The 57,671-nt window shown below is 39.0% G+C and carries 43 protein-coding genes, 3 pseudogenes and 1 riboswitch (1 of these 47 cut by a window edge); of the genes and pseudogenes, 26 read left to right on the top strand and 20 right to left on the bottom strand.

Annotated elements, in window-relative coordinates; all coding sequences use genetic code 11:
- Nucleotides 1-110: 110 nt before the first annotated feature.
- The 3 genes from VSAL_RS09620 to VSAL_RS09610 all read right to left on the bottom strand — a co-directional run bounded on the left by VSAL_RS09620 (nucleotide 111) and on the right by VSAL_RS09610 (nucleotide 5,518).
- A complete protein-coding gene (locus VSAL_RS09620) occupies nucleotides 111-2,927 on the bottom strand; it encodes an Hsp70 family protein (RefSeq protein WP_012550406.1) in 2,817 nt (938 codons plus the stop codon).
- Nucleotides 2,928-3,065: 138 nt separating this feature from the next.
- A complete protein-coding gene (locus VSAL_RS09615; protein ID WP_012550405.1) occupies nucleotides 3,066-4,886 on the bottom strand; it encodes an Hsp70 family protein in 1,821 nt (606 codons plus the stop codon).
- Nucleotides 4,886-5,518 carry a DUF2760 domain-containing protein gene (locus tag VSAL_RS09610; RefSeq protein WP_012550404.1) on the bottom strand — a complete coding sequence of 211 codons (633 nt, stop codon included), beginning with the start codon at nucleotides 5,516-5,518 and terminating at the stop codon, nucleotides 4,886-4,888. Before VSAL_RS09610 ends, VSAL_RS09615 begins: the two co-directional genes overlap by 1 nt.
- 250 nt (nucleotides 5,519-5,768) lie before the next feature.
- Here VSAL_RS09610 and VSAL_RS09605 point away from each other — a divergent pair, with 250 nt between their 5' ends.
- Together VSAL_RS09605 and VSAL_RS09600 are read left to right on the top strand one after the other, a co-directional pair.
- Nucleotides 5,769-7,286, top strand: coding sequence for a sensor domain-containing diguanylate cyclase (locus tag VSAL_RS09605; protein WP_044583282.1), 1,518 nt, complete (start codon nucleotides 5,769-5,771; stop codon nucleotides 7,284-7,286).
- A 92-nt stretch (nucleotides 7,287-7,378) separates the two neighbouring features.
- Complete coding sequence (locus VSAL_RS09600; protein ID WP_023603466.1) at nucleotides 7,379-7,909, top strand: 3'-5' exonuclease; 531 nt, start codon at nucleotides 7,379-7,381, stop codon at nucleotides 7,907-7,909.
- A 333-nt stretch (nucleotides 7,910-8,242) separates the two neighbouring features.
- On the opposite strand, the gene VSAL_RS09595 is transcribed toward VSAL_RS09600, so the two are convergent.
- Entirely contained in the window at nucleotides 8,243-9,139 is an 897-nt protein-coding gene (locus tag VSAL_RS09595) for a methyl-accepting chemotaxis protein (protein ID WP_049940377.1), read from the bottom strand.
- Between the two features lie 147 nt (nucleotides 9,140-9,286).
- Between VSAL_RS09595 and VSAL_RS09590 the strand changes: the two are divergent.
- Nucleotides 9,287-9,547 (top strand): annotated as a pseudogene (locus tag VSAL_RS09590) (IS66 family transposase); the annotation flags it as partial.
- 356 nt (nucleotides 9,548-9,903) lie between these two features.
- Here VSAL_RS09590 and VSAL_RS09585 read toward each other — a convergent pair.
- From VSAL_RS09585 to VSAL_RS09575, 3 genes and pseudogenes are all read right to left on the bottom strand, one after another.
- Nucleotides 9,904-12,003 carry a hypothetical protein gene (locus tag VSAL_RS09585; protein WP_012550401.1) on the bottom strand — a complete coding sequence of 700 codons (2,100 nt, stop codon included), beginning with the start codon at nucleotides 12,001-12,003 and terminating at the stop codon, nucleotides 9,904-9,906.
- Nucleotides 12,000-13,028 carry an outer membrane beta-barrel protein gene (locus VSAL_RS09580; RefSeq protein ID WP_158306880.1) on the bottom strand — a complete coding sequence of 343 codons (1,029 nt, stop codon included), beginning with the start codon at nucleotides 13,026-13,028 and terminating at the stop codon, nucleotides 12,000-12,002. Before VSAL_RS09580 ends, VSAL_RS09585 begins: the two co-directional genes overlap by 4 nt.
- A 241-nt stretch (nucleotides 13,029-13,269) precedes the next feature.
- A pseudogene (locus VSAL_RS09575) lies at nucleotides 13,270-15,173 on the bottom strand (bifunctional metallophosphatase/5'-nucleotidase).
- An 856-nt stretch (nucleotides 15,174-16,029) separates the two neighbouring features.
- Between VSAL_RS09575 and VSAL_RS09570 the strand changes: the two are divergent.
- The 3 genes from VSAL_RS09570 to VSAL_RS09560 all read left to right on the top strand — a co-directional run bounded on the left by VSAL_RS09570 (nucleotide 16,030) and on the right by VSAL_RS09560 (nucleotide 18,822).
- A complete protein-coding gene (locus VSAL_RS09570; protein WP_044583280.1) occupies nucleotides 16,030-17,226 on the top strand; it encodes a pyridoxal-phosphate-dependent aminotransferase family protein in 1,197 nt (398 codons plus the stop codon).
- A complete protein-coding gene (locus VSAL_RS09565; RefSeq protein WP_012550398.1) occupies nucleotides 17,227-18,000 on the top strand; it encodes a CDP-alcohol phosphatidyltransferase family protein in 774 nt (257 codons plus the stop codon). It begins immediately after the preceding gene.
- Nucleotides 18,001-18,075: 75 nt separating this feature from the next.
- Nucleotides 18,076-18,822 carry a phosphocholine cytidylyltransferase family protein gene (locus tag VSAL_RS09560; RefSeq protein WP_044583279.1) on the top strand — a complete coding sequence of 249 codons (747 nt, stop codon included), beginning with the start codon at nucleotides 18,076-18,078 and terminating at the stop codon, nucleotides 18,820-18,822.
- 149 nt (nucleotides 18,823-18,971) lie between these two features.
- Here VSAL_RS09560 and VSAL_RS09555 read toward each other — a convergent pair whose 3' ends face one another.
- On the bottom strand, nucleotides 18,972-19,613 hold the full coding sequence (locus VSAL_RS09555; RefSeq protein ID WP_012550396.1) for a thiopurine S-methyltransferase: 642 nt from the start codon (nucleotides 19,611-19,613) through the stop codon (nucleotides 18,972-18,974).
- Nucleotides 19,614-19,869: 256 nt separating this feature from the next.
- Here VSAL_RS09555 and VSAL_RS09550 point away from each other — a divergent pair, with 256 nt between their 5' ends.
- Together VSAL_RS09550 and VSAL_RS23400 are read left to right on the top strand one after the other, a co-directional pair.
- The gene (locus VSAL_RS09550) at nucleotides 19,870-21,240 is read left to right on the top strand and encodes an L-cystine transporter (protein WP_012550395.1); all 1,371 of its coding nucleotides are present in this window, start codon (nucleotides 19,870-19,872) and stop codon (nucleotides 21,238-21,240) included.
- A 174-nt stretch (nucleotides 21,241-21,414) separates the two neighbouring features.
- The gene (locus VSAL_RS23400) at nucleotides 21,415-21,888 is read left to right on the top strand and encodes a hypothetical protein (protein WP_129546052.1); all 474 of its coding nucleotides are present in this window, start codon (nucleotides 21,415-21,417) and stop codon (nucleotides 21,886-21,888) included.
- Here VSAL_RS23400 and VSAL_RS09545 read toward each other — a convergent pair.
- The 5 genes and pseudogenes from VSAL_RS09545 to VSAL_RS09525 all read right to left on the bottom strand — a co-directional run bounded on the left by VSAL_RS09545 (nucleotide 21,801) and on the right by VSAL_RS09525 (nucleotide 26,025).
- A pseudogene (locus tag VSAL_RS09545) lies at nucleotides 21,801-23,287 on the bottom strand (IS66-like element ISVsa2 family transposase). The gene VSAL_RS23400 and the pseudogene VSAL_RS09545 sit on opposite strands and share 88 nt — an antisense overlap.
- Before the next feature lie 71 nt (nucleotides 23,288-23,358).
- Nucleotides 23,359-23,706, bottom strand: a complete 348-nt coding sequence (gene tnpB, locus VSAL_RS09540; RefSeq protein ID WP_012548924.1) for an IS66 family insertion sequence element accessory protein TnpB — start codon at nucleotides 23,704-23,706, stop codon at nucleotides 23,359-23,361.
- Entirely contained in the window at nucleotides 23,703-24,017 is a 315-nt protein-coding gene (gene tnpA, locus VSAL_RS09535) for an IS66 family insertion sequence element accessory protein TnpA (RefSeq protein WP_012548925.1), read from the bottom strand. Before tnpA ends, tnpB begins: the two co-directional genes overlap by 4 nt.
- 83 nt (nucleotides 24,018-24,100) lie before the next feature.
- Nucleotides 24,101-25,228: a zinc-binding dehydrogenase gene (locus VSAL_RS09530; RefSeq protein ID WP_012550394.1), complete on the bottom strand. Its 1,128-nt coding sequence runs from the start codon at nucleotides 25,226-25,228 to the stop codon at nucleotides 24,101-24,103.
- 119 nt (nucleotides 25,229-25,347) lie between these two features.
- Entirely contained in the window at nucleotides 25,348-26,025 is a 678-nt protein-coding gene (locus tag VSAL_RS09525) for a glutathione S-transferase family protein (RefSeq protein WP_012550393.1), read from the bottom strand.
- A gap of 401 nt (nucleotides 26,026-26,426) precedes the next feature.
- On the opposite strand from VSAL_RS09525, the gene VSAL_RS22830 reads away from it, so the two are divergent.
- From VSAL_RS22830 to VSAL_RS09510, 4 genes are all read left to right on the top strand, one after another.
- Nucleotides 26,427-26,567 carry a DUF2256 domain-containing protein gene (locus VSAL_RS22830; RefSeq protein ID WP_083190336.1) on the top strand — a complete coding sequence of 47 codons (141 nt, stop codon included), beginning with the start codon at nucleotides 26,427-26,429 and terminating at the stop codon, nucleotides 26,565-26,567.
- 37 nt (nucleotides 26,568-26,604) lie between these two features.
- Nucleotides 26,605-28,176: a cryptochrome/photolyase family protein gene (locus VSAL_RS09520; RefSeq protein ID WP_012550392.1), complete on the top strand. Its 1,572-nt coding sequence runs from the start codon at nucleotides 26,605-26,607 to the stop codon at nucleotides 28,174-28,176.
- A gap of 549 nt (nucleotides 28,177-28,725) precedes the next feature.
- Complete coding sequence (locus VSAL_RS09515; protein ID WP_129546051.1) at nucleotides 28,726-29,769, top strand: SAVED domain-containing protein; 1,044 nt, start codon at nucleotides 28,726-28,728, stop codon at nucleotides 29,767-29,769.
- Nucleotides 29,770-29,772: 3 nt separating this feature from the next.
- Nucleotides 29,773-31,137 (top strand): SMODS domain-containing nucleotidyltransferase, encoded by a 1,365-nt coding sequence (locus VSAL_RS09510; RefSeq protein ID WP_012550389.1) that lies wholly within the window; start codon nucleotides 29,773-29,775, stop codon nucleotides 31,135-31,137.
- Between the two features lie 162 nt (nucleotides 31,138-31,299).
- On the opposite strand, the gene VSAL_RS09505 is transcribed toward VSAL_RS09510, so the two are convergent.
- From VSAL_RS09505 to VSAL_RS24090, 4 genes are all read right to left on the bottom strand, one after another.
- The gene (locus VSAL_RS09505; protein WP_012550388.1) at nucleotides 31,300-32,622 is read right to left on the bottom strand and encodes a type II toxin-antitoxin system HipA family toxin; all 1,323 of its coding nucleotides are present in this window, start codon (nucleotides 32,620-32,622) and stop codon (nucleotides 31,300-31,302) included.
- The gene (gene hipB, locus VSAL_RS09500) at nucleotides 32,622-32,873 is read right to left on the bottom strand and encodes a type II toxin-antitoxin system antitoxin HipB (protein WP_012550387.1); all 252 of its coding nucleotides are present in this window, start codon (nucleotides 32,871-32,873) and stop codon (nucleotides 32,622-32,624) included. Before hipB ends, VSAL_RS09505 begins: the two co-directional genes overlap by 1 nt.
- Before the next feature lie 213 nt (nucleotides 32,874-33,086).
- Complete coding sequence (locus VSAL_RS09495) at nucleotides 33,087-34,571, bottom strand: carboxypeptidase M32 (RefSeq protein WP_012550386.1); 1,485 nt, start codon at nucleotides 34,569-34,571, stop codon at nucleotides 33,087-33,089.
- 127 nt (nucleotides 34,572-34,698) lie between these two features.
- Nucleotides 34,699-34,830: a hypothetical protein gene (locus VSAL_RS24090; RefSeq protein ID WP_012550385.1), complete on the bottom strand. Its 132-nt coding sequence runs from the start codon at nucleotides 34,828-34,830 to the stop codon at nucleotides 34,699-34,701.
- Nucleotides 34,831-35,051: 221 nt separating this feature from the next.
- Between VSAL_RS24090 and VSAL_RS09490 the strand changes: the two genes are divergently transcribed.
- Nucleotides 35,052-35,693: a LysE family translocator gene (locus VSAL_RS09490; RefSeq protein WP_012550384.1), complete on the top strand. Its 642-nt coding sequence runs from the start codon at nucleotides 35,052-35,054 to the stop codon at nucleotides 35,691-35,693.
- Between the two features lie 78 nt (nucleotides 35,694-35,771).
- Here the strand turns inward: VSAL_RS09490 and VSAL_RS09485 are convergent, their stop codons facing one another.
- Together VSAL_RS09485 and VSAL_RS09480 are read right to left on the bottom strand one after the other, a co-directional pair.
- Entirely contained in the window at nucleotides 35,772-37,457 is a 1,686-nt protein-coding gene (locus VSAL_RS09485) for a mechanosensitive ion channel family protein (RefSeq protein ID WP_012550383.1), read from the bottom strand.
- Nucleotides 37,458-37,853: 396 nt separating this feature from the next.
- Nucleotides 37,854-39,236 carry an alanine/glycine:cation symporter family protein gene (locus tag VSAL_RS09480; protein WP_012550382.1) on the bottom strand — a complete coding sequence of 461 codons (1,383 nt, stop codon included), beginning with the start codon at nucleotides 39,234-39,236 and terminating at the stop codon, nucleotides 37,854-37,856.
- Between the two features lie 96 nt (nucleotides 39,237-39,332).
- Nucleotides 39,333-39,438, bottom strand: a riboswitch (glycine riboswitch).
- Between the two features lie 567 nt (nucleotides 39,439-40,005).
- Between VSAL_RS09480 and VSAL_RS09475 the strand changes: the two genes are divergently transcribed.
- Nucleotides 40,006-40,752 carry a hypothetical protein gene (locus VSAL_RS09475; protein ID WP_012550381.1) on the top strand — a complete coding sequence of 249 codons (747 nt, stop codon included), beginning with the start codon at nucleotides 40,006-40,008 and terminating at the stop codon, nucleotides 40,750-40,752.
- Nucleotides 40,753-41,206: 454 nt separating this feature from the next.
- Here VSAL_RS09475 and VSAL_RS09470 read toward each other — a convergent pair whose 3' ends face one another.
- A complete protein-coding gene (locus VSAL_RS09470) occupies nucleotides 41,207-42,271 on the bottom strand; it encodes a formylglycine-generating enzyme family protein (RefSeq protein ID WP_012550380.1) in 1,065 nt (354 codons plus the stop codon).
- 331 nt (nucleotides 42,272-42,602) lie between these two features.
- Here VSAL_RS09470 and VSAL_RS09465 point away from each other — a divergent pair, with 331 nt between their 5' ends.
- From VSAL_RS09465 to VSAL_RS09410, 12 genes are all read left to right on the top strand, one after another.
- On the top strand, nucleotides 42,603-44,366 hold the full coding sequence (locus VSAL_RS09465) for a type I restriction-modification system subunit M (RefSeq protein WP_012550379.1): 1,764 nt from the start codon (nucleotides 42,603-42,605) through the stop codon (nucleotides 44,364-44,366).
- Complete coding sequence (locus VSAL_RS09460) at nucleotides 44,359-44,616, top strand: restriction endonuclease subunit S domain-containing protein (protein ID WP_044583277.1); 258 nt, start codon at nucleotides 44,359-44,361, stop codon at nucleotides 44,614-44,616. Before VSAL_RS09465 ends, VSAL_RS09460 begins: the two co-directional genes overlap by 8 nt.
- 24 nt (nucleotides 44,617-44,640) lie before the next feature.
- Nucleotides 44,641-45,642 (top strand): restriction endonuclease subunit S, encoded by a 1,002-nt coding sequence (locus tag VSAL_RS09455; protein WP_269447606.1) that lies wholly within the window; start codon nucleotides 44,641-44,643, stop codon nucleotides 45,640-45,642.
- 124 nt (nucleotides 45,643-45,766) lie between these two features.
- Nucleotides 45,767-48,985 carry a type I restriction endonuclease subunit R gene (locus VSAL_RS09450; protein WP_012550378.1) on the top strand — a complete coding sequence of 1,073 codons (3,219 nt, stop codon included), beginning with the start codon at nucleotides 45,767-45,769 and terminating at the stop codon, nucleotides 48,983-48,985.
- A 1-nt stretch (nucleotide 48,986) separates the two neighbouring features.
- Nucleotides 48,987-49,703, top strand: a complete 717-nt coding sequence (locus tag VSAL_RS09445) for a M48 family metallopeptidase (RefSeq protein ID WP_012550377.1) — start codon at nucleotides 48,987-48,989, stop codon at nucleotides 49,701-49,703.
- Between the two features lie 203 nt (nucleotides 49,704-49,906).
- On the top strand, nucleotides 49,907-51,052 hold the full coding sequence (gene yiaY, locus VSAL_RS09440; RefSeq protein WP_012550376.1) for an L-threonine dehydrogenase: 1,146 nt from the start codon (nucleotides 49,907-49,909) through the stop codon (nucleotides 51,050-51,052).
- 307 nt (nucleotides 51,053-51,359) lie between these two features.
- Nucleotides 51,360-51,959, top strand: coding sequence for a GTP cyclohydrolase II (locus VSAL_RS09435; RefSeq protein WP_012550375.1), 600 nt, complete (start codon nucleotides 51,360-51,362; stop codon nucleotides 51,957-51,959).
- A gap of 207 nt (nucleotides 51,960-52,166) precedes the next feature.
- On the top strand, nucleotides 52,167-53,420 hold the full coding sequence (locus VSAL_RS09430) for an imelysin family protein (RefSeq protein ID WP_012550374.1): 1,254 nt from the start codon (nucleotides 52,167-52,169) through the stop codon (nucleotides 53,418-53,420).
- 129 nt (nucleotides 53,421-53,549) lie between these two features.
- The gene (locus tag VSAL_RS09425) at nucleotides 53,550-54,938 is read left to right on the top strand and encodes a di-heme oxidoreductase family protein (protein WP_012550373.1); all 1,389 of its coding nucleotides are present in this window, start codon (nucleotides 53,550-53,552) and stop codon (nucleotides 54,936-54,938) included.
- A gap of 10 nt (nucleotides 54,939-54,948) precedes the next feature.
- A complete protein-coding gene (locus VSAL_RS09420; protein WP_012550372.1) occupies nucleotides 54,949-55,968 on the top strand; it encodes an imelysin family protein in 1,020 nt (339 codons plus the stop codon).
- Nucleotides 55,949-57,070, top strand: coding sequence for a DUF1513 domain-containing protein (locus VSAL_RS09415; protein WP_012550371.1), 1,122 nt, complete (start codon nucleotides 55,949-55,951; stop codon nucleotides 57,068-57,070). Before VSAL_RS09420 ends, VSAL_RS09415 begins: the two co-directional genes overlap by 20 nt.
- Nucleotides 57,071-57,129: 59 nt before the next feature.
- Nucleotides 57,130-57,671, top strand: the 5' portion of a protein-coding gene (locus VSAL_RS09410; RefSeq protein WP_012550370.1) for an MBL fold metallo-hydrolase. The gene runs 112 nt beyond the window's last position; only the first 542 of its 654 coding nucleotides appear in the window; the start codon lies at nucleotides 57,130-57,132; its stop codon lies beyond the right edge, outside the window.

Raw genomic sequence — 57,671 nt, 5'->3', positions numbered from 1 at the left:
CCTTCAAATTGTGATAACGCTAGTATACGCATTTCATTCTATTTTTGAAGGTAAAAACAGCAATCTGACAGCTTTTTGACAAAATTGATTAATATTTCACCTGTTTTTTGCTAGGTTAATAAGCGAAGACCAGCAGGAAGCGCATCACCAAAGAGGCGTTTAGAGTCCGCATCGGTTAGTGCTTGTTGGCTTGAAACCAAATCAATCCAACTCTGTGGAGAGCGACTTTTTCTCAATTTATCGATGATGCTTTCGCGTAATTCATCGGATACGTCGAGTGTTCTGTCACCTGTTAATCGAGCCATCATGACGGCTGCAAACCCTGCCATTGGTTGAGCTTTCCAATCTTGTTCCAATAAAGTAGGAAGCCATTGAGTGACTTGATTCGCAGGGATCAAATTATGTTGGCTGCCATAGAAAGGGGAGCGAGAGCAAATACGTCCTAACGCCCACCAATGAACTTGAGCTTGATTGCCATTTTTGGCATGCCCCAGCATCCATGTAGACAGTAATGTTTTATCTTCGACATCTAAATGCTCAAGAGCGGCGGCTAATCGAACCATCGCTTCGTAACTTTTATTGGTCGCATCTTCTAATGTTTTTGGGTTGCGCAGAGAGCCCGGGTGTAAGTATTTAGCAATGTCACCCAAAATAGTTTCTTGTTGTTCTTGATTTAATCCACCCGAAATTCGACGCCAGAACGTCCACCAATCATTCCAAGATTGCTTAGATTCAAACTGAATCCCTTGTTGATAGGTTTCCCACGCTTGGCCAATTTTCCATTCATCCGCAGGGTAACCAAAGCCCGGACGCAGTGTAAACCCCGTCATCTTTAGCCAATTCTGTTCGTGTTTATCTGAGCGGCGACGACGTTTTTTACTGTCTAATAAAGCGGCCGCTAATTCGCGAGAGGTGATTAGATCCCATGACTCTCGCTTACCAATCAGTTTTTCAATATTTTTAGAAAATGCTTTAATTGCATTCGGATTTTGTTTACTGCCGCCATACGCTTCTTTAATGTTTGCGATGGCATTAGGTAAACGAGGAGGAAGGGCAATTTGTTCTGCTAGATGATGACTTTTATTTGAAGCTTGATTTCTTACTTCAAATTCAACTAACCAACGTTGTGAATCGTCTTCTACAGAAACACATTCAATTTTGATGGTTCCCACTTCAGTAAATTGACACGCCAAGGTCACTTCAACGCGATCTTTTTGATTCGCATGCAGCGTCTCTTTTTGTTTGCTAGATTCAAGTGTAACGACATAAGGTGGCAGACTGACAAAGCTTGAATCGGCTAATTCCGTGATCATACCAGAGGTAGCAAGTTGGTCTTTGGTGGTCGATAACAAGTTAAAACGAACGGGCTCACCTAAAGTCAGAGAGAAACGACGACTCGTCATACGAATTTCTTCGCCTTCATCGCTGCCTTTTGCTAATAAACATAAACCATGAGGTTGTTTGTTTTTTTCTTCTAACTGTAAATAGAACGAACGAGCGGAGCCACCCCCAATTTTAAGCTGTGCACCATGACGAGCTTTACCATAAGCCACGGCACCATAAGCTACCGCTAAATCTGGATGAGGATTAGACAGGCTGGTTACACTGTCACCTTTCCAGCTATTCAACAATTCAACTGAACGATTAGCAAGAAGAGGGCTGTTAAATACTCCGCCATTTAATAATAAGCCGACAGGGATTGCTCGATCTTGGTGGTTTGCCAAATCTGAATCATTCCAACCTAATGCTTTCGCCGACACTTCTTTGTGATTATCTAAAAACTGTGCAAGATGTTTACTAATAGCAGGATCGGATGCGTAAGGCAGACCAAATTCAACCACTGCCGTCTGACGTTGATTTGGGCGGTCATTAAAATCGGTTAATGGTAAAAAACCATCCAGTGCGATGTCATGAACTTCTTGTTTGCTTAATTCAACCTTACGGCTACCACCTAATAATTTAGAACCCGATCCGAGAAGAGTAATATGACCTGATTCTGGAGCGTTAGCTGACAATAAGCGTTCTTTGGTTTTTCGAGTCTGCTGAATCAGTTTCGTTAAGGCAGCAGCAGTCATTTTTTTACCACTGTCTAAACGTTGCTCTGCTAAATGCGCTAATGCGAGATCGATGTTGTCACCACCAAGCATAAGGTGATCACCGACACCGATGCGATCAAGTGATAATTCATCTTTATCAAACCGCGCTTGGATCAAACTTAAGTCCGTGGTTCCGCCACCAACATCGCACACCACCATTAATGGTACGTTTTTCAGGATATCTTTTGCTGTATCTTGATGATGGTGATACCAGTCATAACATACCGCTTGTGGCTCTTCTAAGAGAATGACTTTATTAAGACCTGCGAGTTTTGCGGCTTGAATAGTAAATGAACGGGCACTTTCATCAAAAGAGGCGGGAACGGTTACCACCACTTCTTGTAATTCCATTGGTGCGTCTGGGTGATGGTAATTCCAAGATTGGCGAACGTGATTTAAATAGCTCGCACTGGCAACAATAGGAGAGACTTTTTCAACGTCTTCTGCTCCAGCCCAAGGTAGGATATCAGAAGTGCGATCAACTTTAGTATGTGATAGCCAACTCTTGGCACTTACAACTTGACGGCCTTCGACTTTCGAGCCTAACTCACGCGCCCATTCACCAATAATCGCATTTTTTATTTCACCATCAAGCGCTTTTACATTCCAAGGCAGTGTTAGATCATTATCACTGACTTGACTGTTTGAGGCATGATAACGAAATGAAGGGAGGAGCGGTTTACGAGCGACTTCACCAGGCCCAATTAATTGATCAATATTGAAGATGTTAATCGGGCTGGTTTCTATACCAAGAGAGATATCGGTATAAGCAACAACGGTATGGGTTGTACCAAGGTCAATACCAATTAAATAGCGATTAGACGAACTCATAAAAACTCCAATATGATTAGCATGGCTGTGAAATAAAAGGCGACAGCGATAAAGAAACAAAGAGCATATAGTAAAAGAGTTCAGCCCCCATAATGGTGACTGAACTCTTAAGTAACGTATTAATGAAGAATAATAGAATTACGCTTCACGAACATTAAACTCAACGTGCCATTTTTCACCACTATCAATGGCAATGGCTTCAAGATACAAAGTACCAAGTTCAGTCACTTTTGACGCAAGACGAACAGGAACCACTTCACCCGCAGAGCGACCTTCTGTGACCGGTAGCGTGACTTGAATTGCGGGCAGTTCGTCTAGTTCTTCTGGCATCCAGAAATCAAGGTGAGTGCCTGCTTGATCATCTCGACGAGTCGTTGACCCATAGAATTTGAATTGTACAGGCTGCCCTATAACCAAACCAAATTGTTGGCTAGGAACATCAGCGTTAGAACCTTCTTCCATACCAAATGGGGCAACACATAATGCTTCCATTGGTGGTTCCATTCCTGGAATTGCAGGCATAGAACTTTCAATTCCAACATAATAGCTTGATGCGATACCACCACGGATACGAACGCCTTTACCTGTACGAACCGAGCCATAATAAGACGCGCCAGAAGCAACCGCTAAGTCAAGGTCTAACCCTTCAAGTAGTTTTGCGTCTTCAGCTTCTGCATCAATTAGCCAATCATTAATAATGCCCAACAAGCGTTCTGCAAGAAGGTTTGATTTTAAAACCCCACCGTTAAGAAGTATTGCAGTTGGCTTAATAAAGTCAGATTCATTTTGCTGACCAAATACATCATCCGTTGCCGCTTGTTGACGAGTTAAAAAGCTTGCAAGGTGACGAGTGACAGCAGCATCTTGAGCGTAAGGCAGACCCATTTGAGTTAATGCGCCACGCGCAGATTGCACAGGATGTTCAGTAACAGGAACGACAGGGAAGAAACCTTCAACCAATGTTTGTTGAACTTCTTCTTGAGTCAGTTCTGTTTGAAGTGTACTACCTAACAATTTAGATCCACGGCTAGGAACCACAATTGGCACTGAGCGTAACTCTGAATCGTTAAGAAGGGCTTCTTTTGCATCACGACACGCATGTGTCATGACTTGAATTTGCCAAGGTTGAAGTTGCTTACCTTCTTGCGCTAGCTTCATCTTTAGACGATAAGCCAGAGCCAAATCCATATTGTCACCACCAAGAAGAATGTGGTCACCTACCGCAACACGGTTTAGGCTCAAATTACCTTCTTCTTCAGTTACCGCAACTAAAGATAAATCGGTTGTACCGCCGCCAATATCGACCACAAGGATAACATCGCCGATCGATACTTGTTCACGCCATGATTCACCGTTGTTCTTAATCCAACTATAGACTGCGGCTTGCGGCTCTTCTAATAACGTAAGATTACGGAAACCAAGATTGTTTGCTGCTTCTGCTGTTAAATCACGAGCAGCAGGGTCAAACGATGCAGGAACCGTAAGCGTAATGTCTTGTTCATTTAGAGGGTGCTCAGGGTTTTGGTAATCCCACGCATTTTGAAGATGCTCTAAATAACGTTTAGTGACTTCAAGAGGTGACGCTTTGATCACTTCTTCTGGGCTGTTTAATGGCAAGAAAGCGTCACGACGATTCACACCGGCATGGCATAACCAACTTTTTGCACTGGCGATTAAACGAATAGGGGTTTTGCTACCAAGGTTACGAGCAATATTACCAACGATTGCATTTGGCTTTGTTGTCCAAGGAAGGCTTGTATCGCCTTCAAGCAATTCTGCGTCATGCGCTTGATACATAAATGAAGGCAGTTGTGCTTTTTCTTCTACTTGACCTGGCGCTGTCAATTGTGGAATTGGCATGACTTGAACACTTGCGCCTTCATCGTGTAAATCAACATAAGAAAGTACACAGTGAGTTGTACCTAAATCGATACCAATACTGAATTTAGCTTGTTCCATTACAGTTCTACCTCTGCTGGAGCAACAATTGTTGCATCATAACCGTCAGCGAGTTTAGGCAGTTTTACTTCTGCCACTTTCCAGCCTTTGTGGATTAATGTGCCGTTAAATGGTGCTTCACCAACCACATTTCCTGTTAGGCGAATTTCTGATGGATTAAAGCCAACAGGAATTGATAAACGAGATTCTTCTTCTTCAGTACGAATAGGAACGAGAGTGAAATAGTCAGACAATACTTTTTGGCCACCTTCGTGAATAACACGAGCAGCAGCGCCGACTTCTGCATCAGCAAAGCCTTTAAGATCTTCTTGCATAAAGTCAATGAAACGCGCTTCTTTTTGCAGAAGAGATAATAATTGCAGAGCAGATTCTGGTGTCGTTGTTTTTACTTTTGGTTCTACTTCGACAATTTTCTCAATGATCTTTTCTACTTCAATGATTTTTTCGATTTCAACAATTTTCTCAACTGGTTTTTCTACTTCAATCACTTTTTCAATTTCAACAATTTTTTCAACTTCTACGTTTTTGCCTTTTTTCGTTGCATACAACAACGCAAATAATGCCGATGTACCAAACAGGACAATGTGGCCTAGATCAAAGGTAGAAGGAATGGCATTTAAGTCAAAATTCATAATTCTTTCTCTATATTTATAGGGTGCGAAGCACCGAACGTTTCTAACTAAGTTGTGGTCAATAGTAGCATATTCAAGGGATAAGATAGAAAAAGAACCGAGTTCAAAGAGAAGAACTGATGCCGTTTGATGGTATTTTAAACATATTTAAATGGTTTTGAGACAAGGCTTTTATCAGAGAATGATTTTGTTTCTCTATTTGGTATTTTTGATTAGAATATGACGGCTTACTGAATTTAGAGGTTGAAGAGTGTTTAAGAATAGTTCTATTCATATAATAACCAGTTTTATGCTGGCACTGACTTTAAGCTTGTTATGTATGCATTTTGTATATAATTCAAATTTAGAAAGCAATCGTCAGCTTTTTAGCAAAGAAGCGGAACGTGAATCAACCTTACTTACTTTATTAATAGAAAAAGACATCGATTTTATTGGCGCGGGCGCAAACTTCTATCAGGGGGGCTCCAAACAAGACTGGCAACAATTTCCCTTATTTGCTAATTCATTACTCTCTCGCTCACAAAGTTTAATTTCCCTTCAATGGATGCAAAAAGTAGAAGAAAAGGACATTGAGAAGCACAGTAAAGAAGTTAAAAAAATCTTTCCGTCTTTTTCTATTTATACCGTACCTCAAGATAAGCCTAAAACGTACGATTACGTATTTAAAAATCATGAACCGATTTATGTTGCGACAGATATTTATCCAAGAGATAAGAAAAATATAGCACTATTAGGTTTTTATTCAGCACAAGAACGCTTTCAACGAGTGGTTGATGAATCAATTAAAGTGGGTCGCCCAAGCATTTCGGATAAAGTTCGTCTTTTACAAGACGGTTTAGATAAAAGCACACCCAAAACGGGCTTATTGGTCTATCATCCGGTATTTACTGCGGACAAAAAAGCATTGAAAGGCATCATGGTTGGGGTACTTAGAGTAACAAGCTATTTTGATAAGTTGGTCGAATCCACATTGCTTGGAGAATCTTTAGTCGTAAAAATTATCGATACTGGGTTTGATGCAGAGGATGACCCTATCATGTTTGAAAGCCCACAATGGGATGATTTTAATGGCTTACGTATTACTAACTCTATAAATATTGAAAATAGAATTTGGCATGTGGAGTACAAAAGTAAGAACGATTTAAGTGATAGCCAACAACTGAGTTTATTATGGATGTTTATTGGGGCTCTTATTTTATCTAACTTGATTGCCGTCATTACTTTTATGGTTACTCGAGATAAAAAACGTATTGAGAAATTACTAGAAGCTCGGACGGAAGAATTGCATTACATGGCAATGCATGATGATCTTACGGGGTTATTGAATCGTCGTTCAATGACAAAAGTAGTGAATCGATTTATAGAAGAAGACAAACCATTTGCATTGATCTGCTTTGATATCGATAACTTTAAAGACATTAATGATACCTATGGGCATCCGGAAGGGGATGAGGTTTTGCTTCATATTACTTATCTTGTTTCTGATCTTTTAGGAGAAGCTACGCCAATAATACGGTTGGGTGGCGATGAGTTTGCTGTTCTGCTTGAAATAGGCGATCTTCAGCAATTATCGCATGTGGCGAAGAAAATTCATCAGGTTATCGAAGAATCACCAACCATCATCCCTGATCTTATTATCGAACAAACCATCAGTTTAGGTGCCGTACTCTGGAGAGGTGAACGGAAAGAGGTTTTACTTAAATTGGCAGACCAAGCGTTGTACGATAGTAAAGACAGAGGCAGAAACCAAGTAACTATTCGTGGCTGATTTTTCATCAAACGAATAGCAGAGTCTCGCGTAAGCGCTTTTGATTTAGTAGAATACCCATCTACTAAATGTTGAGTCACCAAAGGAACACCATGAACTTTAATCGTATCGTCTGTTTTGATTTAGAAATGTGCTGTTGGAATGAGAATGGCAAAGGCAGAACAGGAGAAATCATTGAAGTCGGTTTGGCTGAAATTGATCTGCAGACAGGCGAAGTGGTTAGACGCGCTCAATATTATGTAAAGCCTGACGAAGATGAAATTTCACTTTTTTGTGTTGAACTTACGGGGATCACTCCGCGTAAAATTGAGAAACAAGGCAGACCTTTAGAAGGCGTTTTGAAATCAATGATTAAAAACTTCGGTGGCACAAATAAAATTTATGCTGCTTGGGGTCATGATGAACTGATTTTAAAATCTGAGTGTGAAGCGAAAGGCATTGAATTTCCATTTGTTGAATTTATTAATCTAGCGACTCTTTATCGTATTAAATCGCGTAAGAAAAATGATCGTATGGGTCAACGCAGAGCAATGGAAGAGCTTCATATCGAATGGGAAGGGCGACAGCATTCAGGTTATGTTGATGCGTATAATTTAGCTCAATTAGCCTTAAAAATACTATAATAACCAAAAGGTTAAAATATTTAGATAACAAAAAAGGAGCTGGTTAGCTCCTTTTTTCGTTTGATTTTAAAGCGTTATTTATTATCACGTTTGTATAGTTCAACAAATGAGCGCTGATAAGCTGTTGCGATTTTAGTTATGATATTCTTAGTCATAGCGACACCGTGGAATTAGTTAATAATGAGTGATAATTTAAGAGTCAACCTCTTGAGTTGCGCGCATTATAAATAAAAATACGGGTTATAAAAGCAAGATAAATTGTATTTTAAGATTAGAATAACTAATGCGATTTATTACGGTATACATCCCATCAGTTTCCCTATTTGTTCTGCCTCAATTCAGTCGATAATTATCCAATAATTGTTGCTGTTGGGAGGCAATATTGGCCACTTCTTCTGTTGATTCGACAAAGGCATTTAACTGTAATTCAATCGTTTTACCTTGCTCGTTAATGTGATTGATATTATTGGTTACCTCGGTTGCTGCGTAAGCTTGTTCTTCCGTTGCTACAGAGACTTGCGAGACACGGTCGCTAATATGATTGATGGTGGTGGAGATTTGTTCGAAGGTAGTACTGACATCCATGCTCGATTCTAAAGCGAGTGTCATTTCTGATTGACTGATTAACACCGCTGATTTTGCTTCTTCTGCCGCAGCGAGAAGAGATTGCATCGTATTTCTAATATTATTCGTTTGCTCTGATGTGTTTCCTGCTAATTTTCTTACTTCATCCGCAACAACAGCAAAGCCTCTGCCTTGTTCACCTGCTCGCGCTGCTTCTATTGCGGCATTTAGAGCCAGTAAATTTGTATTTTCAGCAAGATTCGCAATAACACTGACCATTGAACGAATTTTATCTACTTGAACATCAAGAGTATTCATGGCATTAACATTTTTTGATAAGGCATCATTAAGGTGCGTTAAGCGTTCGTTGTTTGTATGTAAAACAGTTAACCCAAGATTTGCAGCTTGTGTCGCGTTACTGGTTTCGCTATGTGATTCTTGGGTTAATTGAGCAATGTCGTTAATTGAGGATTCTAGTTGAGTAACAATAGAGGCCATTGCCCCTAATGATTCATTTTGTTGCGTTAATCCTTGCTCAATTTCGTTTGATACCTCTTTTGTTATTTCCGAGGTTTGATAGAGAACATCACAATTACGGGACATATTTTTCACGGAATCAGTGGTGGAGTTGATGACTTTATTCAGCTTACCTGCAATGAGCTGCATTTCTTTAGGGCCAAGTTCGGGAATTGAATGTTGATAATTGTGTTCAGACAGCTGTTTTAAATGAGTGATGATATTGTTGAGGCCTTTTGTTGTCCAACGTCGGATCAAAAATGCACTAATCCATACCGTAATAATGAGAATGACGCTATTGATGATGGATTGTTATCTATTGATAACAATCGAGCAGAGCGAGCGGTTAAACCGTTTGTTATCGGCCGGAAAAACTGGTTATTTTCGGGTTCAACGGCTGGTGCAGATTCAAGTGCAATGCTTTACAGCATTGTAGAAACAGCAAAGGCAAACGGATTAATCCCTTACGATTATATTAGGTATTGTCTAGATCGTTTATGTGTTGGATCGCCAGATATCGATTCACTTTTACCTTGGAATGTAAAAGACAAGGTGTAGTTCCCCGCACGCTTACTATTTAATAGGCAAAGGTGACCTTTATCGATCACCTTTTTGGGAAGAAGGTTGGATTAATTCAATGCGTTAATGATAATAAACATTAGATTTAACATTTAATCTATTAATAGAAAAACTTAAGAAATAAATAGGATGTATGGATTTAAGTTTAAAAATAGTAAATACGTATGTACTATTTATTCAAAGAAGGCTGTTATAACAAAGATCTTATTGTAGAAGGTTTCATTTATATTATTTAATAAATGATGTTTATCATTGTTGCGATTCATAATTAATTTTGCATATGTAAATTCAAAAGAAAACTCTGGTTTTAATAAACACAGAGTTCTCTTTTATTATTACTTAACGCAAGTTACTGCAAAAAATTTAGTATCTTGATCTGCAATGGAAACCTCTCCCTCAGCATAAGGTTGAGTATTATACAATCTCCCATCAGATGCCCGTAATGAATACCCAATACCACTCCATATTGCACGTAACCCCCTCCAACCTAACTCATAGGTAAGTGAAGATAAAGTAGCGGGAGGACTGCTACCAACAACTAGGTTATTATACGTTGATAAGTTAGTATTAAAGTTACGTAATTCATCAAATGTTGGTAAACGCCATCCCCCACCATCAACGGGTAGTAAAGAACATAATTGCCTTGCGTTAGCTAAAGAATAATGAGCTATAATTACGTTCCCATCTCCCATAGTACTATCAGCAATTACACCGACAAATTCAGATTCTTCCGGAGTTAATGGTCTCATGAATTTAAGACCTGTTGTCATATCTTGATATACTGTCGCAGGGGCAATGCCTTTAGGTGTGTTATATCGGTTCACAACCCCCCCCCCAACAAAAGTACCATCACTAACCGTTAGATATTGACTTGATGAATCATCAGATACTCGGCGACAATACTTATTGTAGCTTTTATCAAGATCTTCAACACAAAACTCAATATCTTGACTAACAAGTTCGTAAGCTAAACTTGTAAACCCTAGCTTATCTAAATATTCTATTTTATATGTTAACCCTGTACTTTGTAGGTCTTGAATACCAAAACTTGATGTGACTCCCCAACTGGTTTTGATATTATTAGAGTACCCTTGCAAACTAACATTAATATTCTCAAATAGATTAAAGTTACCGCTATATTTAATAGATGTTCCAACGATATCCTCACATACTTTGCTACCACTCGCACCATTAACATTCACTGGTGTAACACAATATTGTATTACTTTCCCTGCATCATTATCTTTGATTGTATAATTACAAGGAATTGCAAATGGGTAACAAGTAACACCAGAATCCACACCATCAACACTCCATGTAACAATAGAGCTACCTTGAGCAAGTCCATCTATACCTGGAATATAAGTATATGTAGCAGGTAATCTAAAACCAGCGACTGGAGAATTTGAGTTATTATTAATTGAAACCGTTGCTGAGGGAGGGAACCCCAAAGGAGGCGAGATAATACCCGCATTATAACAAGCTTCAAGCCCTATTTTTGGTTCACCAGTACTCGCTACAGGTGTAACACAAAAACTGAGTGTTTCTCCTTCATCAGTAACTGATGGAGTATAACTATTTATAGAGACACCACTAATGTCAACACCCGATAGTTGCCACTTAAATAATGATATGCCTTCTAAATCACCATCTATATCTGTATATAAATATGAACCCACAAGATTAGTGCCTGATGTAAGAGCACCAGTAATTGATACATTATTTGCAACAGGTACAGAACCCACTTTAGGCTTTACTTGATCCGACTGTGTACAAACTTGAACTCCTGTTGTCGGAGACGCATTCGATATTGGCGTTACACAAAATTTCAATATTTTATATTCTGCGTCCGCTGGCAAATCAAAATCAACCCCACCAGTTTGCACTAATATGTCATCAATAAACCATAACAACTTACTGTTCAATTCTGCATCATTATCTTGATCATAATAAACATAAGATGATGATATTTTGTCTCCAGCAATCAGATTTACCTCTGGATTAATCGCTACATTTAATGCTTCAGGTACTACATTTGAACTTGGAGTATTAACCGTTACCGATAAACTACAAACTTCATCACCAACAAAATTAACGTTTCCAAGGGCTATTGGTGTAATACAAAAAACAACATCCTTTCCTACATGCTCATCAAGAAGATCAAATGATAGGGATGTACTTTTAGTAACATTATCAATCACCCACCTAAATTCGCTTAAATTTTCTGGGCGAGCTTTTGAATTTGGGTCAAAGTATGTGTAATTACCATTTATTGTTTTTCCAGAAAATACGTCACCTTGAACTGCCACTGACTGCGCTAAAGGTACATTCCAATTTTCAGTGCGTTTACCTTGGGATGGTGCTCCGCTGTTCTCTCCACCACAAGCAAAAAGCAAATTTGATAATACAATAATAAAAATTGTTCTTAGTTTCATGGTTTAACCTCTGAAGTAAAAGCAGGAGAAATTAAATCAACACGACGGTTCATTGATCGCCCTTTTAGCGTGTTATTATCGGCAACAGGATCGGTCTCACCTCGACCTTCAACTTTGATTCGACTCATTGCAATACCATTGCTTTCAAAGTAATTAGCAACACTCTGTGCTCGTCTCAAAGATAACCCTTCATTGTATTTATCTGAACCTTGAGAGTCCGTATGACCGACAATACTTAATTCCGATGTTGGGTTGTTTTTAAGTCTTTCTAAAATTGAATCAAAATGGGCTTCTACTTCTGAAGATAATTTAGCACTATCAAAGCCAAACAAAGCTTGTCCATTCAGCTCATTAAGGGTAAGTTTTTCTGCTTTAACAATACGTACTGGTGGATCAGGCTCGGCAATAACGACTACTTCCTCTTTTGAACCAAAAGAATAAGTCAAGCCAATCGTAATAAAATTAATATTTGAACCACCTGTATTTTCACCACCAACACTATCAAACCATTGATATTCAAATCGAGTTTTTAACTGTTTAGTTAAACGGTACTCAAGGCCAGCCCCAAGCATTAACGAAATATCTTGATCCCGTCCTTCAACGTCATAGTTTAATTCTTCTCCTTTCTTATCTGCTCTCCATCCAAGGCCACCAACTTTGCCAAAAACATTCCAATTATCATTTAAATAATAGTCAGCCTTAAGTCCTAACTCTATACCTTGAAACTTTGCGCTATAAGGAGCATCAATAGAAGGGTCATCAAGACTTGGGTAAATCGCTTTCGCTTTACCTAAATAATCATACCCACCTTCAATTGCAAGCCATTCATTTAGTTTATAACCAAGAAAAACACCTCCCCCCATAGCTTCTTTATCACAATCTAAATTTTGTGATTCACAACCATTAGAAAAATGAGTCCAACCGATTTTGCCACCAATATAGATGGTTTCATCTTCGGTATTGGTATTTGCACTAGCATTACATGCAATACCCAAACTTAAAATACAATACGATATCTTCTTCATAACCAATAATTCACACATACTTACATTATTACGACTAATGTTATCATCTATATGTAATAGATAAGTTATATGCATCGTACTTAAACAAAAGATTACTGTGTCACTTGTGATACTTTTGTAAATTAATTAGCGCCATTGTATTTAATCAGATAAAACGTAACTGTTAATGATGAAAAAATCGAATATTTTAAAGATAACAAAGGTGACCTTTATCGATCACCTTTTTGGGAGGAAGGAAGGATTAATTCAATGCGTTAGCTATTATCAGATCACGTTGAATACGTGCTTTTTCTGATTCTGTCGTGGCTATTTTAAACTCTTTTTCTAACTGAGATAAATAAACCGCTAATTCTTCTTCATTTTGGAACATTTTGTCTTTAACATTAATTGATGCCACATTGGTATAACGACCATCACTACTTTTAGGTACGCTAATTTCACCACTGTTGATCAAATTTTTTATGATTTCACGCTCTTTTTCATATCCCTCAAGACCACTTAATGCCCAACGGTTCATTGGTTTACCTTCGTATTTACCATTTTTCACTTCGCTTAGGTAACGAATGGTTAAATTACGGATAGTTCCTTCATCTTCGCCAAACTCTTCTTCAGTATCAAATAATACAGGGGGAAAACGTCCTTCAAGAACACCGCCAACTTTGGTTAAATGTCCCATACGGTAGCTGTTCATCCCTATGCGAATAGGCGTTGTGTCTGTTATGGGTTTTCCATCAGCAGAGTGAAGGTCTGTAATACGTGATCCTGCAGGTTTAGTGAGATCAATGGTATACGTTACGCCTGCAAAAAAATCATTGGTAGAATATTTAGATGAACGACGTTCAAGATTGAAGCTGTAAGTCACATCCCCTTCTTTTACGCTATTGAAGTAACCAGCTGACCACTCCATATATGCTTTCAAATCTTTGCCGGTCATCTTGTAAACTGTAATTTCTCCGCCTGCATATTGATAGTTATACGCGATGTCTTTGGCTTTAATTTTACCAACATCAAGTTCAGCCATATCGTTATCAATTTGGAGAGCAATCACGTTTGCCTGTGGTGCGTAATACATACTTGCTTCTTGGAATAATGCACTGATCCCCGTATCTTGAATATGCACTTGTGGGATGCCTTTAATTTCATTTTCAGGCACCAAATCGACACCCATTAATTCAGCCACCACACGGTTTGCGTTTTCACGTAAACGCTTGTGATAAGGAGCGTACAACGCTTCCATTTTATCGTCGGATTCGACGTCTTTTATTTTATAGGTAAAGCTGTCTTTGTTAACAAGAGTAAACTGTCCATTCTTCTCTTCAAATTGTAAATCAATACGAGAAAGCGCACGACCGTATTTATCAGGTTCGGTAATAATCACGCCATTCACTGTCGCTTTATCTATACGCGTATGCATGTGACCAGCAACAATTGCATCAATCTCCGGATTATCATTAGCAATATCACGTACCCCGTGGCTTTGATATTGTTCTCATTATCAAGTCCCATATGAGCAACTAATACAATCGCATCAACTTTATCGTCTATTTGTTGAATTACCTTTTTAACTTCTAATGAGGGATTAGTAAACGTCATTCCATCCAATCGATTTGTGCCTTCTGAAAACACTTGCGTCATTGGCGTATCCATACCAATCACACCAATCTTAATACCTTCTTTTTCAATGATTTTATACGCGGGTAAAAACGGATTACCATCTTTACGCTTAATATTTCCTGCCAGTGGCGTACCTTTAAATTGCGACAGAGAACGATTAAGCACCGTTAATCCAAAATCAAATTCGTGATTACCCATCACCCAAGCATCGTAGTTCATTTCATTAAAACCAAGCATCATTGGATCTGTCGGTTCATCTTTAAAGGTTTCAACAAAGTTACCTTGAATCGTATCACCAGCATCAATCAAAATGACGTTGTCTTGTTGCTCTCGAATGGCTTTCACTTTAGTTGCTATTTGGCTCAAGCTTCCTTTCATATTTAGCTTATCGCTAGCGTAGTCCCAAGGCATGAAATGTCCGTGAATATCTGATGTACCAAGAATAGTTACATCAATAAGATCGCCATCAGCAGCCATCGTATAACCCGTTAAAGAAAATAAAATGGCAGAAGCCAGTATGTGTTTTTTCATGATTATCATTATTTATCTGTAGGGAGGATTAAAAAGCATAAAGGCATCCCCTATTATATAAATGATGAATGATCACATTTTTATGTAACGCTGTTTTAATATTACAAAATTTATGATGAGTGACGCTTTTATATAAGAAGAATCATTTTAGTAGCCAACCATATCTTCTATCACTTGAATAGATAACTCTTCATCTAGTAAAGATAATGAATGAACAAGTCTAAGTGCTGGCACCAAACGGTCTATTTATCTTTGTATCTAAGTTTAGCGTTCAGTGTTACTATCCGCTGCTAGCAGATTCCTAACCTATTAACCTACAATTCAAAACATTTAATGACACTCCGCTTACTTTAGCGCCATACAGTGAATTTAAATGGATTATGTACCTAGCCACTTCAACAAGACACTTCTCGCTAGCTCGTGATAATGAAAAGAGCGGACGACAATTCTATAGATAGATTGTTGCCTCTATTTCAGATTTTTCCTTTCTAAATTTAGTATGTCTATATTACGTTAGTATCAGGCAATCCAATTGCTTTTCTTGGACCAACTGGCGCGAATAAATTTCATGTTAAATGAATGCTGCCCCGCACTTTTGGCCTAGTCCAAAATGCAAAGCAACGTATTCATCCGTAACATTGATCTGAATGTTGACAACTAGATAGACAATCGAATGATTGCCTACACTTTATGGTCAACATAAAACCAGAAACCAATTTATTCTCGAAAATATTAATTTGTTGTTTATCTAACGGAAGAAAAATGCATCACCTTTTGCATCTTCAATAAGCGCTAAACATAATTAACATTACCGATAATATCAACATAACTGTTGTCGTTATCTGGAGATATTGCATTGAATAAATATTTATTATTAACCCCAGGTCCGGTCAACGTAGCTAACAATGTTCGAATGGCGATTGCTAAAGAAGACATTTGTCATCGCGAAGTTGATTTTGATTTACTGTTGGCAGGTATTGAACAAAAATTGCTTAACGTTTTTGAAATAAAAGCCGTTGATGATTATAGAGCGGTTGTTATTACCGGCTCAGGAACCGCAGCAAATGAAGCCATGCTTTCTTCTGTTGTTGGTGACAAAAAAATTCTTGTTCTTTCTAACGGAGAGTTTGGGGATCGTTTACATGAAATATCTAAAATCCACAATCAGAACACTTCTGTACTTGAATTTCCATGGGGACAGAGCTTAGATATTAATATTATTTCTGATTATTTAGAGCACAATTCTATTGATGTAATAGCAATGGTTCATCATGAAACAAGCTCAGGTATTCTCAATTCTTTAGAGCAAATTGGCACACTAGCAAAAATACATAATGCCAAATTCATCGTCGATTGTGTCAGCAGCGCTGGTGCTGAAGCCATCGATGTGAAACGAAATAATATCGATTTCTTCTCAAGTTCAAGCTCTAAAGCCTTAGGCTCATACCCTGGTTTATCATTCGTTATAGGTAAAACCACTGAATTCGAAAAGTTAAAAAATTATCCGATAAAAACGGCATACCTGAATTTATATAAATTTTATACTTTCCTTAAAACCGTATCACAAACACCTAACACACCTGCTGTACCATTATTTTTTGCACTTGATCAAGCATTAAGCAACATACTCGAACAAGGGGTAGCAAATCGCTACGCAGACCTACGAAGTAAAGCGAATTTTTTACGCAGCGGTATGCAAAAACTAGGATTCAATTTTTTACTCCATGAACGTGATATGTGCTCAATATTAACCTCAGTTTATGTACCTGCGGATATTGACGTAGATGTGCTTCGCCAAAAACTTCGAGATAAATCCATTATTATTTATGAGGGTAAAGGATGCTTTAAACATAAAGTATTTCAAGTAGGCAATATTGGAGAGATTTCTTTTGAAGATATTCAATTCTTCTTAGATATACAAAAAGAAATCTTACAAAGCAGCAATATACTCGAAAGTCATAAGCTAATTTCATTGCCAAAAATACGTCCTTTAATCAATAAAACGAAATCCATATTAACCCCTTCTCCATTAGTTGCTGTGAGCATAGTATAAATGAATATTTCAAATGAAAAATTAACCAAATTATGGGCAACTAAAAATAAGGACGACGAATGGTGGTCATCTTTTGTGACTTCACCATTAGCTATTTTTGCTAATTATTTTGTCGTTGATATTAAGTGGTTAACCCCAAATATTATTACTTTACTGTCATTTCTAGTTGCTCTCGTTTCAGTCGCGCTTATTGTTATTGGTGGCCACATTAACTTTGTTATCGCTGCTTTTTTAATACAATTTAGTCATACACTTGATTGCATGGATGGTCAGATGGCGCGCTTTCGTAAAACCAGTTCTCCTACTGGCAGTTACTATGACAAATTGACAGATCACCTTCAAGTAGCGCTTTGGTTCGGCGCTGTAGGTTATGCAGCTTACGATCAAACACAAAGTATAACGCCTCTATTGTTAGCCTTCGCCGGAGTCACTTTCTATTCTTTACGTGGCTATTCAAAATATATGTTCCTTTACACAAAAATGCAGAATGATTCTGACCAGATAAAGCAAATACCCGCCAAAGACACAACCGAACCAACGATTGAAAAAGCGGGTATAAGTTTCAGCACAGCAGAGAATCTTCGTTGGTTCTTCAACGAACAACGCAAAATTGTATTTTTCAATGAAGGCGTATTTATCTTTATGTTATCCGCAGCATTAATCTTCAATGTCTTAACGCCGATGTTAATTCTATTTGCTCTCAGTCAGTTTATTTATGCCATAAAACGAAGTTTGAGCCAAATAGCGCAATTGAAAGAACAAAATCAAAACTAGAGTGATTCACGTTTAACCAAACGACCTCATCTCCTTTTTATTTTAAAGCCCCACTTCTATAGAGCAAACTCACCAATGAATAAAAATAACTCACCAATGAAAGCCATCATTCTAGCCGCAGGCGTCGGGTCAAGAATCAGACCGCTAACGGATAATTGCCCTAAAAGCCTTTTAAAGATTGAAGGTAAACCTATTTTAGAAATGATGATCACAAACATACTACATTGTGGCATTTCTGAAGTAATCATTGTATTAGGCTATTTACAAGATCAGATAAAAGCGTTTGTTAACGATACTTTCCCTGATTTAAATGTGACTTACATTGTTAATGAAAACTATGAAAGCACGAATACTGGCTATTCATTAATGCTGACTGAAAAATACGTCGGAAATTCAGGTTTTATTAAGTTTGATGCCGATGTGGTTTTTGACAACGATATTCTGCGTAACCTTATCAAAAACAATCATGAAAATTGCCTCTGCTTTGACAAAAACATTCAGTTAGACGCCGAAGAAGTTAAGGTCATACTAACCGATGATAACCGTGTACTAAAAGCAAACAAATCAGTAAACCCGGTAGAAGCCATTGGCGAATCTATTGGTATTGAGAAAATTTCTAGCTCAACAGCTATTACGCTTTTTTCTGAATTAAAACTCATGATGGAAGACGAAAAAAATCATCAAGAATATTATGAAGAAGCTTACGATCGTCTTATTGAAAAACACGTTCCTTTTTACGGATTAGATATTACGGGTTTGAAATGGATTGAGATTGATACGTTAGAAGACTTTAGTGAAGCGGCTACGATTTATCGAAAGTAACTAATAATAAAACTATAAATGCATTCTCAATTAACTCATAAATATTGAAATGCACTCATAAATATTGAAATGCACTCATGGTACTCAATAAAAAAGCCGTCAAATTAATCATCTGACGGCTTTTTTATTGTTCAAAAATTTTTCGTTTTCTAACTCTTAATCAACCACACTTCTTCTGCAAAGCGAGTTAATCCTTTTTTAATTCTAGGATGATCAGCATCTGCTTCATCACGTTGTAATTTTGTGATGCTCATACCTGAAAACAACGAACGTACTTCATCCTCTGGTACTGAGAAAGGAGGCCCTGACATTTCATTTTGGTCATAATCTAATGTCACTAACAAGATACGCCCTCCCTCTTTTAAACGAGAACGTAATACTTGCACGTATTCAGATCGCATCTCTTTAGGCAACGCCACTAAGGCTGCACGATCATAAATTAGATCGGTCGCCTCAATGGGTGCAGTAAAATAATCGCCAGCAAAAATAGTAAATTCGTCAAAATCATACAGCTCAAGCGTACTACTTAATGTCGTCACCGTCGGTGTGTATAAACGCTCTGCAAAAAATGCACGTACTGCAATTTGGCTTAACTCAACCCCAGAAACTGAATTGTGTCTCTCTGCAAGCCAATCTAGATCCATTGATTTGCCACATAATGGTACAAACACTGTTTGTTCACGAGTGGGGTTTAAGGCTTTCCAAAACTCCGACAAGACGGGATTGGTATCTGGTAAATGAAAACCAATGACGTTACTCGCCCATTTTTTTTGCCAAAATTCTTGATCCATTTGTTTTCCTTTTTGATAACTTTTTATTATTTAGAAAGGGTAACTCATCCCCTCCTTCTGTTCTATAGATTCTCTATTTCAGGGAGCTTATTGACTTAAATATAACCTAATAAATGATTTATATTCCATTTGGTTATATAGACTAACTTTTTCTAATTATCATACTGAGTAGCTTATCGTTACTATGATTTTAAATATAAAGAGCTTGTGTCAAATCGACAAAATAACGAGCACATAAATAAACAGGAAAAGCAGTATGTCATTAGCCGTTATCATCAATTTGATCGTCTTTATCGGTCTTATCTTTTTTCTTAATACGCAACAGCGTAAAGAATACACCTTATCTCGCCTTGTGCTTATTGGCTTAATTGCGGGTAGCGTTTATGGGTTAGCACTTCAACTTATTCATGGTGAAGGCAGTGCCATCATTAAGACCACGCTTGATTGGGTAAATGTTGTTGGCAGCGGTTATGTTGGCTTACTAAAAATGGTTATCATGCCATTAGTATTAGTCTCTATGTTTTCTGCGGTAGTGAAACTGGATAAATCAGGCTCTTTAGGTAAGATCAGTGGCGTCACGATTGGCGTACTTCTATTTACCACTATGATTTCTGCCCTTATCGGTATCGGGGTAACTCAAGCCTTTGGTTTAACAGCAGCAGGCTTAACAGAAGGCGTTCGTGAAACCGCTCGCGTTGCCGTATTAGAATCTCGCATGAGCAGCGTCAGTGATTTAACCATCCCTCAAATGTTAGTTAGTTTTATTCCCACCAATCCTTTTGCCGATTTAACTGGCACTCGCTCAACCTCTATTATTGCCGTCGTCATTTTTGCAATTTTAGCGGGTATTGCTGCGCGTAAAGTCAGCCAAGAAAAAGAAGAACTCGCCGGACCAATCAATACGTTTGTTGAAGTTGCACAGTCAATAGTCATGCGTTTAGTTAAAATGATCATGGCACTAACACCTTACGGTATTTTAGCGTTATTAACTAAAGTCGTCGCAACATCAAACGCTGCAGATATTTTAAACTTACTTGGTTTTATCGTGGCATCTTATGTCGCGATCTTATTGATGTTTGCAGTACACGGTTTATTAGTTTCTTTTGTTGGCGTAAACCCAATTGATTACTTCAAGAAAATTTGGCCTGTATTAACATTTGCATTCAGCTCTCGCAGCTCAGCGGCAACGATTCCATTGAATGTACAAGCTCAAATTACTAAGCTGCGCGTCCCGCCTGCGATTGCAAATTTATCAGCTACGTTTGGTGCAACGATTGGCCAAAATGGGTGTGCAGGTATCTACCCTGCAATGCTAGCGGTAATGGTTGCACCAACAATGGGGATTCCAATTGACGCTCACTTTATTCTTTCTCTGGTTGCGATTATTACTGTCAGTTCATTTGGTATTGCAGGTGTCGGTGGCGGTGCAACATTTGCGGCATTAATCGTTCTTCCTGCTATGGGCTTACCTGTAACCATCGCCGCACTACTTATTTCGATTGAGCCTCTTATTGATATGGCTCGTACTGCACTTAACGTCAGTGGCGCGATGACAGCCGGAACCATCACAAGCCGAGTACTTGGTGAAAAAAGTACCGATGAACAAGTAGAAAGCGCACAAGTGTAATTCTAAATAGCCCCATTCATTTTCAATAGGAAACCTGCGGGCTTCCTATTTTTTTTGCTTAAAAAACAATAACCTTTCATGACATAAAAGTGACATATGGATGTAACACCGTTGTCATTTGATCCATTTAGCATCTACCACTTAGTCACTCATTATTATTTGCGTAGGTTATAGATGATATTTAAACAACGACGTTCTATTTCTCTGATCCAAGCGTTTACCGCACTTCTTACCGGCATCGTACTTTGTTTAATTTTTCTTTCTTTAATTAGCAGTAGAGGTATCGACCGGGTTGGTGAGCAATTTACAGAATTAAGCACTCACACTTTCCCCCTCGCACTCACTAACGCCCAACTAACAAAGAATGTCCTGCAACAAGTAAAGCTTATGAATGAAGGGCTACAAGCAAATAAAATCGATACATTAGAGCGTGTTCAAAACGCCATTGAAGAACGCATCAAACAAGCAAATATCAATCTAGATTCATTAAGTCTACATAAAAATACAGTCACGAGAAAACAACACCATCAGCTAAAACAATATTGTAAGCGTGCGGGGAACTACACCTTGTCTTTTACATTCCAAGGTAAAAGTGAATCGATATCTGGCGATCCAACACATAAACGATCTAGACAATACCTAATATAATCGTAAGGGATTAATCCGTTTGCCTTTGCTGTTTCTACAATGCTGTAAAGCATTGCACTTGAATCTGCACCAGCCGTTGAACCCGAAAATAACCAGTTTTTCCGGCCGATAACAAACGGTTTAACCGCTCGCTCTGCTCGATTGTTATCAATAGATAACAATCCATCATCAATATAACGAACTAATTTATCCCATTGATTTAATGTATAGCTAATCGCCTCACCTAATTTTGTTTTAGGTGATACTCGACTAACTGCGCTATCAAGCCAATCACGGAGCTCTTTAAGTAAATCGCGGGCTTCTGTCTGCCTAGCAACATACTTGGCTTCAGGGGAAGCCTCTTTTAATAACGATTCGATCCGGTATAGCTTTTGGATTTTACTCAATACCCAATCTGCACTCCCTGTTTTCCCTTTTACTTGAACACGTTGAGCCTCAATAAATCGTCGACGTGCGTGTGCCCAACAGCCAACTAACATCGCTTCAGTTTGTTCATAACCTTGGTAACCATCGGTATGTAAATACCCGTTATACCTTTTAAAAAGTTAACTGGATGGTAGCCATGCCTGCTAGATTGATAATCATAAAGTACAATTCCAGGCAAAACACCAGAGCCTGGAGAATCATAGCCAGAGCAGTAGACCCACATATAACATTTTGCTTTTTCAACATCCAACACATTTACCGTTGTTTCATCACAATGCAGAGTGGGTTGTTCAAGCAAAATACGATGTAACTCGTTATTAAGAGGGGTAAATAGTACCGAGCATTTTATTAACCAATCCGCCATCGTTCGCCGTCCAATAATGATACCCCATTGCTGAAATAACGTTTCTTGACGATAAAGTGGAAGACTGTATTGAAATTTAGCCGTAATAATTTGAGCAAGTAAACTTGCGGTCGCAATCCCTTTAGGGATTGGTGACGCTGGCATTGGGGCTTGTTTAATGTCTACTGAAGTATTGTTTTTTTCACAATTTCGGCAAGCATATTTAGGACGAACATGTTGAATAACTTCCACTTTAGCTGGTACAAATTCCAACTTTTCACTGATGTCTTTACCCATCGCATGCATCTCTAGACCGCAACACTTACAAGTTTTATCTTTTATGTCGTGGATAATAACAGTACGCGGTAAGTCTTCAGGTAAGCGTTGGCGTTTTGGCTTTTGACGAGTGTAGGTAATCGTTTGTGTGTCATCATTTTCAATGATGATTTCTTCTTCTGTTTCATTGAATAAATCAAATTGAGTCGAGTCAGATTCACTGCTTTTACCAAAGCGCTGATGTTGAGCCAGCCGAAATTGCTCTAGAAGACGGTTATATTTATTTTCAAGCTGAAGCACAAGTGCTTTCAGCTCGTCAATGGTATCAGGAAGTGGTTTTATTTTATCAGTCATGTAGATGACTATATAACGATAATACAGGTAATCAATCGGTTGCCTCCTATTCTTGACTGAGAATCAACTATTTAAAGGGTTGTTTGATAATGTACCGGTTGATGTCCTAAGATATCAAAACCTTGTAATAGCAGTGTCAGTTGCTGCTCTGATAATGCTAACGTATCGTTATTTATATTTCGTGGCCATTTGAAGCGGTCTTCATCTAATCGCTTGTACCATAAAGCGAATCCTGTTTTATCCCAATACAATATTTTGAGTTTATCACGAGGCTTATTGCAAAATATAAATAGAGCATCACTAAACGGTGATAGTTGCATTTCTTGCTCAACAATCACGACAAGGCCATTAATGGCCTTGCGAAAATCGACAAAATCACGATGAAGATAAATGGTGGAAACATCAGTAAATACATTCATGATTGATACCCTTTTAATAAGAGTCCTATCCAGTGAGGTTCAGTATTAGCTGGCAATGTTAATCGCAATTTTCCGATAGAAAGTTGAATATCTGGTAATTGTGGAGTGGCGATGATAGTTGATGTTAACGCTTCTACTTTCAAGAAAGTAGAAGCGTTAATCTTTTGTTTCCATCGTGCTTTACGTGCACTAAATGTCTTTGGCAGAATATTATGGTTACGACAAAATTCAGCGGCACTAAGCTTGCTAGATTGCTGAGATTCAAATAGAGCGTGCCATTGCTCTGGTGTTCTCTTTTTATCTTTTTGCATAATTACGTTCTCGTTAAATGAAAGATCGTAAGATACGCATAATGAATTTTATTTGTTAGGTGTAGTTCCCCGCACGCTTACGTCTATTTCTGAGGCGTAATTAAGTACTTTTCACCTGTCGCTTGTTTAGAATAAGCGGCCAATGATTGTAATTGTAATACTTCAGCTAATGACACTTCATGTGTGTAGTTACTAGCAAATGTGGTGGTGATTTCATCTGCAACACGTTTACGCATTGCTATTGCTGTTGTCGTCCCTAATTTACCTAAGGCATTGAATAGTAAGAATCCATTGACACCCCAAGCAAAACCAAAATTACGATGTAAAGTAATAGGGCCACGGTTTAATGCGCCATAAATATACACTTGTTTGAAAGTGTCAGAACCATAAACGCTGTGTTCTTTCATATCACGAGCCGCAGCAACTTCCATGCAGTTAAGAATATCACTGGTTAATTGACCGCCACCAATGGGATCAAACGCAATCGTTGCACCCGTTTCAATAATCGCAGCCGTTAAATCAGCAAGGAAAGTTTCACTGCTTGAGTTAACAATGTATTTTGCGCCCATATCTTGTAATAGTGTTTCTTGTTCTTCTTTACGTACAATGTTAATTAAATCGACGTTATCGGCAATACAAATACGGTTTAACATTTGACCAAGATTAGACGCCGCGGCGGCATGAATAATGGCTTTATGGCCTTCGGCACGCATTGTTTCTACCATAGCTAATGCAGTAAGTGGGTTAACAAAAGACGATGCGCCTTCTTTCGCTGTCGTGCCTTCTTTTAATTCTAAGCAGCTTTGCACATTAGCACAGATAAATTGACGGTAAGTTCCGCCGCCAATTACCGCAACGGTTTTACCCATTAACGCTTGTGCTGCAGGTGATGATCCCGCGGCTATAACGGTTCCTGCGCCTTCATTCCCAACAGGAATTGCTTTACCCACACGCTTTGCAAGCGATGGCATAAACTGAGCAGGAACATCAGCGGTAATCACAGGATGTTGAGTTGTGCCTGATTGCTCTGCGGTAGTCATATCAGCGGCACTGAATAAAACGCCTAAATCAGATGGGTTTAATGGGGCAGCTTCAATGCGAATAACGACTTCATCGGCATTAGGTTGTGGCATGTCGATGTCTTGTAGGGAAAGCGTGAGCTTATTGTCTTCGCTAATTGTTGAAATAAGTTGGATATTTGTATTTGTCATGAGGTTTCTCCGGCAAAGAAGTAAATTTGTTGAGTCAATAAGGTGGCTGCATTGACCATAGTGTGTTCGTAGCTGAATTCAAGTAGACATTTCGTATTGGTTGTTTTTGTCACTACGTATTATTTAGTCTTTGCTGCTTGAATTTGAGCTTTTATTTTTTGGGTAAATTCAGGGATGTTTGCCTGGCGATCGACTTCTACGTTTTGAGCAATGATCGACTGGCTCATAGAATCGTTCCATGCTTTCATTCCTGGTACTTCTGCAAGTATGTCCCAGTCAAGTTGGCTAGAACCAAAAGTGCTTACAATGATGTTGATATAATAAACGTAGATATCAGCCATCGTTAATTCTTCACCTGCAATCCAAGGCGTGAATTGACACAAACTACTTAAGGCTGTGACTCCACGTGTTAATACTTGGCGTACTTCGGCTTTAACGGGTTCTGGAACGTCAGTACCTGACAATACATAGGGTATAAATCGTCTGCTTGGTAATTCCAAATAAAGCTCTGCTATGTTCATTATTTGACGAATAACTGCACGTTCGCCTGCATTTTCAGGGTATAGCGGAGTCGCAGGGAATGTCTCTTCTATAAAATCACAAATAACACTCGACTCTGAAAGATGAAGGCCTTCTTGCGTTGTTATAGCAGGTACTTTTCCCGCAGGACTGATTGTTAATAGCTCATCACTACCACCGTAAATGAGATTTTCTTGGAATGGCAGTTGCTTGTATAGAAGTACATGTTTCACTAGGTTGTAATAGTTACTAGCGGCAAAACCGTGCAAAATAATCATAATCAGTTTTCCATCATTAACGTGAAGGGTGCAATGTGTAAGTTAAACGTATTATTACTTGTTTTAATCCGGTTATATATAAGGTAAAACGTGAATCACTATTGCTTTTAAAGCAACAATAAATCGTAGTAGAGAAATGAATAATGCCGTTTTTTAGATGAATATTGATGATGCATGTAAAGGAAACGGTGTTGAAATGAGCGTTAAAACTGACTAAACCAACTATCATCAGCGGATAAAATAGGTGTTTTTCTGGTTGTTTTGTGAACCATAACGATTCTTTTTACGTAATTATATTGATGAGTATGGGTAGCCACAAAGTACACGATTTCAACTCTCTGTAGTGAAGTCGAAGAAGAGTGAAACGTTGTTGTTACGATAGGTTTGGTGAGTAGGAAACGATGAAAAAATCACAGTTACCAGAAAAGATATGCGTCGTTTGTCATAGGCCATTCAGTTGGCGAAAGAAATGGGAGCGAGATTGGCCTATGGTTAAATATTGCTCCAAACGTTGTCAGTCTTTACGGCATCAACGTGAATAATAAATCTACAAACGAAGATTTAAGATAGAGGATGATTATGAACGCCACCCCTTACCGTTTGCGACTCATTTTAGGTGACCAATTAAATGCCAGTCACTCTTGGTTTAGCCAAACCGATCCACAAACACTCTACGTCATTGCTGAAATGCATCAAGAGGCTGTCTACGTAAAACACCATGTTCAAAAGGTGTGCGCTTTTTTTGCTGCAATGGCGCAATTTGCAACAGCGTTAGAAAGCGCGGGGCATCGGGTAATACAGTTAACCTTAGATGATACTGAGCGATTTGAAAAAATAGACGATCTATTAAATTATCTTATTACTGAGCATCAAATTACTCACTTTGAATACCAACTCCCTGATGAATATCGTTTACGTAACATGTTCGATAAATATTGCTTGTCGCTATCGATATCTTCTCAAGTTTATGAAAGCGAGCACTTCTTTCTCTCTGAAGCGCAAATTGAAAAAGAGTTTAAGCCGAACCATCATCATCGCATGGAACCCTTTTACCGTAAGATGAGAAAGCGCTTTAATATACTGATGGAAGAGGGGGAGCCCGTTGCAGGGAAGTGGAACTTTGACAATGCAAATCAAAATAAATTAAAGCGTACTGAATTTGATAGCGTGCCAACGCCCTTATTATTTGCTAACGATGTCTCTGATATTATTGAGCGTTTAGATCGTCATAATATTGAGACGATAGGCCAAGCAGATAAGCAATTATTGTGGCCAGTGAATCGGCAGAAAGCGAGTGAATTGTTGGTGTTTTTCTGTCGTTATTGCTTGCCATTGTTTGGTCAGTTTCAAGATGCGATGACGTGCAAGCTTGATGATATGCTCACTCAAAAGCAATGGAGTTTGTTTCACAGCCGTTTATCCTTCGCATTAAACGCAAAAATACTCAGCCCTAAGCAAGTAATAGATGCCGCCATTATGGAGTTTAACCAACGACCTGATGATATTAATATTGCACAGATAGAAGGCTTTGTGCGTCAGATATTAGGGTGGAGGGAGTTTGTACGTGGGATCTACTGGCGAAATATGCCAACCTATCAGAGTTTGAATAAACTCAACGCTTCATTGTCATTGCCAAGTTGGTTTTGGACGGGTAATACAAAAATGAATTGTATGCACCATGCGATTAAACAATCACTTGATTTTGCCTATGCACACCATATTCAACGGTTAATGATTACCGGTAATTTTTGTTTATTAACGGGCATTAAGCCTGACGAAGTAGATGAGTGGTATTTAGGCATTTATATTGATGCGATTGAATGGGTAGAAATGCCAAATACGCGTGGAATGAGCCAATTTGCAGATGGTGGCATTGTTGCTTCTAAGGCTTACGCAGCCAGTGGAAACTACGTGAATAAAATGAGCGACTATTGCCCCGATTGTCACTATAACGTAAAGCAGGTGAGTGAAGAGACAGCGTGCCCATTAAATGCGCTGTATTGGCACTTTATGCATACACACATTGAGCAGTTTACTAATAATCCACGTACCAGAATGGTCTATGCGAATTGGAAGAAAAAATCAGCAGAGCAACAACAAGCTATTTTAGATAAAGCGAAACTGTTGTTATTGGATATTGAGGGGCTGTAGGCTTTTTTGAATAAAACTTTGAGTAATGTGACTTGTTTTTGTCTCGAAGTTTGTTTAAGCATATTCGCTTTAACAACCGTTTAGCTGATTTTGCTATAATGTAGCTAATTCAAATCTCCTGACAGGTAGTATGTGATGAATAAGTGCTAGATAGCTTAACTGCGTATACAGGTCACGTTGATGAGTTTATTTTTGTCCCATTGTTGGATAGACCTTTTACTCATTCACATCCTGTTTATGGTCTTTTCCCCTATCAAAAGTTACCAATTCTTCCAATGCTGTTTGTTGTAAATCCTCGTGTTGTATCACGGGGTAAATTCGACGTAGTCATAGAGCATAGCAATCCTATACGCCCTATAAATTGATTTATTTATCAATAGATTAAGTGAGCAGATAATTATATGTTCACTTATTCAAAAGATATATTATCTATAGACTTACAATTAGTAAGTTTATAAATTCAATTTGTAGGAGTCTCCCTTGTATCATCAACTTTTAGATTTTTTGTACGTAATATGCCAAAGGCGCCTGTCTTCTGGGCGCTATTTAATGATGTCTTCGTTACGCCTAGTATTCCTAACAATCGGAGTTTCTTTTGTCGTCAACGTTGTTTATGGGGACTTTAATGTTGTTATTGACCCTCAAAGCTCTTCGATTGCGAGTGTGCTATCGAATCTTGGTTATATTTTGGGAATTCTGATGTTTGCCGTGGGTTGCTTTATTGAGATTTATGAACGCGTCAAAGGCGAAGCGTCTAGCTCAAAAAGAGCCAAAAGTATTGACTTTCGCACATTGACGAACAGCCACGCACCGAAATTATGCGATCAATTTGAAACAACAATAGATCAAGCCGGTTTACATGATGACCTTTACATAGAACAAAAATTTCAAGAATCGCGTACTAATTGGCTTGCTGCTACATGTGAGCGTTTGAATAATTTCAAGGTAGGTAAGCTTTTTACTATGAACAGACATGAACCAATGAAACCTTTAGCTTTAGGTTCGTTAGCTCATGTCCCGCACTGTTTTACCTTAGGTTTCCTAGTTGGAAACCGTAGACTCGTAAATTATTATTGTTGGAACAGAGATAATAGTCGCCCTCAAAAAAGCAGATGGATAGATACGCGTGACGCTAGAGATCGTGGTGTTCGCTTAAAAGATGAAATCACTCTGACTTTAAAAGATGGTCAAGTTGCAAGCGATGTAATCAAGTGGGGATTATCTATAGAGATATCTTTTGATAATGACGACGTTAATTTTATGAATGACGTTGACTTAGATGCGGTTTCAAAATTAGAGCTCGAAAACAAGAATGTAGGCAACTTGTTTTCTGAAGTTGCACAAGTCGCAATTGTTTCAAGTATCAGAAATTATATCAATACAACAATTTCCTCTTTTCCTAACCTCAAAGAAATTCATTTAACTGTTACGGGACAGGCATCTTTCATCATGAGACTTGGAGCTGAGTTCGACCAAAACCATTTTCAATACGTAAAAAAAATTCACCACTTTGAACGAAATTCTCAAAATTATCCTTGGTGTCTAGTACTAGATCCTACTAGCGAGTTACCTGTGCAATTTGAAGAGCGATAACCCATGAAGCATATTAAAGCGTTTCATCACTTGTTGACTGATGTAGTCAACCTCAATCAGACAAGACTTTCCAAACTTGAAACTGCGGTTCCAACAGTTATTAAGGTAATTAAAGATTCAGAACAATTTGGCGGTATTTATCAATCATCATCACCTCAAGGCTCTTATGGTCATCGTACAATCATTAAGCCTGTCGCTGGCCGCGAATTTGACGCAGACGTAGTCGTCTTTGTTGACAGACACGATGAATGGGAGCCCAAAGACTATATTAATAACATATATCAAGCTTTCAAAGATCATCCCACCTATAAAAATAAGGTTCACTATAACACTCGATGTATTAGTCTAGACTACGCTGATGATATGCATATAGATTTGGTTCCCTGCACAGTAGAAGAGTCTATGGGGTGGCTTGGTAATTCGTATACCTATTCTATTTGTAATCGCTCAACGAACAAATATGAAGCTACGGACCCTGATGCCTATAAAGCTTGGATTGCTGACAAAAACAAGACTACACGTAATAACAATCTTATAAAATCGATACGTTTATTTAAGTATTTGCGAGATATCAAATGTACTTTTTCTTGTAAATCTATACTTCTGACCACTCTCTTAGGTAGTCAAGTGATTGATTCTTACGATTTAGTTTCCAACGACTTCAAAGACTTACCCACTTCATTTAAGACTTTAATAAATCGGCTAAACCATGACCTGAAGACATACTCTTCTATGCCAGAAATTGAGAACCCAGTTCAAAGTGGCGAGTACTTTACGCGGCACTGGGACGAAACTAAGTTCCAAAATTTCAAAAAGTTTGTTTCAAAGTATGCCGATTGGGTCAATGATGCTTATGATGAAACTGACAAAGATGCCTCAATAGAAAAGTGGCGTAAAGTATTTGGCAATCAATTTTTCTCTGTTAAAACTACCCAAGCTAGTAAAGCCGATTCTTTATCACTTGAAGTTCTTGACGAACGATTTGTTTCGATACCTTCGCATTATCGACCTCACCCTTGGAAGTCGAACGGTTCTGAGGTTACATTAGATGTTGACGTAAAATACAAACAAAATTTTTCACAACACTTTGTTAATAAACTTAGATTCGGCTCACTAATACCTAAACAGCATAATTTGCGCTTTGAGATAATGAGTAATGTTGACGATTTGCACGAAATTTATTGGCAGGTCACTAATACCGGAGCAGAAGCAGCAGCCAATAACCAACTAAGGGGCAATTTTGAACTTGGTGAACGAGTTCGAGAAGAAAGCACCTCTTATAAAGGAGACCATTTTGTGGAGGCTTTTGTAGTACATGAGAACGTACTTCTTGCTCGCTCAGAGAAAATTATAATCTCTATCAGTTAATTTATTCATTAAATAAAAAAGCCGAACCTTCTTGATAAAGGTTCGGCATCCTTAAATAATGCTCATTTAAATGTGTTGTAAAGAGGTTCCCATTCAGTAGAACAATCATATTCATTCTAGATATTCTCTGGTTATCGAGTAAAGATAGGCCTTAAATCAACGTTACTGAAAATCATTACTCAAGCGGATCTTATTTACCATTCTCAATGCATTACTGAATATGCTGCCAGAAATATCCTTTGGAAAACCGCTTGGTAATTCTGCTTCTAATTCCTTAATGGACTTAGGCATATTTATCGCAAATTCCTTCATTATCTCTTCCATTCTCGCAGTATCAAATCCAACAGATTTAGCCGTATCAATAAAATGACGTGTGTATATTTTATCAATAGGGTATTTCTTTCCTTTTGATGCAGTTAGTCCCATTGCCAGTTTTAATGAGCGGATATTCATCCCTTTACCACCTAAGATCGGATAGGCGGATAAAATGTCATAAAAGGGCGTAAGGTGATAACTGCCTTGTGCATTAATAAAAATGGAGAAGTTTTTTGCGTGTCCGTCTGTTGCACCAATTAACCATTGAAATACCTGAAATCGCATAAAAGCATCACGATCTTTTAGTGATTGGCTTGAGCCCATTAGAAGATCCATAATGGTTTTTATACTTGGGCCTCCATCAGTTTCATATTTGATTGATGAGGGTAATCCAAATGCTTGGCACATATCTTCTTGCGGTAATCTTAATAGCTTGGTGTTATTTTTAATCCACTTTCGATCAAATCGTTCTACAGCAATGGCTTTTATTCCATCACAATGAAGTATTTCAACATTAGGTACATTGAATCCTAACTTCTTAGCTAATTGGATGCACAGGTATTCATTTTCTACACTATCACTCATATCGAGAGTGGCATTAGGTTGTTGAATTTTTCCAATGGGTAATTTGATTATATGCGTTGTTGGGGTAGATGCTTTCGGTATGCACCATTCATCATTTATTTTGAGTAACGCTGTTTTTTCTTGTGCTCCGGCAACCGAAATTCGAAAGTCTGATTCATCTTCTAGCATTCCTAATGGAATATTGGATTGATAGGCTGAGAGTACTTGTTTGAGCCGTGCTGGAGTTAAAACATCATAATCCAGTTGTTTGGTATTTGGTTCTTCATCGTTAGTTAATAAAGAAATAGCACCGACGCTGTCTTTACCAACTTCATGAAGTAAATCGAATGTTTGACGAGATTTAGCTTGGTATCTGGCAACGATGCGATCTCTGACTTCTGACAAATCAGGTAATAGGTTGTCGAAGTAATTAATAACGCAATCACTGGTTATCTTTGGATATTGTAGGGGGAGGGATAATGACAGGGGTCTTCCTACCGTACTTTCTATCCATGATTTATCGTATTGAAACTGATGTGCACCGTTACTGAGTTTAGTAAATTCTCCAACACGCTCACCATTCATGTATGCAATTAATACAGCCATTACCATACCTCATCATCTGGATTATCATCGAGACTTGTTGGGACTTGCTCTTGAATAATACAATGAACTTCTAACGCATGAAGGATCTTAAAGAGAGTCTGTAACTGAGTCGTTTCAGGGTGATTTTCAAAGCTAGATAGGGTGGATTGTTTTACACCGACTTTTTTAGCAAGCTCTGTTTGAGTCAGGTTGTGTTTGGTTCTAATAAGCTTTAAGTAGTTAGCTAATTGTTTTGGATTATAAATCATCATATTACCCCATCATATTATGTGATATCCCCGGTAGAGGATAATTAACAATATATCCCCTGTCGGGGATAAGTCAATATATATCCCCGATCGAGGATAAAGTGGGTGCTATCCCTTGTCGGGGATAAAATGGTGATTCAAATACAAAAAATGGATGCAGCCAATAACTGCATCCATTCTCTTAATTACTCAAAATTAAAAATAAGCTTCTCGCTCTTACCCTAAATAACGCTTCTCTAAATGATCTTTAAAGAAATTAGCATTCAGCACATCACCTGTCGCTTGTTTCACTAATTCATCGGTTGAGAGTAGCGATGCTTTGCTCCAGATATTGTCTGATAGCCAAGTGAAGATAGGGTTTAAATCGCCGCTTAATGTGGCTTTCTCTACATCTACGGTTTGCTTCATTGCTGCCATAAATTGGGCTGCGTACATTGCGCCGAGAGTGTAGCTTGGGAAGTATCCGAAACTTCCGTCTGTCCAGTGAATGTCTTGCATACAACCGTTTTTGTAATTGTCTTTAGTTGATAAGCCTAAGTACTGCTGCATCTTTGTATCCCACAACTCAGGGATGTCTTTATAACTGATTTTACCGTTCATCAAATCTCGCTCAATTTCATAACGAAGAATAACGTGAGCAGGATAAGTTGCCTCATCAGCATCAACACGGATGAAATCAGGGTTTACGCGCGAGTAAATGGCTTGTAGGTTAGTCGGTTCAAAGATGGCTTGGTCAGCATTGCTAAAGTTCTTAGTTACTAACGGAGACAGTTGAGAGATAAACTCTTGGCTACGACCTAATTGCATTTCAAAGAACAAGCTCTGAGACTCATGAATACCCATAGAGCGAGCTTGGCCAACAGGCAGCCCTGCAAACGTTTTTGGTAAGCCTTGTTCATAACGAGCGTGACCCGTTTCATGAACGGTGCCCATTAAGGATTGAACAAAATCATTTTCATCATAACGTGTGGTAATACGAACGTCTGTTGGAACACCACCACAAAAAGGGTGCATGCTGACATCTAAGCGGCCATGATCGAAATCGAATTTAAGCAACTTCATTACGTCTAAACTTAATTGGCGTTGTTGCTCTGTAGGGTAGTGGCCTTTTGGAAGATAAATAGATTCAGTTGCTTGTTTCTCTTGGATTTGTTGAATAAGAGTCGGAAGGCATGTTTTTACATTATCAAAGACGATGTCTAATTTTGCCGTAGTTGTGCCCGGTTCATACAAATCAAGCATGGCATCGTAAGGTGTTAATCCTGAAATTTCGGCTCGAATTTGTGCTTCTTCTTGAGAAAGTGCGACAACTTTGGCAAAGTTTTTACTGAATCCTGCCCAGTCATTTTCTCCACGCTGTGTTCGCCATGCATGCTCACATTTAGATCCTGCAAGGGATTGTGCTTGAACCAGTTTCTCTGGTAATGCTGTGGTTTGTTGCCATTGAGATTTCATTTCACGCAGACTAGCGAGTTCATGTTCAGAAAGAGATTCTGATTCTGCGTTAGTAAACCATTCAGCTAATTGTGGGGCATTACCAAGTTGATGTAGGTGAACAGACAGCTCTGCCATCGCTTCTGATCGTGCTTCATTACCGCCCGATGGCATAACGGCGGCTTGATCCCAACCACAAATAGCGGAGAGGTGTTCAAAGCGAGAAATTTTCAAATGATGTTGAACGAGTTTCTGATAATGGCTCATGAGGTGTCCCTATTTTTATTATTAGTAATATCGTTAAATTGTAACTCCCTAGTTGGTTATTTTTCAAATAAAAAAGCCTCGTCATTATGATGAGGCTTGCAAATTTGGTTATGAATATGAAAGTAAATTAGCTAACTTTTACTGGCCATCCATAAGATTTGTATTCTTCCGCGAGTTTTTTTGCGATTTCAGCGGATACCGTTGCTGAAACCCATTTGCCAATGCCCATTACTTGATATTCTAACGTTACGTGATGCATTATTTGTCTCCCCCGATTGATGTGCGTACTTTATCGATCTTGGTTCCAAATAACTTTCGTATTCAGGTCAAATGGTTCGATATTTGGGTTATTTTATATAAACGAGGCAAATAAGTTAAATGTAAATATATGTGTCGAGTAATTACTCTGTTTTATAATTGATATTAATTTTAAGTAGTAATTAAAAGAAAAACCGATATATTAATTAATCTCACAATTAAATGGACATTAACGTGATTCTTGATTTTTGGGCGTTTTTTATCGCTATTCTCTTATTAACGATGACACCGGGGTTGGATACTGCTCTGGTTATTCGTAATACCACGCGTGGTGGCTGGAAAGACGGCATTACTTGCAGTTTTGGTATTTGTTGTGGCTTGTTTGTGCATGCCACTATGTCAGCCATTGGTTTGTCAGTGTTGCTAGTCAGCTCTTCTGAGTTGTTTACTGTGATAAAAACCATCGGTGCTATCTATTTGATATGGTTAGGTATTCAATCAATAAGAAGTACGTTTAAAGCAGGGGCAGGGCTGACGATAGAAAAGAACGTATCGCATGAAGACATACCTTTAACGCTTTCGTTTAAAGAGGGTTTTTTATCTAATATTTTAAATCCAAAAACGGCGGTTTTCTATTTGGCATTATTGCCTCAATTTATTAACCCTGAATATAATGCGTTTCTTCAATCTTTATTGATGGCGAGCATCCATTTTATTATTGCGATGTGTTGGCAGGGAGGGATTGCGTTGTTGGTTGAAAAAGCAAAGCAGTTTATGTCTAGCCCAACAGTTACAAAAAGAATTGAAAGGATCACGGGGGGAGTATTAATTGCCTTGGGTTTCAATTTGTTGGTTTCAAAATAAATTGATGATGTCGATAAAATAAGAATGCTATTCTTGAAAAGAGCACCTAATTTAAGATGCTCTTTTTTATGGGATGGTTTAGCTGTCTTTTGATCGAACAGAGTCAATGACGTTACTCAGTTTTCCCGCTATCCCTGTTGTTGCTTTTGGTTTCTTCGCTTTTTTAGCAAAATGTACATGCACATCTTGTTGAGCAAAAGGAATCGAGATCCCTTCTTTATCAAAGCGTAATTTCACTTCACGAGTCACATCCCAATACACATCCCAATAATCTTCGGTTTTTACCCAAGGTCGTACAATAAAATCAACCGATGAGGCACCAAGAGTATGTACTCGAATATTGGGCTCTGGTTTTTTTAAGGCCGCAGGGTGAGTATCAATAATTTCGGCTAAGATTTTTTCAGCGTGTTCGATGCTGTCTTCGTAGCCAATGCCAAACACCATATCGACACGGCGTAATCGTTCGTGAGTTACGTTTTTTATTACGTCTCCCCAAATTTTACTGTTGGGTAAGATGATAATTTGGTTATCAAACGTTTTAATCGTGGTGTTTACTAAACTCATGTGGCTCACTTTTCCTGATACGCCCCCTGCATCCACTAAATCACCCACATCAAACGGGCGATAAATTAGCAGCATCATGCCTGATGCAAAGTTGGATAGCGTATCTTGCAATGCAAAACCAATAATAATACCAGCAACACCGAAACCGGTGAGAACCGGAGCCAAATCCAACCCAATTTTAGAAAAGGCAATGAGAATACCAATGAAGAAAATCAGTTTACTCGACATCGAAACAAAGAAATCTTGCATCAATTTACTCATACGTAAATGAGGTTGAACAACGGCTTTGAGTACCACACGTCGAGTCAGCCTTGCTAATAAACGAGTGGCAAAAATGATTAAGATAAAGACAAAGAATTTTAAGAGCTGATCAGGTGCGTGTTTGAATAACCAGTTACTGCCGTCGGTGATCCAATTACTTAAAATCGCTGCCATCACGGGAAAACTTAAAATATCTTCTGTTAAATTGCCCGTAGTGGCAAAGACCTGACGTTTGTAGTTTGTCGTGCTGATATTTAATTGGTCAGCAATGTTAATCAGTTTAATTAACCCATCCGTTGAGTTGGTCACTTTTCTTTGAAAGAAGAGGTGCTCTAAGGTCAGAGAGGATTTCTCTGAATCAGACGAACGCTGAAGTTGATCCGCTAATAGCTGTTCTCTGCTTGAATCAAAACTCAAAGAGGCAGACAGAAACTTAATTTTTTGGTCGATAACTAACTTGAATGCATCGACTTTTGCTTGGTTTGGTTTGCCGAGTTTGTTTAACCAGCGGTAATTTTGAAGTTGATCTGAGAGGGAAGTGTAATAATAACTTCTTGATTCATTTAATGTGTTTTGTAAAGCGAGTTTATGCTCGACATCCGCCGTATCTATTTTATCTTTTTTTGATTTTAGCTCTTTGCCTAAATAGAGAAAAGAACGATCAGCATAACGAATTTGATCTTCAACTTCACTCACCAACAGTGGCGTATTTTCTGCGGTGTGCTTGTTGATTAACTCAGACAGAACGATTCTGAGTTCATTGTTTTTTTCTACTTGCTGTACGCGAATAACCGCTAAGTCATTGCCTTTGAATGAGGCAGACTCTTGCTTTAGTCGTGCAATTTCAGCATTAATATTTTGTAATTGCTCGATGTCTTGAGTTTCATTGGCATAGGTAAGGGATGAAAATAAAAGAAGAAAACAAAGTAAATAGCGCATATTACCTCTATGACCGTAAAGGGTGGGTCAATGTAACTTAAAGTACTATTGTAGATAAAATGCATCGGGAGTGGCAGGTATTTTTGATAAAGCTTTGTCACAGATGTGAAAAAGCAGCAATTAATGCTGCTTTTGAAGGGTTCTGTTTTCTTGTTAACACGTTTACTTAGAGTCGCTTGAGTTCAGTAATAATGGCTTTGATAAATGAAAAAGCAAAGCCAGCAACCATAACAAGAATAACAGATCCAAGTACCAGAGTTAATATTTCCATATATCACCTCGTTCAGTAAGTACGAGGTGATCATAACAAGTTTCGATGATACTTTGACCAACTAAAGGTTAAGGAAATGTGTCAAATAACAGTTAAATAATCACACTGTGATATATGCATCATTTCTATGCGTTAGTTAATACCGATTTCTTTTTCTTATTGTCTGTTTGATTAAAGAAAAGGTGCGTTTCTTCAATAATTATATGGCGAAGCGCGATTAAACCAATCAAATTTGGGATCGCCATTAAGCCATTTACAATATCGGCAATCACCCAGATAGTGTCTAAATGCATATAAGCACCTGAAGCCACTAAAGAGATAAAAATGATTTTGTAAGGTAAAACCCCTTTATTACCAAATAAATAGGTGACACAACGTTCGCCGTAATAGTTCCAACCTAAAATGGTCGTAAAGGCGAAGAACATCAAACCGACGGACACAAGGTAAGGGCCAATTTGGTCAGAGCCTAAACCAATAGCAAAAGCTTGTGTGGTCATTAGTGCACCCGCAGCATCACCTTGCCAGACTCCGGTAACAATCAATGTTAAGCCTGTCATTGTACAGATAATCACGGTATCAAAGAACGTACCAGTCATCGATACTAGTCCCTGTTTAACACAAGAATCTGTTTTTGCAGCAGCAGCTGCGATAGGGGCACTACCCAAACCCGATTCGTTTGAGAATACACCACGAGCAACACCAGATTGAATGGCCAGCATAATAGAGGCACCGATAAAGCCACCAGTGGCTGCGGTTCCTGTAAATGCAGAGGTAATGACTAATTGAAGCGCCGCAGGTACGGCTTCTGCTTGCATCACTAATACCGTAAGACAAGACACAACATAAATCACCGCCATCGTTGGGACGACTTTCTCTGCAACTTTAGCAATCGATTGAATACCGCCAAGGGTCACAATCGCTACCAATACGGTTAAAATACCGCCAGTTAACCATGCGGGTGAATTTAAGGTTAATTGCGCTGATTCAACAATGGCGTTAATTTGTGGAAAAGTACCGATACCAAAACAAGCCACGCCTAACGCGAATAAGGCAAACAGTTTAGCGAGCCATTTATTGCCCATGCCATACTCAATGTAATACATTGGGCCGCCAATCATTTGGCCGTTGCTGTCTGTTTTTCTGAATTTTACCGCCAGTAAACATTCTGCATATTTTGTTGCCATACCAAAAACGGCAGCAAGCCACATCCAAAATAGAGCGCCTGGGCCACCCATTTTAATCGCGGTTGCAACACCAACAATATTACCCGTACCAATAGTGGCAGAGAGCGCAGTACATAAAGCGGCAAAGCTTGAAACATCGCCTTTCCCCTTGCTTTCATTTTCTTCTTTTGAGAAGACCATTTTAAGCGCGGTTGGCAAATGACGTAGTTGGAATATACGAAGTCGGAACGTAAAGTAGATACCTGTACCAACCAATAACATCAACAGAGGTGGACCCCAAATGAAATTATCAACGGTAACAAGTGTGTTGTGAAAGGTGTTCATGGTTTCCCCTTAATAAAGCATATAGTAAGGAGAAGAGAGAGTGGTGTACCAAAACCGAAAGATCGGCAATAGTATAGAGCCGAGATTAATCGGATCACTTTCTCCTCTGTCCTTTTGCCTGAGAGTTTCACCTTTACCATTTTTCAGATAAGGGCTTGCTCCTTCGGCGGTCGATTTAACGACTCTCTCCAGAGATTCCTCCAACTACAGTCCTCACCTTATTCATGGTTTTGAATTAGGCACCTGAAAGATTTACTTCTTCGGTGGGCGTTGCCAAATAATGGCGTTGCCGCTCTCCTGCAGTCTTCATCGGATCAACAAATTGTATAAATTTCTATCTGTACGACTCAAAATTTATGTGTGAACTCTATCATGTTTTTTAGCCAAATCAATGGGATTTTTGTTAATCAAGATCAGTTATTTAAATATAGAGTTAAGAAGAAGGATGGAATCGTTTGCTTAATTAGGGAAACCGCTAAAACTCAAACAATTAGCAAGGCAAAGTGTGCTAAAGTAGAAGAAAAGCGAGGTGTACTATGTTACGAATTGCGGTCATTATTTTACTGTTTGCATTAGCGATATTACTTTTTAAATTTAGAAGTAACGAGAAGGTGCAAAAATCGGTGGTTTATACATCAATATCAGGCGTTGTGATTTATGTGGCATATATCATGATTAGTGAATTGATTCGGTAAATTGTCTTGTCATTAACACAAAGTGTGGTGTTTATAGCTACACTAGAAAAATATCCATTGTTCGAGGTTAGCGCGTGAGTGTAGAAAATAAAAACAATAATGAAACTGAGCACGATGATGAGGTAATAATCATTGAAGAGAAATCTAAATCAAGCCATTGGGTTGCTGGCGTAACGTTAGTGATTGGCTTGATTGCGGGTGGATTAATTGGTTCAAGTGTTTCTGATAACAAATGGTCAGAGACTTACACTCAACTCGAATCTCAATCAAAAGACTATCAAGGTCAATTAAAAGACGCGAGCACGAAAAGTGCCGAAGTTGATGTGTTGATTGCACAAGAAAAACAAAAAGCGTTAGAAGCACAAAAACAAGAATTAGACGAGCAAAAAGCACAAGCAGTCGCTGAAGAAGCAAAGAAATACACGGCATTAAACAAAGAAGTGAAAACGCTTAAATCGAAGAAAACCTCTTTATTTATGCAAGTTGAAGAGCAGAATAAACAAATTGACCAATTAACAAATCAAGTTGATCTGCAAGTCACAATGCTAACGCGTTCGAAACAGCTTTTTCAACGTCAACTGCAGTTGAAAGAAGAAGCGGGTGATTTACAGGTTAAGATTGATGTCATTAGTGGTAATGAGAAGAAACTCGCGAAAGACTGTGCTGTTTACCTTGAAGGTAAAAGCTGGGACGCAAAATCTGATGTGTGTAAAAAGCAAGAGAAAGCAAATAAACAAATTTCTCAATTGAAAGACGAACTGCAATTACTGCAAATGGACATTAAAGAAATTGATAGTATTAGTGAAAGTATTGGTATGTGATTCACTTCGGTACCACTAATGCTACTGACGCATAGAAACCACAGTTGCTGTGGTTTTTTTGTATCGTAAATTTGAGATGAGAATGACTTGCATTTAAGTGATTCGCATATGTTTAAAAGTAGACTACGTTGTAAGTTGTAATGAAGGGAAAGGTGTATGAATAATCAATCCGCTAAATTTGTCCAAGGGTCTACCATGAGACATATTTTAGTGATGTCAGGAACGTCTTCCGTTGGGTTAATGGCGCTGTTTGTCGTTGACTTGTTAGATATGTTCTTTAGCGGAAGATAACGATCAAGTTATAAGTACAATTCTAACTCCATTTACTAGTCCTTTACCTAATGACCGTTTTGAAAAAAAACAAGAATTGATTGCAATGATCAAAGAAAGTAATGAAGGTATGTACGTATAGCTGAAATTAGCCCTTACGAGAGAGTAAGGGCTTGTTGTATTACTAAAGAGAAATAATAGGTTTATTTAATTGTAAAGAACATCGGAAACTATTGGATGGATAATAACCATCTTGTATTGGTTTAGTTGGGAGGCGATCAAAGGTTGTTATATTTCCACCGTCACGCATTACTTTCATTGTTCCTGATTTTGGTCCTTTAGGATTATTTTTTAGAGACTCTTTATAATAAATTGGTGAATACCAATCATTAACCCATTCACTAATATTGTTGCTCATTCCGTAAATACCTAATGGGTTTGCTGGCAGTTGACCAACAAATCTTTCAAGATCTGTACTTGCATTAACTTCACTTTCAGTATAGTGAATATAGAGACCGCTATTACTTGGATCTTTATATTGCCCATTTTTGTATTGTAAATAACCAGTATTTGTCGCGAAATAGAGTTTTTCACCACGATTACGGGCGGCATATTCCCATTGAGCTTCTGTTGGTAAATCAAAAGGTAAAGCCGTCATATCATTTAACCATTGGCAGTAATCTTTAGTTTCTTGCCAGCTTTTACTCCTAGCTGCGCTATATTTTTTACTTTCTATTAATTTTTTATATGCATTAGAGTCTCTTGTGATAATTGTTCTATCGTTAATATTATCTTCTGCAACTGGTAGGTCATTAATTTTTCGCATCCACTCCATATCAATAAAGGTTGTTTCATATTTGGATATAGAATAAGAATTAAGAGTTACTTGATGAAGATGATCTGCTCCTGTTTCAACACTAGAGAATGATGTTAAACATTGTGCATCAGGAGACCAGTCCATTCTCTCTCTTGTACCACTTGGAATTTCACAAGGGGCACCAAAATCACCCATCTCAAAACTGCCACCTTTTACGAACACTAAATTCTCAATAGCACGAACCGCGGTGTTTAATGCATTTTGTTTTAATTCATTGGATGCATCAGGGTATTGCTTATTGATGTTAGTAATAATGGTATCAATCTGTTGTTTTGATACCGTGTCACTTGATGCACTAATAGAGGAATGCGCATCGTTGCAGCCGTTTAATAGTGGTAGTAGGCAAGCCAATCCTAACCATTTGTTTTTCATAATTCTTCCTTATAATTTTATGCTTGTATTTTAAACTATTTAGCATTTTCATTGAAGGTGTAACAGGAAGTAAAATGTGATATTTGTTCAGCGTTTTTAGGTGGTATGAAAAAGAATTAATTTTCAAATTAAGCAGGGTGCGTGATGCAACTTACGTAATAATTTATATCACGATAATAACCCAATATTCCTTTCCATTTTTAAATCAATACTGCGCCGCTTTCGATTGCCCCCAACCCCATAACCTCGTAAAATCCACCACATATCAATTCGTTTGAATAAACCCGTACAATTGAGTACGAGTTGCCCCTTATTTAATAGGCACAATTGCATGACTAACAAGCTTTCTCTTCAACAGCTCGAATCCTTCTTATGGGAAACCGCCGACATTCTTCGTGGCAATATGGATGCGTCTGAATTTAAAGATTACATCTTCGGCATGATGTTTTTAAAACGTCTATCGGATGCCTTTGAAGAATCTCAAGAAAAAGTTATTCAATACTACCTAGACAAAGGCAAAACGCAGGCTCAAGCCGAAGAGTTAGCGAATGATGAAGACGAATACGACAGCACCTTTTTTATCCCAGAAAACGCCCGTTGGTCAGTGCTTAAAGATTTAAAGCACAACATTGGTGAGCAGCTAAATAAAGCGACAGAATCGATTGAAGAGTTTAACTCGGCGCTAGAAGGCGTATTAGTGACGATTGACTTCAACATCAAAAACAAACTGTCAGATAAAAAGCTGCAAGATTTACTGTCGCATTTCAATAAATACCGCTTACGTAATGAGGACTTTGATCGCCCTGATTTACTGGGTACGGCTTACGAATACTTGATTAAAATGTTTGCCGACAGCGCAGGCAAAAAAGGCGGCGAGTTTTATACCCCAAGTGAAGTGGTTCAGCTATTGGTTGAGCTATTAAAGCCCCATGCAGGAATGCGTATTTACGATCCAACATCAGGGTCGGGCGGTATGCTTGTTCAAACGCGTAATCAATTAGAAAAGCAGGGTGAAAACGCCGCTAACTTGTCACTGTATGGTCAAGAGATGAACTTGAACACATGGGCAATTTGTAAGATGAACATGTTCTTACATGGCGTACAAAATGCCGATATTCGTAAAGGCGATACACTGCGTGACCCACAGCACACCGAAGGCGGCGAGCTAATGAGCTTTGACCGCGTTATTGCCAACCCACCGTTCTCATTGAAAAAGTGGGGCAAAGACGAGTGTGATAACGACGGTTTTGGACGTTTTCCTTACGGCACACCACCAAAAGACGCGGGTGATTTAGCCTTTGTACAACACATGATCGCCAGCACCAACAGCGAAGGCATGGTAGGCGTGGTTATGCCTCATGGGGTGTTATTCCGTGGCTCAAGTGAAAAAGCGATTCGCCAAGGGATTTTAGAAGACGATTTATTAGAAGCCGTGGTGGGTTTACCATCAGGATTATTCTACGGCACAGGCATTCCTGCGTGTTTGCTTATCATCAATAAGAACAAACCAAGCGCACGTAAAGGCAAGGTGTTGTTCATTAATGGTGAATTGGAATTTGCAGAGGGCAAAAACCAAAACAAATTGCGCCCAGAAGACATTGCTAAAATTGTAACCACCTTTGAAAACCACTCGTTTGAAAGCCAGTGTGACATTAAGCGTTACGCACGTGTTGTTCCATTATCAGAAATTGCTGAGAACGATTTTAACCTTAACATCCGCCGTTATGCCGATACGTCACCACCGGCGGAGATCTTTGATGTACGCGCAATCCTTCACGGTGGCATTCCAGTGCGTGAAGTGAATGATAATTACATTCAAGAAGAGATGTTAAACGGCTTTGATGTGTCGGCCGTCTTTGATATAAAAAGTGATAAAAAAGACAACGACTATTATACATTCAAACCAAGCATTGAAAGCAAAGAACAGATCCGTCTGGTTGTTGAAGAACAAGTGGGCGATGTTGATGCGAAGATCATCAGCCAACTAGAACACTGGTGGGACAAATACCAAGTATCACTGCATGAGTTAGATGCACAAGTGACCGAAGCTGAACAAGTGATGCAAGGTTACTTGAAGGAGTTGGGTTATGAGTGAGTTTGTGCCTGAAGGTTGGATTTCTAAACAGTTAATCGACTGTAGTGTTGATGGTATTAGCAATGGTGTTTTTTGTGATCCGAATAAAGTTGGTAGTGGATATAAATTAATAAACGTTTACGAGATGTATCAAGGATATGGAATTGACGTAAATTTAACTCGAAGGCTTCAATTAGATGAGAAAGAGTTCATTAAAAATAAGGTAAGTTATGGAGATGTTTTTTTTACAAGATCATCACTAAAACTATAAGGTATCGCGTACTGTAATATTAATTTGTCTTACGATAGTGATATTACATACGATGGTCATTTAATGAAAATTGTGCCGAATAAGAGTTTGGTTCATCCTGAGTATTTAGCTCGTTATTGTTTGTCTGATTTTGCTAGGAAGTTTTTTATATCGACTGCTAAGCATTCAACGATGACGACTATAGCGCAATCGGATATAGCGCCTCTTCAGGTATTGATCCCACCGCTCCCAGAGCAACAAAAAATCGCCGCTATTCTCACCTCAGTCGATGAAGTGATAGAAAACACACAGGCGCAAATTAATAAGCTCAAAGACCTAAAAACAGGCATGATGCAAGAGCTACTAACGCGCGGTGTCGGTGTAGATGGAAAACCACATACCGAGTTTAAAGACTCGCCAGTGGGCAGAATTCCGAAGGGATGGGAGGTTTCTACATTGGGCGATGAATTTCAGCTTTCATCAGGTAGCACTCCTAGTCGAAAAGAGAGTACATACTTTTCATCAGATCAAAGTGCAATACCTTGGGTAAAAACTACAAACTTAAATGATAGTTATATTTTGACTACAGATGAAAAAATAACCTTAAAAGCCTTAAATGAAACATCATGTAAGCTACATCCAAAAGGTACTGCTTTAATCGCTATGTATGGTGGTTGGAATCAAATTGGACGATCTGGACTCCTAACTGGGGATGCAACAACGAATCAAGCCATAGTTGCACTTGTGTTTAAGAAAAGAATTATCGGTGAATTTGTTAATTACTGGTTGATCGCGAATAGACACCGTTGGCAATCTATAGCAGCAAGTAGTCGAAAAGATCCTAATATTACGAAGCAAGATGTTTCAGATTTTCTAATTGTTGTTCCTAGCATTCAAGAGCAAGAAGATTTAGTTGATCGATTTGATTCGCTCACGCAATTGATTTATAAAAATCAAAAGAAAATGGATCTTGTTAAAAATACCAAAAAAGCCCTTATGCAAGATCTCCTAACAGGTAAAGTACGAGTAAAGGTAGACACCGAATAACCAAATTAGCGTCAATTACACCTTGGGTCATTGGTGATTATTATCAATGACCCCCCAAGTTACCCCCTAAGTCACCCCCCAAGTCGGGACATAATAATAGTGATGAGAAAATCAGGCTAGGTACATGAAAAACAACGAATTCAATAAAGTAGAAGCCCCTGCCATTGCTCAGTTGGTTCAACTTGGGTGGACTTACATTCAAGGTAAACAATTGTCACCAGATTATGCTTGCGCCGATGGCATTCCTGAGCGTACTTACCTGCGTGATGTGGTGTTAGTCAAACGCCTTGAAGCCGCGATTAAACGCATTAACCCGTGGATAAGCGACGAGAATCTTCGCAAAGTCTCTCGTGAAGTCACGCACCCAAATTTCGCCGCCTTAATGGAATATAACCACGCCTTCTATCAAACCATGGTTAATTACCTCTCAGTAGAGCAAGACTTAGGCAAAGGGCGAAAAGGGCAGACGGTTAAACTGGTTGATTTTGAAACCCCAAGCAACAACGAATTCTTATGTACCAATCAATTTAAAGTAGAAGGCGCAAACCAAAGCATCATTCCAGATATTGTCTGCTTTGTTAATGGCATTCCGCTCGCCGTGATTGAGTGTAAATCACCGTATATCTCTGCGCCGATGGGTGATGGCATTAATCAATTACGCCGTTACGCGAATCTACGCCATACCGATGATCACGAAGGGGCTGAAAAACTGTTTTGGTATAACCAACTCATGGTATCGACTTGCCGAGATCAAGCCAAAGTGGGCACCATCAGCTCAAACAGTCAGCATTATGGTGATTGGAAAGACGCGTATCCTTTTTCTGATGCACAATTAGCAGAACAATCATTACGCGATAATATCGTTCCGCTTCATTCTGCTATTACAGTTCAAATCCCTGACGATGCGTTAGACGAGAGTGAAGATAACTTAGCAAAGCATGATGAGTGGCAACAAGCCGCCGAGCCAGCAGCAAGTTATGAGGTATTAACCGAAGTCACCGCGCAACAGCGTTTGTTAGCGGGCATGTTTAGTATTTTAAACTTTCTCGATATTCTGCAAAACTTCATATTATTTGAAACTGATGACGGTCGCTTAATTAAAAAAGTGGCGCGTTATCAGCAATATCGTGCCGTTAATAAAGTGATTGAACGCTTGAAATCAGGCAAGGATCGAAAAGAAAGAAGTGGCGTAGTTTGGCATACTCAAGGCAGTGGTAAATCGCTGACCATGGTGATGCTTGCCGTAAAAATGCGTCGTGATGCCGAATTAAAACAGTACAAATTGGTGTTTATTACCGACCGAACTCAACTTGATGAGCAGTTATCAAATACCTTCCGCGATGCACAAGGTGAGACGGTGTATAACGCAGGCTCTGTGGCAGAATTAAAAGAATTACTAAAGAAAGACAGCTCTGATCTTGTGACCGCGATGGTACAAAAATTTGCTGATCTCGAAAAAGAACAAGAGAAGCAAAAAACGGTAGCAGAAGGCTTTGCTGATTTAAACCCAAGCGACAAAATCATTGTTCTTGCCGATGAAGCGCACCGAACCCAATTTGGTGGTTTGGCAATGACGATTAATGCCGCGTTACCCAATGCGCCTAAAATTGGTTTCACCGGAACACCATTGCTGAAAACTCAAAAAATGAGCCAAGCGTTTGGTGGTTACATCGATGAATACAAAATAAACCAAGCGGTAGAAGATGGCGCAACGGTTAAACTGCTTTATGAAGGCCGTGAAGTGAAATCGGAAGTCGCAGGTGATTCACTCGATAAGCTGTTTGAAGAATACTTTGGCGAATATACCGAAGAAGAACAACGTGAGATCAAAAGAAAATACGGTGTAGAGAAGGCGGTTCGTGAAGCTCCAGCTCGTATTCGTTGGGTTTGTATCGATTTAATCAAACACTATAAAGAACACATTCGTCCTGATGGCTTTAAAGCAATGATCGTGGTGGGAAGTCGTCATGCGGCAGCTATCTTTAAAAAGACCCTAGATGAATTAGGTGCGCCTCACTCAGAGGTGATTATCTCGGGCGATCATAATGATGAAAAGTACCTGACTCAATACACAGATAAAGTGCATCAAAAGAAAGTCATCACCAATTTTAAAAAGCCTTTTGGTATTGATAAACAAGGCACTGAAGAGAAAAATAAAAAGTTTAATAATACCGCTTTTTTGATAGTCAAAGACATGCTGTTAACGGGCTTTGATGCGCCTATTGCTCAAGTGATGTACATCGACAGAAAGCTGCAAGATCACACCTTAATGCAGGCCATTGCTCGCGTTAACCGAACTTATAAAGGTAAAGAGTGTGGTTATGTGGTGGATTATCATGGCTTAGCAACGCATCTTACTGAGGCGTTAGAACTGTTTAGCAGCGATGATGTAGAAGGCTCGTATCAAAGCTTAAAAGATGAAATCCCAAAGCTAAAAGCCAAGCATACTCGTGCCATGTCGTTCTTTAAGCAGGTGCTTAAAAATGGCAAGCCGAGTGACGATATTGATGATTACGTTTTAGCATTAAAAGATGAAACAGTGCGAGCGCAATTTGACATGGCATTCAAACAGTTTGGTAAGCAGTTAAACGTTATTTTGCCTGATGCCGAAGCGGTTCCGTTTATTCCTGATATGAAGTTATTAGGCAAGATCCACAATGCCTCAAAAACCAAATTTCGAGACGAAGGGCTAGACATGAGCGAGATTGGTGCCAAAGTGCGCCAATTGGTGGATGAGCATATTCTCAGTACGGGTGTTGATCCTAAAATCGCACCGATAGATTTACTGGCGGCTAATTTTAAAGAAAGCGTTACAGCGATTAAATCAGACGAATCAAAAGCATCTGAAATAGAAAGTGCCATTAAGCACCACATCACCATTAATTTGGATGAAGACCCAGAATTTTACCGTTCGTTGAGTTTGCGCCTGCGTGACATTATCGAAAAAACAGCAGGCAAATGGGCACAGCAACTTGAGTTAATGTTAGAGATGAGAGGCGATATTGGCTCGGCTTACCAACAAGCGGCGCAAGATGTCGGTTTGTCTAACACGGAGTTTGCTTTTTACAATATTCTTATCGCCGAAGTCACTAACGTCAGTGATGGCGATGTGATTGCTGAATCAACCCATGATGAGATTAAAGCGGTAACTCAAGCGTTAGTGGTTATGCTGGATGAAGCAACGGAAATTGTCGACTTCTTCAATAAACAAGATGAAATAAAACGCATGAAGAAAGAGATCAAGCGTGCTGTTCTTGATCAACCATTTGGTGATAAAGCTTTGGTAACGGTTCTACAAGATCGCTTTATGGATTTGGCGAAAACCAAGTTCGGAAACAAATAGCATGGCAAAAGAGAAAGAGAAAGAAATGATTCAACGAGAAAGTTATTGCGTTTACATTGAACGTACTTCTCGCAGAAAAACCGCGTCCATTAAAGTGGAAGAGGGAAAGGTCATTGTCGTTGTGCCAAGAAAGTTAGATCTTGAACGCATAGAAAAGTTAATTACAGATAAGCACCAGTGGATTATCGAAAAGATCGCGTTAAATCAGCATGCGACACCGATGAATGCGAGAGAGTATGTGTCAGGTGAGGCTTTCCCTTACCTTGGGCGTAATTATCGCTTAAAAGTGGTGGCAGGTGATCTGACTCAAACCAAATTGATTGCAGGGCGTATTCTCGTCACAGTGCCTGACCCTAAGCATCAGCCGCAGTATATTAATCGCGCCTTGGTGAATTGGTATAAGCGGAATGCAGAAAAGAAAATTCGTGAAAAAGTTCACCGCTATGCGCCGATGGTGGGGGTTGAAACTGCGGTTATTCGTATTAAAGAATTTAAAAGCCGTTGGGGAAGTTGTACGCCTTACGGAGATTTAGAATTTAATTGGTTAATCATGCAAGCGCCAAATCGCGTGGTGGATTATGTGGTGATTCATGAACTGTGTCATCTCATTCATCACGATCATTCACCTCAGTTTTGGAAAGAAGTTGAAAGAGTGATGCCTGATTTTCAAGAGCAAAAATTATGGCTAAAAAACAATGGGTATTCATTATCCGTTTAATTTATTGTCTTTTTTATCAATTAATTAACGTATTCTCTTCTTTTTTGTATCCACCTACCTACAAAGTATGATGAATATCTCGATTTTACTGTAACGTATGGCTACTTGTTGCAGAAATTGTCTTAGATCAAAAAGTTATTAACCGCATCAATGTTAAAACATAACTAACGATTAAATTTATTTAAATAAGATTGGAGTAAGTTATGAGTGCATTTTTTATCCCTAGCATTAATCTAATGGGTGCGGGTTGCCTTGCAGAAGCAATGGACAGCATCAAATCTCAAGGCTACAAAAAAGCGTTAATCGTGACTGATAATGTATTAGTCGCTATCGGCATGGTAAAGCAAGTTTCTGATTTATTAGCTGAGCGCGGTGTAGAAGTTGCGGTGTTTGACGGCACTCAGCCAAATCCAACCATTGGTAACGTAAACGCAGGTCTTAAAATCCTACAAGAAAATCAGTGTGACTTAGTTATATCTTTAGGTGGCGGTTCTCCACATGATTGCGCTAAAGGTATTGCTTTAGTTGCGGCGAATGGTGGTGAAATTGCAGATTATGAAGGCGTAGATCAATCGCCAAAACCTCAAATGCCTTTAGTTGCTATCAATACAACCGCAGGCACTGCATCAGAAATGACCCGTTTCTGTATTATTACTGATGAAGCTCGTCACATTAAAATGGCGATTGTGGATAAGCACACAACGCCGTTAATGTCAGTGAACGATCCAGAGCTGATGCTTGCTAAACCGGCCTCATTAACCGCAGCGACAGGTATGGATGCATTAACGCATGCAATTGAAGCGTATGTGTCTATTGCGGCAACACCAATCACAGACGCCGTAGCGATTAAAGCGATGGAACTAATTCAAGCGCACTTACGCACCGCGGTAGAAGATGGTCAAAACCTTGAAGCGCGTGAGCAAATGGCGTACGCACAGTTTATGGCTGGCATGGCATTTAATAACGCGTCTTTAGGGTATGTTCACGCGATGGCACACCAATTGGGTGGTTTTTATGACCTTCCACATGGCGTATGTAATGCCATTCTTCTTCCTCATGTACAAAGCTACAACGCAAAAGTATGTCCAGAGCGTTTAAAAGACGTGGCAAAAGCAATGGGTGTAAACGTAGAAGGTATGACGAACGAAGAGGGCGCACAAGCGGCTCTTGATGCTATTAAGGTCTTATCAAAAGACGTAGGTATTCCTTCTGGTTTAACTGCATTAAATGCAAAAGAAGAAGATTTTGATACCTTGGCGGAAAATGCGCTTAAAGATGCGTGTGGATTTACTAACCCTAAACAAGCAACGCATGACGAAATTGTGAATATTTTTAAAGCGGCAATGTAAGAATACCCATTTCAGTAATTATCTGTGCATTCTTACTGGTTAACTCACTTTATAGCGGCGTTAAAAATTAGGATGGTAGAATAACTACTTATCATAATTTTTGTCTTGCTCTTAAATGACTTCCCTGCGCAATAATTGAGCATTTAATTAATGTTATTGGTATAAATAAGTAATTTATTAATAAAGGCCTAATATTTGTTAGGTCTTTTTTTTGATTCTTGCATTTTTACTAGATATGCTTATGATCTTTTTATCTGATTAAATCGTAGAAGAGTCATCTTCTCATTGAAAAAGGCAGCAAATCAGCATGACAAAGGTAAGAGCTCGTATCGAGTTAAGTGTAGGGCAACACAGTAATATCCCTGCGGAAATGCTTTCATTTGAAGGGTTAGAAACAGAAAAAGAGCATGTCGCTATTGTTTTTAATCAAGCAGATAAAACACAAAAAACGCCTTTGGTTCGTATGCATTCAGAATGCTTAACAGGCGATGTTTTTCACTCTTCACGATGTGATTGTGGTGAGCAGTTAGAAGAAAGTATCAACAAAATGGCGATAAGTGGCGGCATTATCTTATATCTTCGTCAAGAAGGCCGTGGTATTGGTTTGTATAATAAGTTAGATGCTTATGAGCTTCAAAGTAAAGGCATGAACACGTACGAGGCAAATAACCATTTAGGCTTTGGTGATGATTTACGTGATTTCAAAGAAGCGGCTCAAATGCTGGGAGCGCTAAACATCAACACAATTAAGCTTGTGACGAACAATCCAAAGAAAATTAAAGACATTCAAGATTATGGTATTACGCTAGATGAAGTGGTTCATACTCATGCTCATGTAAAAAAAGGCAATGAGAATTATCTCCAATCAAAAGTAGATCATGGACATCAGTTAGATTTAGATAAATGATCAATTGAGTAGTTAGAAAAACGTTGAAGGCTCATTAATTAATGGGGCTTTTTTATATCCAAGTAATAATTGTTAATCTTAATGATAAATATTTGCATTTATATTTGTTTTTGGTATATTGCGCAAATAACAATAATTATCATTAATACTTCCTAACAAGAAAGGCAGGTTAATGACTAAAATTAATTTGCTCAACAAGGATGATTTATGAACCACGTCAACATTACTCGGAATTTACTTACTGCATCACTCTTTGTTTTACCTACTTTTTCCTATGCAGCAACTCAATCTGAAGTAGTCGAACATTATGCAGACATCGCTCATGCGGTTTATAGCGATGCATTAACCACTGCACAATCGCTTGATACCACGTTAAATGCTTTTTTAGCGAACCCTTCAGAGAAAACACTAGAGCAAGCCAAAATCGCATGGAAAGCCGCTCGTGTTCCTTACCAACAATCCGAAGTTTTCCGTTTTGGTAACCCAGTGGTTGATGATTGGGAAGGGCAATTAAATGCATGGCCACTTGATGAAGGGTTGATTGATTATGTGGCTGATGATTACCAATACGAACTAGGTAATGATGGCGCCAAAGCAAATATTGTCTCTTCTAAAAGCATTAAAATCGGAGCAGAAACAATTGATGTTACCAACATTAAAGCCGATCATTTAGCTGCTCTTAATGAGTTAGGTGGATCTGAGGCGAATGTAGCAACTGGTTACCATGCGATTGAATTTCTTCTATGGGGTCAAGATCTCAATGGAACGAATGCCGGAGCTGGTGAGCGTCCTTATACGGATTATGCCATCGGTTCGGCATGTACGAACGGTAATTGTGAGCGTCGTGCTGAATATTTAAAAGCAGCGTCTGAGTTATTGATCAGTGATTTGTCTTGGATGGAGAAGCAGTGGAAAGAAGGCGAGACAAATTACCGAGCAGAACTACTGGAAGAGTCTTCAAAGCAAGGTCTTCGTAAAATGCTATTTGGTATGGGCTCTTTGTCTTTAGGTGAGCTTGCAGGGGAGCGTATGAAGGTAGCATTAGAGGCTAACTCGACAGAAGATGAGCATGATTGTTTTTCTGATAATACGCATAACTCTCATTATTATAATGAACAAGGCATCTACAATGTTTATACCGGTACATACAAACGTACGGATGGAACAATATTAGCAGGCCCTAGTATTCATGAATTGGTGGCTCAAAAAGACAAACAAGCGGCCAAAGAGATCCAACAACAGTTTGATCAAGCTCGCGAGCAAGTGAAAACATTGGTGATTTCTGCAGAAGAAAACAATCAACATTTTGATCAACTCATTGCTGCAAATAATGCGGCAGGGAATGCATTGGTTAATCAATCGATTATGGCATTAGTGACTCAAACGGCGTCGATTGAGCGTGCGGCTAATATCATTGGCATTACAAGCTTGAATCCTGATACCGCGGATCATGAGTTTTAATTTACGACTCTTTATTCGGTAACGTTGTTCCTAGGCTCAATCACTTTTTTTCCCCGAGAAAGTGATTGAGCCGTTTTTCGTTTAACCATTGGTTAATTATTACTAATGAATATCAGGATGTTAGATATCATGAAATCTTCAGTCGCTGGAACGCTTCTTCTGCTTATCGTTACTTCTTTTTCTGTGCATTCTTCTGATGTTGCTTCTGGAGGAAAAACCAGTGTGCGAAAAGAAGGGGCAAATGCGTTTTCTTTACCTGCCGCCAATCTTCCAATGAGTAAGCGTTTAGATTTTAGTGTGGGCAACAGTTTTTTTCGTAACCCTTGGGTGCAAGCTCCTGCATCTACGGATGCTAGAGATGGATTAGGTCCATTATTCAATACCAACGGTTGTCAAAATTGCCATATTAAAGATGGTCGAGGTCATGCACCAAGAGAAGGGGATACTAATGCCGTTTCAATGCTGGTGCGTTTAAGTATTCCGGCATTAACACCGGAGCAGAAAAAACGCGTAATTATTGAGGGTGTTATTCCTGAACCTATCTATGGCGGACAGTTACAAGATTTTTCGTTGTCTGGTGCAAAGCCTGAGGGCCAGATACACATTACTTACAGTGAAAAGAAAGTGCAGCTGTCTGATGGTGACGTTGTCACTCTTCGTAAACCGAACTTATCCATTAAAGAGTTAGCTTATGGGGAGATGGATAAAAATGTGCTGATGTCTGCACGGGTTGCACCACCCATGATTGGCTTAGGATTATTAGAGTCAATTCCTGAATCAACGATTCTAGAGTTTGCAAAAAAACAACAGGAGGACAATAACGGCATCTCAGGGAAAGCGAATCGTGTATGGGATGCAAAAAACGAAGCATTGGTTTTAGGTCGATTTGGCTGGAAAGCGGGCCAACCGAGTTTAATGCAACAAAATGCGGCGGCATTTAATGGTGATCTTGGATTAACCAGTAATTTATTCCCGAAAGATGATTGCACTCAAGCTCAAACTATTTGTGAAAAGCTACCCCATGGTGGTACGCCAGAAGTGAGTGATAAGATCCTAAACTTTGTTGAATTTTATTCACAGCACCTTGCTGTTCCTATTCGTCGTAATGTAAAGGATCATCAAGTGATCGTCGGTCAAAGAATCTTTAAAGACATTGGCTGTGAAAGTTGCCATCAATCGAATATTAAAACCGCCAATATTACGAACAGACCTGCATTGTCGAATCAAACCATTCATCCTTACACTGACATGTTGTTGCATGATATGGGGGAAGGGCTAGCCGATAATCGTCCCGAATTTTTAGCGGATGGACAGGAGTGGAGAACGCCACCGTTATGGGGGTTAGGTTACTTACAAGAAGTGAATGGACATACAGAGATGTTGCATGATGGGCGTGCTAGAAACGCCCTTGAAGCCATTCTATGGCACGGTGGTGAAGCGCAACAAAGCCGTGATGATGTCGTCAAACTATCAACCCAAGATCGTAACGCATTACTCGCGTTTTTAGAGTCACTGTAAGGTATTAGCGATGAAACCTCTTTATTTATTATTTGTCTCCGTGGCTTTTTTAACCGCTTGCCAGAGTACAAGTAAAACGAGTGAGCAACCAGATTCCATTCAAATGGTCGATCATGTTTATTTTATTGAAAAACAATCGGCTGAGCGTTTAGCGGCCTCAAGCCAACGATTGGCGGTTAAGTTTGCGGCTTATTGCACTAGTGGACAGCATAAAGGTGAGCTAACTGAACAATGGCAACAAACAATGGAAGCGTGGATGGCTTTACAAGGACAAGAGAGAGGTCCTGAGTCAGCATTATCATTAAATTGGAATATGCAATTCTGGCCTGATAAGAAAAACACCACAGGTAGAAAAATGAGCCAATTGCTGACTAAAGATCAAGAGTGGAATATCCCGGAGATCCAACAGCAAAGTGTGACAACTCAAGGAGTAGGGGCGATAGAGTGGTTGTTATTTGATAATGCCTCAACGTTACCAAGTGAAGGTTCGTGCGAATTAGGCAGTGCAATAACGAGTAACTTTTCATTAAACGCTCAGAAAATAGCACAAGCGTGGCAAACTAACCCGTGGGATGAAGTAGATGAAACCATGTGGTTAAATGAATACGTTGCGTTGCTTGCGAATCAACTTGATTACAGTATGAAAAAAATAAGCAGACCGTTAGCCAAAATAGGTCAACCGAGACCTTATTTTTCTGAGGCATGGCGTTCAGAAACCTCATTACTTATGCTGGAAAAAAACGTTGAGGCAATGCAGGCGTTGTATTTAGCAAATGGTTTCGGATTAGATCATCATTTGAGAATGGAAGGGCATGTAGATTTAGCGGATCGTATTGTTGACCATTTTTCATCTACGTTAGAAACGTGGCCTGAAAGTCCTTCTTTATTTACGACATTACAAAGTAAATCTGGATACCAACAAACCCTCTCTTTATACAATAAGTTAGAGTATTTGAAATACTTAATCCATGAAGAAGTTGCCATCGAATTGAACATCGCAATAGGATTTAATGCCACTGATGGAGATTAATAAGCAAAGACGGAGCTTATTGAAAGGTGGTGTTGGGGTGGTTACGTTGTCCCCTTGGTTAGCCGCTTGCTCTGCAATCAATACTCATGAGAAAAATGGTTCGCCATCACTGATCTCTTGTGCTCGTACTGCTAATGGGCACTTTAATGCGATTGTGGCTGACAGCGAGGGACTTCCTATTCATGCTATTCCTTTACCTGAAAGAGGGCATGGTGTTGCAATAAGCCCTGATGGTTCGCTCGCGGTTGCGTTTGCTCGTAGGCCCGGCAGTTATATGCAATTGTTTACTGTTAAAACGGGTGAGAGTTTTTCAATTACCGCGGCGATGCCTAATCGCTATTTTTATGGTCACGGTGTGTTTTCTTCTGATGGTAAGAGGTTGTATGTCACTGAGGGAGAGAAAAAGACCAGTAAAGGAATTGTAGGTGTTTACCACCTTTCAAATAATCAGTTAACGAAAGTGCATGAATTCACGGATTTTGGAATTGGTCCTCACGAAATTATAAAAGTCGATGACACCACATTGGCCATTGGGGTTGGTGGTGTGCATACCAAAGACAGAGAGCCGATGAATATTGAAACGATGATTCCTGCATTGGTGTATCTGTCTACGGTTACGGGGGAGGTTCTTGAAAGCGTAGGGCTAGCTGATCATAAGTTAAGTATTCGCCATTTATCATTAACGGATGATGGGCGAGTATTGTGTGGGCAACAATACCGTGGTGAACCCGAAGATGGAATGCCGTTAGTGGCCATCCATGAACGTGGTAAACCGTTAGTTCAATTAAATGCAGAACCAGAAGAATGGCTTAGATTTAATCATTACATTGCCAGTATCGCTGTATTGGGTGATCACGTGATTGCAACCTCTCCTAGGGGGAATTGCTATGGTGTGTGGGATTTAAAACAAAATACTTTGGTTGAGATTGTGACTTTAGTTGATGCCTCTGGTGTGGTGGTAAGTCGTAATCATCAAGATGTCCCACGATGGTATATCAGTTCAGGTGCCGGAAAGGTGGTTGGGCGAACCGAAAGTGGCGAGGTTGAAAGCCATCAAACAAGGGTGATGTGGGATAATCATTGGAGTAAAATTCTGGTCTGAATTCCACTTAAATAATAGTCATGTTATTCTTAGGATAATTCATTTAAGAAGAGATAAACATGAGCTTACAATATCAAATTATTCCGGTTACTGCTTATGAGCAAAACTGCTCTATTGTTTGGTGTGATGAAACAATGAAAGGAGTGGTGGTTGATCCTGGTGGTGATGTGGATCTTCTAAAACAAGCGATAGACGCATTGAATATCGATGTGGTTAGTTTGGTACTAACTCATGGTCACTTAGACCACGTTGGTGGCACAGAGCCTTTAGCTGCATTAACGGGTGCTCCAATTATTGGTCCGCATAAAGAAGATGAATTTTGGTTACAAGGGCTTCCAAGTCAAAGTCAACGATTTGGTTTTCCACATACCGATGCGTTTGAACCCAATCAATGGTTAGAGGAAGGCGATATTGTTGAATTTGGTAATCAAGCACTGCATGTGCTGCATACTCCGGGTCATACTCCCGGTCATGTAATACTGTTTAATCAAGAAGCTAAGATGGCATTTGTTGGTGATGTATTGTTTAAAGGTGCGATTGGTCGTTCTGATTTCCCTAAAGGTGATTACGAAACATTAATTGCATCAATTAAAACAAAACT

The sequence above is a fragment of the Aliivibrio salmonicida LFI1238 genome (genome assembly GCF_000196495.1).
Classification (GTDB): Bacteria; Pseudomonadota; Gammaproteobacteria; order Enterobacterales; family Vibrionaceae; genus Aliivibrio; species Aliivibrio salmonicida.
Note: the sequence above shows the minus strand (reverse complement) of the source record. Positions and strands in the feature narration are given on the sequence as shown.

Bases quoted from the DNA above. Each gene is read 5' to 3' on its own strand.
- VSAL_RS09550 (WP_012550395.1), top strand. From the start codon at position 19,870: ATGTCATTAGCCGTTATCATCAATTTGATCGTCTTTATCGGTCTTATC.
- VSAL_RS09480 (WP_012550382.1), bottom strand. From the start codon at position 39,236: ATGAACACCTTTCACAACACACTTGTTACCGTTGATAATTTCATTTGG.
- VSAL_RS09415 (WP_012550371.1), top strand. From the start codon at position 55,949: ATGCCACTGATGGAGATTAATAAGCAAAGACGGAGCTTATTGAAAGGT.
- VSAL_RS09450 (WP_012550378.1), top strand. From the start codon at position 45,767: ATGAAAAACAACGAATTCAATAAAGTAGAAGCCCCTGCCATTGCTCAG.
- VSAL_RS09620 (WP_012550406.1), bottom strand. From the start codon at position 2,927: ATGAGTTCGTCTAATCGCTATTTAATTGGTATTGACCTTGGTACAACC.
- VSAL_RS09580 (WP_158306880.1), bottom strand. From the start codon at position 13,028: ATGAAGAAGATATCGTATTGTATTTTAAGTTTGGGTATTGCATGTAAT.
- VSAL_RS09515 (WP_129546051.1), top strand. From the start codon at position 28,726: ATGATGTCTTCGTTACGCCTAGTATTCCTAACAATCGGAGTTTCTTTT.
- VSAL_RS09555 (WP_012550396.1), bottom strand. From the start codon at position 19,613: ATGGATCAAGAATTTTGGCAAAAAAAATGGGCGAGTAACGTCATTGGT.
- VSAL_RS09600 (WP_023603466.1), top strand. From the start codon at position 7,379: ATGAACTTTAATCGTATCGTCTGTTTTGATTTAGAAATGTGCTGTTGG.
- VSAL_RS09520 (WP_012550392.1), top strand. From the start codon at position 26,605: ATGAACGCCACCCCTTACCGTTTGCGACTCATTTTAGGTGACCAATTA.
- VSAL_RS09490 (WP_012550384.1), top strand. From the start codon at position 35,052: ATGGACATTAACGTGATTCTTGATTTTTGGGCGTTTTTTATCGCTATT.
- VSAL_RS09510 (WP_012550389.1), top strand. From the start codon at position 29,773: ATGAAGCATATTAAAGCGTTTCATCACTTGTTGACTGATGTAGTCAAC.
- VSAL_RS09565 (WP_012550398.1), top strand. From the start codon at position 17,227: ATGAATATTTCAAATGAAAAATTAACCAAATTATGGGCAACTAAAAAT.
- VSAL_RS23400 (WP_129546052.1), top strand. From the start codon at position 21,415: ATGATATTTAAACAACGACGTTCTATTTCTCTGATCCAAGCGTTTACC.
- tnpA (WP_012548925.1), bottom strand. From the start codon at position 24,017: ATGCAAAAAGATAAAAAGAGAACACCAGAGCAATGGCACGCTCTATTT.
- VSAL_RS09595 (WP_049940377.1), bottom strand. From the start codon at position 9,139: ATGCAGCTCATTGCAGGTAAGCTGAATAAAGTCATCAACTCCACCACT.
- VSAL_RS09465 (WP_012550379.1), top strand. From the start codon at position 42,603: ATGACTAACAAGCTTTCTCTTCAACAGCTCGAATCCTTCTTATGGGAA.
- VSAL_RS09470 (WP_012550380.1), bottom strand. From the start codon at position 42,271: ATGAAAAACAAATGGTTAGGATTGGCTTGCCTACTACCACTATTAAAC.
- VSAL_RS09615 (WP_012550405.1), bottom strand. From the start codon at position 4,886: ATGGAACAAGCTAAATTCAGTATTGGTATCGATTTAGGTACAACTCAC.
- hipB (WP_012550387.1), bottom strand. From the start codon at position 32,873: ATGATGATTTATAATCCAAAACAATTAGCTAACTACTTAAAGCTTATT.
- VSAL_RS09460 (WP_044583277.1), top strand. From the start codon at position 44,359: ATGAGTGAGTTTGTGCCTGAAGGTTGGATTTCTAAACAGTTAATCGAC.
- VSAL_RS09585 (WP_012550401.1), bottom strand. From the start codon at position 12,003: ATGAAACTAAGAACAATTTTTATTATTGTATTATCAAATTTGCTTTTT.
- VSAL_RS09495 (WP_012550386.1), bottom strand. From the start codon at position 34,571: ATGAGCCATTATCAGAAACTCGTTCAACATCATTTGAAAATTTCTCGC.
- VSAL_RS09420 (WP_012550372.1), top strand. From the start codon at position 54,949: ATGAAACCTCTTTATTTATTATTTGTCTCCGTGGCTTTTTTAACCGCT.
- tnpB (WP_012548924.1), bottom strand. From the start codon at position 23,706: ATGAATGTATTTACTGATGTTTCCACCATTTATCTTCATCGTGATTTT.
- VSAL_RS09435 (WP_012550375.1), top strand. From the start codon at position 51,360: ATGACAAAGGTAAGAGCTCGTATCGAGTTAAGTGTAGGGCAACACAGT.
- VSAL_RS09445 (WP_012550377.1), top strand. From the start codon at position 48,987: ATGGCAAAAGAGAAAGAGAAAGAAATGATTCAACGAGAAAGTTATTGC.
- VSAL_RS09525 (WP_012550393.1), bottom strand. From the start codon at position 26,025: ATGATTATTTTGCACGGTTTTGCCGCTAGTAACTATTACAACCTAGTG.
- VSAL_RS09430 (WP_012550374.1), top strand. From the start codon at position 52,167: ATGAACCACGTCAACATTACTCGGAATTTACTTACTGCATCACTCTTT.
- VSAL_RS09560 (WP_044583279.1), top strand. From the start codon at position 18,076: ATGAATAAAAATAACTCACCAATGAAAGCCATCATTCTAGCCGCAGGC.
- VSAL_RS22830 (WP_083190336.1), top strand. From the start codon at position 26,427: ATGAAAAAATCACAGTTACCAGAAAAGATATGCGTCGTTTGTCATAGG.
- yiaY (WP_012550376.1), top strand. From the start codon at position 49,907: ATGAGTGCATTTTTTATCCCTAGCATTAATCTAATGGGTGCGGGTTGC.
- VSAL_RS09505 (WP_012550388.1), bottom strand. From the start codon at position 32,622: ATGGCTGTATTAATTGCATACATGAATGGTGAGCGTGTTGGAGAATTT.
- VSAL_RS09610 (WP_012550404.1), bottom strand. From the start codon at position 5,518: ATGAATTTTGACTTAAATGCCATTCCTTCTACCTTTGATCTAGGCCAC.
- VSAL_RS09530 (WP_012550394.1), bottom strand. From the start codon at position 25,228: ATGACAAATACAAATATCCAACTTATTTCAACAATTAGCGAAGACAAT.
- VSAL_RS09425 (WP_012550373.1), top strand. From the start codon at position 53,550: ATGAAATCTTCAGTCGCTGGAACGCTTCTTCTGCTTATCGTTACTTCT.
- VSAL_RS24090 (WP_012550385.1), bottom strand. From the start codon at position 34,830: ATGCATCACGTAACGTTAGAATATCAAGTAATGGGCATTGGCAAATGG.
- VSAL_RS09485 (WP_012550383.1), bottom strand. From the start codon at position 37,457: ATGCGCTATTTACTTTGTTTTCTTCTTTTATTTTCATCCCTTACCTAT.